Source organism: Bacillus sp. T17B1, from assembly GCF_026796395.1.
GTDB classification, from domain to species: Bacteria; Bacillota; Bacilli; order Bacillales; family Bacillaceae; genus Bacillus; species Bacillus spizizenii_A.
In genome coordinates this window covers 1-57,671 of the sequence record NZ_JALAYA010000029.1, presented here as the reverse complement: position 1 = coordinate 57,671, position 57,671 = coordinate 1, and the positions used below count along the sequence as shown (strand labels likewise).

The following is a 57,671-nucleotide window of genomic DNA, read 5'->3' as shown; positions in this document are numbered from 1 at the left end:
ATGGTAAATCGCAATCAATGGGTGCTCGCGTCCGTCTGAAATCGGGACGACCGCGTCTATCCCCTCAGTCATCAGACGCTTGAGCTCCAGCATCGTCCTCCTTTGTATCAGCGGCGTATCACAGGATAGAACAGTATAAAGATCACCGTCTGTCTTTTTAAAAGCGGTATATATACCAGCCAAAGGCCCCATTCCTTGAAACGCCTCAGCATCTTGATACACTTCGATTTCACCGTTTTCTTGAAATCTATCAATAAACTCAGGACGGCTGATGATAACCGTATGTTCTCCAAGTGCCTTTTTAGCCCATTCGTAAAACATCTTGCCTCTCCAATTCACAAACGCCTTCGGTTCTCCGAAGCGCCGTGAAGCTCCTCCTGCCAGCAGTACATTTATATGCTTCATGTCATCTCACCTCTAGTTCGTTAAAAGCATAGCAAAAGCAAAGCCCCAATGCCAATGCTTGTCTGTTTATTAAAGAGGAATAGCTGTTCAGTATTTGCATATTGTAGTGTTAACATCATGAGGGAGATGGTTCGAATGAAAAGATCAGGTCCTTTTTTCCACGACGTGTCTCAGGAGAACCTTTATTTAAAATCAGAGCTTTCAAGGTGCCATAAGCTGATTTCCGAACTTGAAGCAAGCTACTTCCATCAGAAAAATAACAAGCTTCTCAAAGAAAATAATGATATGAAACAAAAACTTCAGCAGCTGTCTGCCGAATTAACACAAATGTCAACAAAAGAAAAACACGCCTCCCATACCAGCCAAACCCTGCACCAAATAAGAGCTGAGCTACTTGATAAAATCGTTGCTTTGCAGGAGCTTCTTTCTGCTGAAACCTATAAACGCAAAGCCGAAATAGTAGAAAAACATAAACTTCATATTGCTAATATCAAAATTGAAGAAGAAAATAAAAATCTTCATAAACAAATCAGCCATCTTCAGGCCTCTATTGAGCAGGAACAAGGCGCACTGCTTCAGGCAAAACAGCAAACCGAATTGATAAAAGCCGAAAACGGCCGTCTAAAAGAGCAAATGGTAGAAAAAGAATATCAGCTAAAAAATATTAAAATAGAAGTTGATCATATGAAAGATCGAATCATAGAAACGAAAGAAAGGCTGCTAGAAATAGAAAAAACGAAAGAAATATTATTTCACGAAACTATTATATCGTATAAACGGCAGCTTGATGAAAGCGATGCCTGGATTGCTTCTCATTTTGCCGATATTGATGGCGGCACGAAACAAAAAGAAAAAACGGCAGAAGAAGCTCCAGCAGTCTACGCGCAGCCAAATCATGTAGAAACCATACTTGAAGATGTCACCAAACAGATACATTCGCTTCAAAAACAGCTTGCCCGCGCCCAATCATCAGACCAAGCCATGAGCCATACAATCGAAGAGCTGAAAAACAGAGCCGCTGAAGAAAAGCCATATCAAAAGTGGGTATATAAACTTAATCTTGAAAAAGAAAACAAACCTTCACAGAAAAAACCTCAATAAAAAAAAACTGCTTGAGCCATGCCAAGCAGTTTTTCTGTATCTTTATTCATTTGCTGATTCAGCAGATTCAGTTGACTCAATTTCGCCCTCTAAAATGTACTGGCCGCGATATGGCTTTTTCACTTCCGGGTACATTTTAATTAAGCTTTGCATAAACGTTGTCATATTAGGGATTTCAAGACCGCTTTCTTTTTCAATCTCTTTTTGAAGCTCGGAACTCTTAATCGCCGCGTTGTGGCGTTTTAATGTTTTAATGGCTGCTTCACGCAGCTTAGCTGCTTTTGATCCCGGTCTTGCCGTCCCTCTTCTTCTTCTTGTTGTTCCGTCTGGTATACCGGCAGGAAGAGAGGAAATAGATTGAAGCTGAGGCTGAACAGACTGCTGCTGTGATTGCGGCTGATAGCTTCTGATTTCCTGAGCCGCTAGCTCAGCGAGAACCGGCAGAGAGTCAGGTTTTTTTTCAGAACGGATATCCTTTTTGATTTCGGAAGGGCTTCCATTCCTGTCCAGCTCTCTTAATTTTGCGTATATTTTATCACGTTCAATTTGATATTCACGAATGACTTTCACTTCAGCTTCATTTAATTGTTCTAACCGCAAGCGCAAAGCTTCTCTTTCATTAAACATCCTCAATGTACCCCCTATCAAAATTAACATCTTTAATTAAGATATTAGATTACAAAAGTAATTTTATCAACTATTATTTTAGCATTTTACTATTATATTTACTCTATGAAAAATTCCTTATTTTCTAAAAATGTTTTATTTTTCAAAAGAATCCTTTATTCACAAGGGATTGAGAGGCTTCAATTCCATTTGGTATAATGTTGAAAAAATATATATTACTTACTTCTTTAATGAAATTTAGTGTAATATCTACAATTTTCGAGCTATGGGATATGAAATTTATCTAAAATTGAGGAAAAACATCAAAAATTAACGGTTTTTTTAGCGATTCAATCAAACAAAACATCATTTTCTATGCATAAATTTGGAAAAATAATCTTCTTACTCTTCTTCGTTTGCTTTCTTTCACAAAAAAAACCTGATGAGATCAGGTTTTTGAAGAACTATTCAGATGCCTGTTCTGTTTCAGTCAGAACACGGTTCACACGTTTTTCAAGCATTTTCATACCGCTCCCGCCGGCTTGGAAGTGACGGAGCTGTCCTGTTTTATCAAACACATAGTATGCAGGCACATATTCATTTTCAAATGCATCGGTTAAAACATGATCACTGTCGACAAAAATCGGCTGAGTGATGTCATGTTCAGCAGCTACTTCTTTAATTTTGCCGAGGTCAAGGTCATCTTCGGAGCGAGGCATATGCACCGCTACAACGTTCAATTTATCTTGATATTTATCACGAAATTCATTCACTTGCGGCATCGCTTCTTTGCACAGATGGCAGCTGATGGACCAGAAATGAATAAGTGTCGGCTTTTCCCCGATCAATTGCTCTCTCGTTACTTCGCCATTGAACCAGGCTTTCTCCCCAGTCAGTTCAGGCAGAGGCTGACGTAATTTCATTGCTTTATCCTCCTTTTAAACAGAAAGGCCTAACGAAAATCTTAGACCCTTTTTCGTCCTTAGAAAGAATTAAAGTGTTTTTTGGCCTGGTTTCCAGTTAGCCGGGCAGAGTCCGCCAGTTTGCAGCGCTTGAAGAACACGAAGCGTTTCATCAACGTCACGGCCGATATTGTTATGGAAAACAGTTTGATATTGAAGCTCGCCTTCAGGATTGATAATAAACAATCCGCGCAGGGCCACACCTTCTTCTTCAATTAAAACGCCATATTCACGGGATACCTCGTGATTTGTATCAGCAGCAAGCGGATACTTCAACTTGCCAAGGCCGTTTTCTTTGCGGTCTGTATTAATCCACGCCAAATGAGTATGGATTGTATCAGTTGAAACCCCGATGACTTCAGCATCAAGATCTTCGAATTCGTCATAGCGGTCAGACATTGCTGTAATTTCAGTCGGACAAACAAAAGTGAAGTCCATTGGATAGAAGAACAACACTGTCCATTTGTCGTTTTTCATGTTTTCCTCAAGACTTACTTTGCCAAATTCTTTACTTGCAAGGACTGCTTCCATTTCAAAACGAGGAGCTTGTTTACCTACCATACGTTCTGCCATATGTATCCCTCCAATTTATAGTTTGGCTTAAAAGCCGGATTCACATGAAAATAAAGGGTGTTCACCCATATTTCGTTAATAACATCACAATGTCCATTATAAAGGAGCGGATTTTCCAAGTCAATTTTTAACAAATCTTGTATGTCTTTGGTTTCGACATTTTTGGATAAAGAGTTTAACATATTCATGCATAGGGTAACTCACCTCAATGTGCAGCAATCAATTCAGAAAAGGAGCTCCAACATGGATTTTATTAAACAATACGATTGGACGGGACTGATTACAAATGCCGGTATCCTGTTCATTAAACTCGTCATTATGGTATTGCTCTACTTTATCGTTCGATCTTTAGGCATAAAAATCATTAAACATCTGTTTGCAAAATTCGAGGAGCAGCACAGCTTGTCTATCGGACGTGCACATACGCTCCGAAGTCTGACTCTTAACATATTTGCTTACATATTAATTTTTATATTTTTTGTCATGGTTCTTGATTTGTTCCATTACGATCCAAGTGCTCTTTTAGCGGGAGCAGGAATCGTCGGACTGGCTGTCGGATTCGGCGCCCAAGGACTTGTCAGCGACATCGTGACAGGTTTTTTTATATTGCTTGAAAAACAATTGGATGTTGGAGATTATATTACTGTTTCCACCTTTGACGGGATTGTTGAGCAGGTTGGCTTAAGAACCACTCAAATCCGCAGCTTTGACGGAACCCTCCATTATATCCCAAACAGAAACATTACAAACGTGAGCAATCATTCGCGGGGAACAATGCAGGCTTTGGTTGATATAAAAGTGCCTGCTGAAAGAAACATTGATGAAACAATTCATATTTTACAGCAAGTATGTGAAGAGACAGCGGCCGCTCTCCCGCAAATAAAAGAAGGCCCTAATGTCATCGGAATTCAAGAACTGGGCACTTCTGAAATTGTGATTAGAGTCATTGCCAAAACAGAAAATATGGAACAATGGCGGGTCGAGCGCGTGCTTAGAAAGGAAATAAAAACTGCGCTTGACCGTGCTTTTCCTAAAGAAACAGAATAAATAAAAGAACCGAAGCTTTTTGCTTCGGTTTTTATTTACTGAATTCTGCTTTCAACTTCGCTGCAAATTTCGTCAGCAGTCATCCCGGAAGCTGTAATGACAGGTGCTTGTGTTACCGTATCGGCTATCCCTTGCACATTATTATCAAGACCTGTTACGACACAGCAGTCACAGCCTTTTGCATCGTCAGGGCTTTTCATCATTACAACGTCATATCCTTTTTCTTTTAATGCAGCTTCTACATCTGATAACGATTGTTCAATTCCAATTTTTTTAGCCATTATTGAACACCTCCGTTTACTAGAGTGCTCATTTTATGGAATTTTATTCTTTCATTTATAGTTAATTGGCATAAACAGAAAAATAACCTGTCATGACGTTAACCGCTGTTTCTATCGCATTTTCATCAGGATTCAGCTTTGCGTGATGAAGTCCGTGTTCAGAGCCTGCACCAAGCCAGAACATGAAGCCGGGATATTTTTTCAGCATGTAGCCAAAATCCTCTCCAGTCATTGCTTCTTTTGCTTCGATTACTGTTGCCAGTTGATGTTCAGCAACAAAAGACATAAATTCCTCTGTCAGTCCGCTCGTATTGTAAACCTGATGATACACTGACGGGTATGTCACTTTCCCTTTGCAGCGGAATCCGATTTCGATTCCTTTCACTATATCTTCAATCCGCTCCTTTACCTTCTTCATTGATTTTTCAGAAAGCGTGCGGATCGTGCCTTCCAAGTGAGCCGTTTCCGCAATAATATTTTGTGCTGAGCCGCCGGTAATGGTACCAACTGTAATAACGGCGCTGTCCAGCGGATCTGTGTTTCTAGAGATGATCGTTTGCAGCTGGGTGACAAGTGTGCTTGCGGCTACAACCATGTCCTCGGCCAAATGCGGATAGGCTGCATGTCCCCCTTTGCCTTCCAGATCGATGACAAGCTCTGATGTATTCGCAAAAAGAAGGCCGCTTTTTGTCGCGATCGTGCCTACTGGCAGCTCTGGAGCAATATGCAGCGCAGTGATGAAATCAGGCTGCCATTTTTTTAAAACGTCGCTCTCAAGCATTGGTTCCGCACCGCCAGGTCCTTCTTCGGCCGGCTGAAACAGAAACAGCAAATCATGTTTGACCGGATGGTGAACGAAATGGTCAATAATGCCGAGTGCAATCGTCATATGCAAATCGTGTCCGCAGGCGTGCATATTACCATGATGCTCTGATGCGAACGGAAGACCGGTTTGCTCTTCGATGGAGAGCGCGTCGATATCCGCTCTGTATGCCAGCATTTTTTCCGGCGCCGTCCCGTTGATCTTTACAAAAAGCCCTGTTCGCCATTTCTCAATTTCCATTCTGTCTTGCGGATATTGTTCCAAAACATTTAATAAATATTGCTGGGTTTTGAATTCCTGAAATCCAAGCTCCGGTATACGGTGCAGATCTCTGCGGATTGCGATGAGCTCCTCTTTCTTCATTTTCATTCCTCCTGCCTATACGAATAAGGCGTGGATATATTATCCACGCCTTTTTTATCAAACCATTCCTTACAGCTGGCGTAATTCCTGCTTGATTTCAGTTTTGCCTTTTGTTTTATCATCAATGTCTTTGATTTTTTTAGCAGGTGTTCCTGCAACGACAGTGTATGGCTCAACATCGTTTACCACGATCGCTCCCGCAGCAACAACCGCTCCTTTACCTACTGTTACGCCTTCAAGCACAACAGCATTTGCGCCAATCACAACGTCGTCTTCAATGACAACCGGTTTTGCGGATGGCGGCTCAATAACGCCAGCAAGCACAGAACCTGCTCCGATATGGCAGTTTTTGCCGACAGTAGCTCGTCCGCCCAAAACAACGTTCATATCGATCATTGTGCCTTCGCCGATAACTGAACCGATATTGATAGAAGCACCCATCATGATGACTGCGTTATCACCGATTTCAACTTGATCGCGGATGATCGCGCCCGGCTCGATACGCGCTTTGATATTTTTAAGATCAAGCATTGGAATCGCAGAATTGCGGCGGTCATTTTCAACCACATAGTCTTCGATTTTGCTTTGATTTTCTTCAATTGCTGTTTGGATTTCGCTCCATTCACCGAAAACGACACCAGTGTTTCCATTGATAAAAGCTTTCGCAGATTCGCCGAAATTGATTCCTTCCAGCTCACCTTTCACATAAACCTTTACAGGTGTAGATTTTGTACTATTTTGAATAAATGAAATAATTTCATTTGCGTCCATCATTTTCATATGTATAGTCCTCCTCCTGATTTTCTACCTCATTACTGTATCAAAGGAAAGATATAAAGACAAGAAAAAAAGGAACAGCCGCTTTAGCAGTTCCCATTGGGTGAGTCAGACAGCGATTCCGCTTTTCTTTGCGAATTGTCTCCCGAACTCTATTAATTCTTCCTCTTCTTCACCTTCTGGATTATTTTCGATTTTTACCGAAGGCAGCACAATTTCGCCTCCGCGCTCTTTTATTTTTGCTTCGAGCGTATCAACTGCTCCGCAGAAAAATTCATATGCTGTATCACCGGAACCGAATACAGCGCATGTTTTACCGGAAAAATCAATCTCATCCATATCTTCAGCAAGGTCTAAAAATTCATCAGGCAGATCTCCGTCGCCCCACGTATAGGACCCTATAATAATATGATCATAATCGTTAAACAGCTGTGCATTATCAATATCCATCGCTTCAAAACGGTCCGCTTCCACTTCCGCCTCCTGAAGCCCCTTCTCAATCAAATCTGCCATCGCTTCAGTGTTGCCTGACATTGTTGCATAAACGAGCAAAATCTTTCCCAATACCTAATTCCTCCTCTAATGAATCATTGCTGAAACTTCGTACGGCTGGACAAATTTACATTCATACAAGCCTGCACAAAAGAAATTCTCTTTCTGATTAGCCACTCTCCACCCATGCCCCTTAATGGTATCGAACCATTTTAACGCTCGGGCTTCCAGATCAGCCTGGTAAATTCTCGAATAACCATTTTCATCTTGTGTCGTTGTGACATATATAATTCCATCATCCTCTGAAATATCAAGAAATGATTCTTCTTTTCTGATCATGCTTGATTGTATGGTGAATTCTTCATCAGTCGAAACATTACGTACAGTGACAGCACCGTGCTTTCCTTTCACAGAACCCATCGCCGCCACTAGCCAATTCTCCTTGAACACGAGCATGGATGCCGTCATCCGGTTTGCTTCTTTCTTTACAATTTGGACAGTATCACGTTTAAAATCGTAAGACCAAATGCCCCCAAAATATTCGTGTATTTGCGTGCCGATGAAAAGATTGCCGCCGTGCAGGCACAACGAACGAATTACAGGTTACAGAGGGGGGTGATCAAATTCCGCAAAAGGTCTAGCTACGCGCCATGAAACGCCAAAATTATCTGATACATAAATGCAATGCTTGCCATGGGCGCAGACAAATCCGTCGTCTCGGCCTGTAATCGCCCACACTGTTGCATTTGTCGGAAAGTTAGACATCGTCCAGGTTTTCCCTTCGTCAGACGAGCGAATGACCGTTCCCTTTTCACCGACGCCAAATAAGTAAGCCCCTATGTAACTGATGCAGTGAATTTTGCTTTTCAAACGAAAAAGCTTTCTCCAGCCCTGTTCCAAAGAATAATGAAAAATGCCGTCTCTTTGTACCGCCACAAAATAACCAGAAAATGCCGATGCTGTGACAGCAGTCGCTCCTTTATGAAACATGGATTTTTTCCTTGTTCATATAATCTGCCCATGCTAGAAAATCTTTCGCAAACGCTCGGCAGCTTTCCACATCTTCATCCGTTTCAGGCGCTAGTTCGATTTTCAATGTTTCCTGGTAAACAGCAGCTCCCGCCTCTTGCAGCATGACACTGAACAAATTGACCGCTTCACAAAACTTCGGATAAGAATAATCTCCTGATCCGAAGCAAGCTGTTTTTAAGCCGTTAAGCTGAAGCTGTTTGACCTCTTCAAAAAAATCTTCCGCTTCGTAAGGCAAATCGCCGTCGCCCCATGTATAGGTGCCAATCAGCACATAATCATAGGATGTCAAAGCAGACACAGCTGCATCATCTATCTCGACACAATCAATATCTAACTCATATTCCTGAAGCGTTTCTTTTATAATTACGGCAATGTCTTCTGTATTTCCTGACATGCTGGCATATGTAATCAAGGCTTTAGCCATGTTATCACCTCATTAATTGATAATGATTTCAATATCGTATGTATTACTTTAACTGATAATGATTATCATTGTCAATAAAAATAAAAAAGACAGCACATCGCTGTCCTTTAAAATGGATTTTCTTGATCCAGCATCTCCTTTATCACTTGAACAAAAGCTTGAACTTGCTTCAGCTCAAAGGCAGGTTCATAGCCTAACAGCCATGTATCCCGTCCGATCGGATGCTCTTTCATGTCTAACAGAGGCATTTTATTGACTTTATCTTCGTTTTGAAGGGTAACAGACGGCAAAATGGCATAACCGATTCCGTGCAGCGCCATCTGTTTGCACGTTTCAATCTGATCAACCAATATCGTCTGTTTTGGCGACGTTTTAAATTTTTGATGCCACCAGTGCTGAATTTCCTGAAAATAAGTGCTGTCGCTTTTAAATTGGATAAACGGCCGTTCTGTATGGGCAATATCTTCGATGCAGGAAATTTCTGTGTCCACTAAATACAGGTGATCTGTCATTAAGTAATCTTTACGGCCCTTCCACTCAGGGTTGCCCCTAATAATGCCGATATGAACCTGATCCTCATATAAGCTTTTCAGCATTTCGCTGCTCCAGCCGGTAATGAGTGAGACCTTTGCATTGGGATACCTTTCCACATACGTCTTCAAGACTTTAGGAAGCCAATGCTGGCCGATTATGGAGGCGACGGCAAGCTTCAGTGTGCCGTGAATTTCCCCTTCAAGCTCATCGATATTTTCTCTTATTCTTTCCTGCTCTAACGTCACATCATTCGCAAACTGAATGATTTTCTCACCGGCCGGCGTTACCGTTAACCCTTTTTGGGATCTTAAAAAGATTTTTGTGCCCCACGCCTTTTCAATGGTTTGTAAGCGCTGAGATAAAGCCGGCTGAGATACAAAAAGTCGTTCCGCCGCCTTTCTCATATTTAACTCCTCAGCTAAAACTACGAGCATATGAAGCTCTTGAAGCTGCATGTCGTCCTCCTTTTTATGTTCAATAAGTTTCTCTTATCTCTCATTCTAATAAAATCTTCGTTTCTGATTCAAGCCCTATTCTGGTTTAAAACTATGTATACGCTTTCTTTCTTGCTCTGGCCATATAATAAAAATAGGCCGTGAAGCCTACTTATTCAATGAGCGTATATGCTTATTCAATTCCTTTAAAACCACTCTTCTTGTAAAAATTCCTTCAAACACCTGCTCATCATTTTCAACACAGACAAATCCGTTATTAATGACCATGCCGAACCCCCTCATAATCGGATCATTTATATGGAGGCGTGGAATATCAGTCAGCATGACTTCTTCGACAGTAATTTGGTCAAGCTTTTCAAACTCGATTCGCTCAAGCCCAAAAATGCTGTTCATGATCATATTTGTACCGACTAAGCCACGTAAACGATAGGAAGGATCAAGGACCGGAATGGCTGTGTATCCAGTTTTTGTTAGGACTAATAATGCATGCTCAAGGTTGTTTCCGACTTGAACGTGCGCCACTTTGTCCGCCTCAATCATAAATTGTCCGACTGTTGCCTCAAGAAGCTGGTCTGATTGTAAGCTTATCATGTTTTCGACCCCTTTTCAGTTTCATCAACAATACATTCCCTATACTACAATAATATAAACTTTATCAGTATTTGTCGAAAAGTTTCCTTTCAATAAAAAAGATACTCTTTATGCGAGTATCAATTTATAAGGTGCTCCATTAATTTTCAAATCGAAATCGGTCGTATAGCGTTACAAGTTTTTTGTAGGTGGTTCCGTCAACGTTTTTGGTTCCTGTCTCTATATCGTTGATCTCACTGCTTAATAGCTCGATGGCATACTCATGGTTGATCAGGATATTCAGCAGAAGTTTTTGTTCTTCTTCTGTAAATCGTTCACCAATAAGACTCATTCGCAATCAGGCCCCCTGTTTTATACTGAATACCTCTGAAAGCAAGACAACTTACTTTCAGCTCTACCGCTAGAATAAGTAATCAGAAAACAAACGTCAACCGCATAATTCGACATTTCCCTTAGCTTTTCAGCCGGAATTATTTTGTAAAACGATTTGCATAGCTGAAGGCAGTGTATGAATCCGGTTTTATTTTCGCCTCAATCCCCATGGAAGTGATACGACCTGTCATTTCTTGAATCAGTTCTTTTGTAAGCCCTTTTTTCCCAATATCCAAGTGAACCTCAAAGGTAAGATCCGCCCCTTCACCGGTAAAGGGCAGGAGCAGATCGGTAATATCCATTAAGTGCCCATCAAGAATATGAGCGGCCGTTTCTTGGCTATACGCCGTTTCTAACGAAATCTTCTCCCGAAGGCTATGTATGGGTCTATCGACTGTATGATTTTTCAAGCAGCCCCAAGCTCCCTTGCCTGTGCGATGCAAATGCAATGCGGTAATAAACTTTGTGTAATCGCGGTACACTTGTGAATCGGTTCCGATCGATAACACATAGGAAGAACGGGGGTCCTTTCGAACAAAGGCTTTAAGCCGTTCCACCACAACTTGAAAGGTCATCTGTGCTTCTGAAAGATTATAAAACAGAAAAGAATCAGCCATAATGACACTCCTTTTCAAGGATTTACAACCATGAAACAAGTATGTTCCCTACTGTTTATTTCAATTACTTTTGCAAAAGCGGAAGCTTGTTCCCATTATTTCAGGAATCTTACCTCTTACTGAAGAAGTTCAAAGATTTCGATGGAAACCATGTCGATATTATCAAACGGATATGTGTTAGGTTTTTCACCTTTTTGGAAAACCGTCAGTTCAAACGTTTGATTTTTTTCGAAATATTTAACACTGCATATTTTCTCACCATTTACTTCGAAATAACGCTGCATTGGCTCGTTAGCCGCTTCCGCCGTTTCTTGTAGACTTTGCAGCCGTGTGATGATACCCATTAATTGTGACATTCTAAAAAAAGACTCCTTTCAAAAAGCAACTTCAAATCAACAAGTATTTATTATAATACAAGTTCTATTGAGCATCATACCATAAAGTCGGACAGGATGGCATTTTCACTGCTGAATTTAAGAAAAGAAAAAAAGTGAAAAAACTATTTTTTATTAGTTTGAGGCTTTTTTTGAATGTCATACACACAATTACGATTTTTTTGATATGCCCGCAGAGTCAAGAAAGCTTTTTTTTGCAATTTCATCAAATAAAAAATATTGCAATATGTAATGATTCAGAGTGCTTTATCGGGTTAATATCTCTTGCACGGCCGGTTAGCATTGGTACAGTGATCGAGCGCTGAAAGAACATTTTTGTTCCTTCCATTGTTCAGCGTTTTCCCCTAGTTAGGTTTATTGTTTTATGGATTGTCTTATGCTTTGCAAAATAAAAAAACTTGGCGGGGGTAGCGCCAAGTTTTTACGGATCTTGATCTGATAGAGGGGTTAGGGAACAGAGAGTAGCTTCTCTCTATAATTAAATGATAATGATTCTCAGTATCAATGTCAATCGTTTTTTTGATATTTTTTCAATTCATAAAAAAACGGCCACTTAGGCCGCTTAAATCAATCCATCCTGCTCATATAAATAAGAATAAGGCAGGTCTATAAATAAATACATCTGGTCATCCATAGGATACGAAAACGTTCTGATCATTTCACCTGTTTCCAAATCACTGTACAGATCACTGAAGAATCCTTTTCTGAGATTTCTCATTCTCATAATGTTCTCCAAGAAATAAGGGCGCCAGCTCCAATTCTTTTCCGTGTATTCCGGCTGGTAAATCCATTCTCCATCTTGTTTAAAGACATTTCCCGTCAGCTGATCGCCTTCTTCATCACACATGTAAATTCTAAAGCTGCAATCGGTCAGCTCTTCCGCCAGGTTTTTAATAAAGTCATCATCAGAAGACAGGTTGTTTTTTCTCAAAGATGTCACAGCCTGGTGAACTCGTTTGTAAAACTGTTCAGAGTGCTCATAGACAGTTTCAAGCTTCTTTTTCTCATGTGTGATAAATTGGTGAAATTCAGTTTTAAGTCTTTGTTTCAATACATCTCTCTCTCGAAACGTTTCAGAAGGAGACAACAAGTAATAACCCTGAAAATAGCGCCCTCCGTTTCTCCAAGCGTACTGAAGCTGGAAGTTCGCCTCAATGTCTTCATACAGCAGCGCAGCACCAATTTTTCTCGCTAATAAAGATATGCTGTATAGCACATGCTCATATGACGGTGACGGCTGTGATATTTTCAGCGCCTGCAAATCGATTTTTAACAGATCTGGCGAAAGTAATGCAATTCTGTCCAGGTTGCTGCTTTCTTTTCCGATATTATCAACTGCTATTTTAATTCCGTATGTACGATAGTAGGCAAGCATATGGTAAAGCTGCTCAATATCCCCTTCAAAATTGTGCTCCGTAATTTCAAGCACGAAACGATGAAGTTCGATCCCTCTCGCTTCATATTCTTTCAGAAGCTCAAGAAAGCTTTCGCCATGATCAAGCATTAAAAGATTGGCATCCTGATTCATAAAAATCAATAGATCAGAATCCGCTTCTAAAAAATGGTCAAGAGCCTGGCGGATAATTCTGTTATCCACCTCTAATTTATATTCTTCGGGTATCCCCCCATCTAAAAAAAAGGGTCCGAGACTTTGAATGTCTGAATCTGCCAATATACGTCCCAGCACCTCATATCCGACGATTTTCTGCTCCTCGGCACTGAAAATCGCCTGGTAATATGGGAGGACATCATCAATGTTCGTTAAAATATCAAGTGGATCCAACATGTTATCACCTGCTTCTCTATCTTTGTCTGATTATACCACATTGAATCCAAAGTTTAATATGCTTTAAAACGGATACGGATTCAGCCATTGCCCCCCATCCAGAGTGACACATTCCCCATTCATATAGGAAGCTTCATCAGAAAGCATAAACGCGGCCAAAGCGGCGATTTCCTCGGGTGTGCCAAGCCGGCCGAGCGGCACACTGTTCAGCGTGCGGGCTTTCGCTTTTTCCGATTCAAATAGCTTCTCCGCACCGCCTGTTCGTTCTATCGGACCGGGTGCAATCGCGTTTGTGCGGATTCCGTATTGACTGCCCCACTCTACGGCAAGAGTTCTAGTGAGCGACAATACGCCAGCTTTTGCCGCAGCGGAATGAACGACCCCTGCTCCCGCTCCCCAAGCATATGTGGCGGCCATATTTAAAATGACGCCCTTCTGCTGCTGCTCGATCCAATACCGTGCCGCGGCTTGGCTGCAAAAAAATGTGCCGTTTAACACAATCTCAATAACGGCTTTCCATCCATTAGGCGTCAGCTTTTCTGCCGGGCAAATAAAATTTCCGGCCGCATTATTGATCAGCGCATCAAGCCGGCCAAAGGCTCTTATCCCTTTTGTAATCATGTCTGAAGCAGCGGAATCAGAACGGACATCCATTTGAAAACAAGCGACTTGCCCCTCAAAGGTCTCAATTTCTCTTTTCGTTTCCTCAAGTGCTTCCTGATTCCGTCCTGTCACCATGACGTGCCAGCCTAATTCAGCCTGTTTTTTTGCCATTGCTTTTCCCATGCCGCTTGACCCGCCGGTAATAATAACAACCTTTTTTTCCATTGTATGATCCCTCCTATTATGAATGAGTATTCATTCAATATTATTCTATCATTATACGCCAGCTTCTGTCATTACATGCTGATATGAGATTTTTTCAAGTTACAGGTGATATAATAGAAAAACTCTACTAAAGGTTGGTTTGAAATGAAAAAGATGTCCAGAAGACAATTTTTAAAAGGAACGTTCGGCGTTTTTGCGGCCGGGGTTTTCACGGCCTGCGGCGGATATGGCTATGCCCGCTATCTGGAACCGCATATGATTGAGACTACTAGACACACGATTAAAAGCTCTCTCATTCCCCATGGATTTGACGGTTTTAAAATCGTGCAGTTCAGTGATACACATTTAAGCGATTATTTTACGCTTGATGATTTTAGAACTGTCATCCAGACAATCAATGAATCTAAGCCTGATTTAATTGTTTTTACCGGTGATATTATCGATAACCCTGATATGTATCAAAATTATCAGGCAGTCATTCCTTTTTTGAAAAAGCTGCAAGCACCCTTCGGCAAGTTTTGTGTTTACGGCAATCATGATCACGGCGGCTATGGCACGGATGCTTATAAAAGCCTGATGTCATCGGGAGGTTTTACGGTATTCCGCAACGCCTATCAAAAATTGAAGCTCACAGACGGCAGCGAAATTGAGATTGCTGCGCTCGATGATTTAATGCTCGGCAAACCCGATTATGGAGGCACCCTATCGAAATTAAGTGAGAAGCTTTTTTCTATTCTGCTCGTCCATGAGCCTGATGCCGCCTTGAATACAAAAACATATCCTGTCAATTTGCAGCTATCCGGACACACACACGGCGGGCAGATCCAGCTGCCCTTCTACGGACCGCTTATTACACCTCCGTACGGAAAAGTCTATACCGAAGGAATGTACCAAACAGGCGACACTCATATTTATGTGAACCGCGGCCTCGGGATGACGAGACTGCCTTTGCGATTTCTGGCTAAACCTGAAATTACAGTCTTTACATTAAAAAGCACAAATTAATGTAGCAGATTGGGTTCCTCATCAATACTTATAAATAAAAAAGAGAGGATGAGGAAACTGCTCACGTACCAGATTAAACAAGGCGATACACTCACCAGCATCGCGGCCGATTTCAGAGTCAGCACTGCTGCTTTGATCCAAGCCAACCCTTCTTTGCAATCAGGAGTTATCGCCGGACAGCGCATTGTCATCCCCGGTCTGCCGGACCCAAATACGATCCCATATCATATTACAGTCTCTATTGGGGCTAAAACCCTTACTTTGCACCAAAATAATCAGATAATAAAAACTTATCCGATTGCCGTCGGTAAAATACTGACACAAACACCAACTGGCGAGTTCTACATTATTAACCGCCAACGCAATCCCGGCGGTCCATTTGGCGCTTATTGGCTGAGTCTTTCAAGACAGCACTACGGAATACACGGGACGAATAATCCCTCTTCGATTGGTAAGGCTGTTTCTAAAGGGTGCATTCGCATGCATAACAAAGACGTAATCGAACTCGCTTCTATTGTGCCAAACGGAACAAGAGTCATGATTAACCGGTAATGTTTTCTTAATTGTTTCAAAAACAGGCTGTTTATAATATGATAAAGTGGGACCTTTAGGGTAAGGAGCGTTTTTATGGATATATTTAAAAATCGTAATTTTGTTCGTCTTTTTTTCGCAGCACTCGCTTCTCAAATGGGTACGACAGTAGGCAACATGGCATTTGCTTTTTTCTTGCTGGACCGCTTCAGCAGCCAGCCTTCATATACGACCTTGGCGGAGCTGATGTATTCTCTCCCGACCGTATTTGTATTTTTGATCGTAGGAGTTGTCGCGGACCGGTTTGACAGAAAAAAGGTAGCGGAAAACTGTGATTGGATCAGAGCCGGCCTGACTGTCGTTCTTTTTTTCACTTTATTTACCGGCAATATTCCTCTTGTTTTCTGTATTTTATTTGTCAGAAGCGCTGTCACGAAGTTTTTCTTTCCGGCAGAAAACAGTTTGGTACAAGCCATCCTGCCGAAGGAGCATTATGCAAAGGCGGCCGGTCTTAACCAGATGCTTTTTAGTATTTTCATGGTGTTCGGAGTCGGAATCGGTGCCGTTATGTACAACACAATCGGTATCGAAGGCGCCATTATTCTTGATTTTGTCAGCTTTATCATTTCCGGGCTGCTGATCCGCAGCTGCCGGATTCCGAAAGAAGCCCGACAGCCAAACGGTGCATTCAGCTGGAGAAAAACTTCTGTGAAAGATTCAATAAATGATTTTAAGGAAGGTATTCTGTATATTTTAAAAAACAAACTGCTGGCATCTCTTATATTCGGTTTCTTTATTTTTGGATTTGTCAACGGAGGATTCGCCGTATTGCCAATGTTTACAATGAAATACGGATTGGCGCCTGACCGTTATGAGTGGCATACGTCGGTATTTACGATCGCACTCGGGTTTGGGCTGCTGGCAGGAAGTGTAATCGGCACGATTATCTCTAAAAAAGTGAAGCCGCACTTTTTAATGTCGATACCGATTTTCATTGCAGGCTTGCTGATTTTCGTACTCGGCTACACAAATGTTTTAGGGGTGTACTATGCGGCAGCTTTTGCCCTGGGAATGTGCATTGGCCCGATCAACATTGCAATCGGGGGATGGATGCCAAAGATTGTTCATCCAAAGCTGATGGGACGAGTAAGCGGCTTGCAGGACCCTTTTATGATGTTTGCACAGTCTTTAACACTGGGCTTAGTTGCGCTGTTATTCCCTAAGTTCGTTTCAAACATTGATTATCTTTATTACGGCATGGGCGTTATTATCCTGCTTGTTTTTATTTTTTATTTTGTTGCACTGCCAAAATACAGTGCACAGGTTGCGGAAGTGAATGTTCAGGAAGCATTTCAAGAGCAGCCGAAAAAGAAAGCAAGATCTGTATAATATACATTAAAAATGCGCTTTTTTTCTCAGAAAAAAGCGCATTTTTACATTCAATATTTGCATTTCAATTTTAAAAAAGTATAATCTAATCATATAGAATTTGATAAGAGCAAAGGAGAGAAATAATGGACGACCATGCATATACGAAAGATCTGCAGCCAACCGTAGAAAATCTTTCAAAAGCAGTTTACACTGTGAACCGCCATGCAAAAACCGCCCCCAACCCTAAATACCTATATCTGCTGAAAAAACGGGCTTTGCAAAAGCTTGTCAAAGAAGGTAAAGGAGAGAAAATAGGGCTTCATTTTTCAAAAAATCCAAGGTTCAGCCAACAGCAATCGGACGTGCTTATCTCAATCGGAGACTACTATTTTCACATGCCTCCAACTAAAGAAGACTTCGAACATCTTCCGCATTTAGGTACACTTAATCAATCGTACCGAAATCCAAAAGCTCACATGTCTTTAACAAAAGCGAAACACCTGTTGCAAAAATATGTAGGCATGAAGGAAAAACCGCTTGTGCCAAATCGCCAGCAGCCAGCCTACCATAAACCTGTTTTTAAAAAGCTTGGCGAGAGTTACTTTTAAAATAAAAACAGCCGGGTGCCACTTAGGCACCGGCTGTTTTTATTTATTCGATGACATACGTATCCACTTTTTTAATCAAGTCACTGATCTCAGGCTTGCTGATTTGCTCATCTGCGCCAACGACTTCTCCGCGATGACGCAAATCATCTGTAATTAACGATGAGAAAATCATAACCGGTACGTCTGAGCTTTTCGGGTTTTCCTTCAGCAGCTTTGTGAGCCTGTGTCCGTCCATTTTTGGCATTTCAATATCAGTGATAATCATATCAATCTGCTCTGATAAATCAGTTTCATTTTCAGCAAGGTTCATAATGTAGTCATATGCCTCTTTTCCGTTTTCAAACGAAGAAACATTGTTGTACCCTGCTTCTTTTAACTCATTCTGCAAGAGGCGCATCAAGAGCGGTGAGTCCTCTACAATGATAAGCTTTTTATCAGCTCTTCTTTCATCGAAGCCCTCGGTATGCATATTGTACGTATCCACACCTGAGTCTGATTCGATGTCATAAATCATTTTTTCATAGTCAGGCAAAAAGATCATCAGGTCTTCGAGCTTAATAATCCCGGTAAGGTGCCGCTCCATTCCTTGATTTAATGATGTGGGCTTTTCAATTGCTTCCCAGGATACTCTGTGAATTTGAGAAACAGAGCCGACATGGAAAACAATTTTCCGTTTATTAAATTCAGTCACGATATATTTCTCGTCTTTTGATCCCTCAGGCTCAACTCCAAAAAATGAGAAGAGGCTGATCACAGGGAGGATTTCTCCTCTGAGCTTAATCATTCCTTCTACATGCTGATGGGAGTGAGGCACTGATGTCACCTCGACTGGCTGAATAATTTCCCTTACCTTCATGACGTTAATTCCGAAAGCATTATCGCCCACGCCAAACTTCACTATTTCTAATTCATTTGTACCAGAATCCAATAAAATTTCGTATTGTTGTAATGACACTTCAATCCCTCGCTATTCGCATTCAGTATTGTACTGTATATATCGGCGTAAATTGTAAAAAGTGAATGGCATGGCTCTTCAAAATCGGATTCTGGGAGCGTCAAGCCGCGGTTCTTTGAAACTTTTTCCCTAATAACCATTGACATTCCAACTAACAGTGGTAAAATAGTCAAGGATTTTTCCAAAGAAGGGTGTAAATAATGGGTACCTTAGTAATATTTAAAGGAAATGAAATGACTGTTTTAGAAGATATCAGTGAAGAGACTTATCTGCATATGAAGAAAGAATCAGCTGACCTTCAAGAAGAGCATCCATCGTATATGACTTGGCACGAAGACCTTCATTTTGATTATGGTTATTAATGAAATTAGCTCATATAAACAATAATAGAACATGATACAATAAAGACAATCAAATCGCTGGTTGTCTTCTTTTTTTTCTGTAAAGAAAGGTATATTTAGAAAAAAGACGCATACAATCGAAATATATCGGCGAAAAAGGTGACAAATGATCAGCTAGTGGTAAAATAGGATAAACTCATTATATTTGTTAAGGTGATGAATTATGGAACATTTGCTGAATCCGAAAGCAAGAGAGATTGAAATTTCAGGAATACGCAAATTCTCAAATCTTGTAGCTCAACACGAAGACGTAATTTCACTTACAATCGGCCAGCCTGACTTTTTCACGCCGCATCACGTGAAAGGTGCCGCAAAAAAAGCCATTGATGAAAACGTGACGTCATATACTCCGAACGCTGGTTACCTAGAGCTGAGACAAGCTGTACAGCTTTATATGAAGAAAAAAGCGGATTTTAATTATGATGCTGAATCTGAAATCATCATCACAACAGGTGCAAGCCAAGCCATTGATGCTGCATTCCGCACGATTTTATCTCCCGGTGATGAGGTGATTATGCCAGGCCCGATTTATCCCGGCTACGAGCCTATTATCAATTTGTGCGGCGCCAAGCCTGTCATTGTTGATACTACATCACACGGCTTTAAGCTTACTGCCCGGCTGATTGAAGATGCTCTGACTCCTAACACCAAGTGTGTCGTGCTTCCTTATCCGTCAAATCCTACCGGCGTGACTTTATCTGAAGAAGAACTAAAAAGCATTGCTGCCCTTTTAAAAGGCAGAAATATCTTCGTATTGTCTGATGAAATATACAGTGAATTAACATATGACAGACCCCATTACTCCATCGCAACCCATTTGCGGGATCAAACGATTGTCATTAACGGCTTGTCAAAATCACACAGCATGACCGGTTGGAGAATTGGATTTTTATTTGCACCGAAAAACATAGCAAAGCACATTTTAAAGGTTCATCAATACAATGTGTCGTGTGCGTCATCTATTTCTCAAAAAGCCGCGCTTGAAGCTGTGACAAACGGCTTTGACGATGCCCTGATTATGAGGGAACAGTACAAAAAACGTCTGGACTATGTGTATGATCGTCTTGTTTCCATGGGACTTGACGTTGTGAAACCGTCTGGCGCGTTTTATATCTTCCCATCTATTAAATCATTTGGAATGTCTTCATTTGATTTTAGTATGGCTCTTTTGGAAGATTCAGGTGTGGCACTCGTACCGGGCAGCTCATTCTCAAAGTATGGTGAGGGATATGTGAGGCTGTCTTTTGCATACTCGCTGGACACGCTAAGAGAAGGCCTGGACCGCTTAGAATTATTTGTATTAAAAAAACGTGAATCAATGCAGACGATAAACAACGGCGTTTAAGCCGTTGTTTTATTTTTTTGGAAATGAAATTTTAAAGGCTGTGCCTTTTTCCGGCTGGCTGTCTACATGGATGACTCCCTGATGATTTTCGATAATATTAAATGTCACCATCAGTCCAAGCCCCGTGCCTTTTTCTTTTGTCGTTAAAAATGGTTCTCCAATCCGGTTCAGCACCTTTTCAGGTATGCCTTCTCCTTCATCTTTGACAGTGACATGAACAGAATGCTCATCCTCAGTTATGATAATGTCTACTGTTCCCCCGTCAGGCATTGATTCAACCGCATTTTTTATTAAATTAATGAATACCTGCTTTAATTGGTTTTGATCCCCGTTTATATAAATGCTGTCAGTTTCATAGCTGGTTCTGATAAAAATGCCATTTAAATTTGCCTGTGTTTCTAAGAGGGCCGAGACCTCACCAATTAATTTTTTCAAGTTCAAATATTCTTTAACGGCATTTTGCTGAGGTTTCGCCAGCATAAGCAGTTCACTGAGTATTAGTTCGATACGGCTGAGTTCAGAAAAGACAATATCAAAGTAATGTTCATTTCCTTCCATCGTCGGTTTCATCAGCTGCAAAAATCCTTTGATCGCTGTCAGCGGGTTGCGTATCTCATGAGCGATTCCCGCCGCGAGCTGCCCTGCGATTGATAATTTTTCTGATTTCAGCATCAATTCTTCTGTTTGTTTTCTCTCAGAAATGTCCCGAAGAATAACTTGGACAGCCGCTTCTCCAAAAAAGGTCGTCGGAATGCAGACCATCTCCGTATAGATGACCCTGTTCTGGAAGGTGAACCATGATTGCTTGACAATTTCTGATTGTGTTTTTTGCTCGGCGATGTTTTGGATTCTTTCTTTTACATCCTCGTGATCGCAAGGATGCAGCTGATCATATATGTTTTTGCCAATTAAATCTTCATAGGTAGCCGCTTCAAACAGGGAAATTCCTGACTCATTCATAAACACCCATTTTCCATTATGAATCACCGCAATGGTATCGATTGAATTTTGAATCAGCAGCTGATATCGTTCACGGCTTTTTTGCAGGATGGTTTGGAATTTTTTCCTTGAAGAGATATCGATCAGCAGCAGCAGCTCAGCCTGCTGGTTTTTGTAGACGGTCGGGGATGCTTTCACTTCTAAATGAACAGGTGTGCCATCAAGCCTTTTCCACGTCTGTTCAATCATTCCAACTTCCATTCCTTTTTGCATTCGTATAATCCTGTTTTTCACAATATCATGATATTCTTCCTCAATATATTCATAGGACCATTTGCCAATAATAGCATCCTTGCTTTTCGCTCCCAGCATTGAAAGCATCGCACTGTTTACATAGACGATTTTGCCTTTGACACTGATGCATAGCGGACTCGGAAGATTTTCAACTAACCGTTCATAATCATCCGTAATATATGTAGTCGATTCCGGGCTTGCAGGCTCGATTTCATCTTTTTCGAAGTTTAGAGAGTGATGGCTTTCTTCTTCAAGAACCTTCATTTTCAAAATGATTTCTCGTTCTGTCCGCTCAGCTCTTGTCGTAACGATTTCTACTGCAGCCTCCACCCACACAATCGTATGATCTTTTTTAATAAAACGAAATGTGCATGGCATTAGATGATGTTCATTATAAAAATAGCTTTCAACCAAAAATTGGTCTTCCTCATGCAGAAACGTTTTGAGGAATGATCCGATCATCTCTCCTTGGAGATAGCCTAAATGCAGTTTGGAGTTGGCAGATATATAAATGATGCGTCCATTAGAGGCCAAGACTGCATGAATATCGTTTTTTGTTTGAAATAGTTTAACATGCTGCGTATCCTGTTCCACAGAATCCCTCCTTTGCATGATCATCGTGTTTCGATATATACAGATTAACTTTTACCTAGTATGATTCGCTAGAAAATGAGTATTCTCCTTCTATTCTTATGGTGAACGTCAATTTTTGAATAAAAGAAAGAGCACACAACCTTTCAGTTGTGCACCCTGTTTTTTTATTTTTTACTGTGTTTCTTTTCTAGCTCTGCGTAAGCATGTATAGCTCTTTTGGCAATAATTTTATTGATCTTATCATCATCATCTACTGATGGAACAACAACACTAAAAGCCACTTTTGGATTTTTCGACGGGTAATAACCGACAAAAGTAAGGTTGTATGTGCTTTTCCCCCACCAATTACGATTCGTGCCGTAGTAAAATGTTTCTGCTGTTCCCGTTTTTCCTGATACATCTTCTGTAAACGTATTTTTAGCTGTTCCTGAAGAAGTGACTAATTTCATACCTGTTTGCACTTGCTTCAAATCACTCTCTGAATTGTTGATCTTATTTAGTACTTTAGGCTTTCTATGTTCAATCGCCTTACCAAGCTGGTCTTTTTTCCCTGGCTCATGAATACTTGTGACGATTCTAGGCTGCACACGATAGCCTCCATTGGCGATTACTGAGATGTACTGGGCCATTTGAAGCGGTGTGTATGTATCATACTGACCGATTGCCAAGTCTAAAATTAAGCCCCCTACAGTTTCAGGTGTGGTTTGCATACCGGCTGATTCCTGAGGCAGGTCAATACCTGTCTTTACCCCTAGGCCAAACTGGCTGTAATAGTTTCTCATCTTCAGTAAATCCTTCTGATCAGCCGGGAGAGACCCATGCGGCCTGTATGTTACACCCGCAATATGCATGGCAATATTAAACATATATACGTTAGAACTTTTTTGCAAAGCGGTTAATTCATTGATGGTTCCCATATTGGTATACGATTTTTTTATGAGATTTGTTCCTAAATGCATTGGAGCATCGAGAAAATATTTATAGTGCGGAATTCCGTCCTGATAACCGGCAAGTACGGTGGCACCCTTTACTGCTGAACCCATTTCATATTGGGTTGTAAATGTCCCTATCGCATAATCTTGAATTTTGTTTGTTTCTAAATCAATTTTTTTCCCTGCCATGGACAAAATATCGCCGTTATTCGGGTCCATCATCACGACAAAGGCTCTGTCAAGCATATAGTTTCCGCGTGCACGGCTGTTTCTCACTTCTTCTTCAATGATCTTTTCCACTTCTGCCTGAAGCTCCATGTCAAAAGAAAGCTGAAGATCATATCCCCTGCTGCCTTTATTAATAGTTTTTTGGCTGACGACATTCCCGTTATTGTCTTCTACGTATTCCACTTCTTCCTTTTGGGAATTTAAATAGTCTTCATATTGATACTCTATATAACTTTTTCCCACCCTGTCATTATTTGCATAGCCTCTTGTTAAGTAGAAGTCTTTTCTATCGCTCAGCAGGCCTTGATCAGGTGTCGTGACGCCGCCGAAAACAGAATAGAGCGTTTTGTCATAAGGATATTTTCGTGTCCAATCGTTTACAATGTCGATTCCCGGAAGCTCTTCTAAATGCTCAGAAACAATTGAAATTTCATCATATGTTAAATCATTTTTTGGTCGTTGTGTGGATTTCTTCTCCTCGTCAAGCAGTGTTCCGTTTTTTCCATTGCTGTTGCTTTCATTTGGATTCATCGCTTTTACGATTTGAGGTTCGTAGGCATTTCCGCTTGAAAACCTTGTATATATCGCAGCGATTTCCATTTCTTCGTCATCTCGCTGAATCGCTTTCAATTCTTGATCCGGTACACGCTCAATTTGAAGCTTGTAAGCCTGAGCGCCTTTCAGATTGCTTTCAGATTCCTTAAGCAGAGCGGCGGCTTTTTTCGGATGAGATGCGATCCAGTAATCACGCAAATCTCTTTCCTTCAAAAATTCGGTATCAATATGAATGAATGCCGCAAGCCGTTTCGCTGTTTTGATTTTGTCTTCTGTTTTTGTGCTCGATGTTGAAACATACACTATTTCAGGCACGCTCTGGTTATCGACAGCCACTTTCTGGTTTCTGTCGTACATCTTCCCTCGAGGCGCCGGATAGAACGCTGTTTTTGCATTTGCTTTCTCAGCGTCTTCTTCATGCTGTGTGCCTTCAACAATTTGAACAACGCCCAGCTTAAAGATTAATGCAGTGAATAGAACAAAGACAGCAAGGAAAAAAAGGTTCATTCTAATTGCCCTGTTTCCGTTACTTTTTTTCTTTGGTTCACGTCCTATTTCAGTCACTTCTGGTTACCCCTCTCAAAATCATTCAATATATTTACATATACTGAGATTAATTGTAACACCTATGTAACAGTTGTTACAGTAAAAAGGGATAAAAAATGCTGTCAATATAAAAACACATTAAAATATAACTAACAATTCAAATAAAAGGAAGCTATGTAACTGTACGATAATATCATGAAATACAGTGATTCCCTTTGTCTCAGCAGTTTAGCGCGTATTGGTTACGAAGATGACACACTCTCTTTGTCAAAGGAAAGTGATGGATACTTTATGACAAAAAAGCTATGTTATGATTTTTTTGTAGAAACAAACAACTCTAGGAGGTTATGAACTAATGAAGAAAGCATTTATTTTATCTGCTGCCGCTGCGGTTGGATTATTCACATTCGGGGGCGTACAGCAAGCATCAGCGAAAGAATTCTCCTGCCAGCATGTGGTAACTGTAAAAACAGGAAATATGGTGCAAAACATGTCTCTTAATGATGTAATGAAAAAGCTGCACATTAACACAAATATTAAAACATTAAATGCTGCAAACGAAAAAGAAATCAAGCAGCTTCTTAAAAAACATGCGAAGCAATCTAATATGAACATTCAGGATGTTCAAAAGACAGAAACTGCAAAACCTGTGCAAAAAACTGCAGAAAAAGCAGCTGCTGAACAAAACACTGCTTCTAAAGCACCTGCTCCTACTCAACAAAACGCTGCTTCTAAAGCACCTGCAGCTGCTGAAAAAACAAACACAACAACATCTGCACCTTCATCTGTAAGTGCATATGAGAAAAAAGTTGTTGAGCTTACAAATGCAGAAAGACAAAAACAAGGCTTAAAACCGCTTCAAATTGATGAAACGTTAAGCAAATCTGCACGCGCAAAATCTCAGGATATGAAAGACAAGAACTATTTTGATCACCAAAGCCCAACTTACGGCTCACCGTTTGACATGATGAAATCTTTCGGAATCAGCTACAAAACAGCAGGTGAAAACATTGCTAAGGGCCAAAAAACACCAGAAGAAGTAGTAAAAGCTTGGATGAACAGTGAAGGACACAGAAAAAATATTCTAAACCCTAACTTTACTCATATCGGTGTAGGCTACGTTGAGTCTGGAAGCATCTGGACACAGCAATTCATCGGAAAATAATAAAAAAAGATTGCCTGTTCCCTACAGGCAATCTTTTTTATTTCACCCACAGCTTATATATACTCTGTGTTCCGCTGTTTTCTTCGCCTTGTGCAGCGAGCTTGTCATATAAGGATTTTGCCAGCGACAAGCCTGGCATTTCTTCTCCCATTAATTCCGCTTCCTCTAACGCAATTCCCATATCTTTAATAAAATGTTTCACATAAAAACCTGGTTCAAAGTTGCCTTGCAGCATACGGGGAGCAAGATTTGACAATGACCAGCTACCGGCTGCGCCCGTTGTGATGCTTTTCAGCACATTTTCCGGCTGCAGACCTGATTTTTGAGCATATGCCATCGCTTCAGCAACACCGATCATGCCAGCTGCGATTGCAATCTGATTACACATCTTGGTATGCTGGCCGCTTCCAGCCGGCCCTTGATACTGAATGTTTTCTCCCATTAAAGAGAAAATAGGCAGGCAGGCTTCAAATGCTTCTTTTTCTCCACCGACCATAATCGCGAGTGTTCCATTTTGTGCACCTATATCGCCGCCGGAGACAGGTGCATCTAAAGCGAACAATGCTTTTTCTTTGGCCGCTTCAGCAATCTTCTTCGCAAGCGAAGGCTTAGATGTCGTCATATCAATGAGATATGTGCCTTCTTTTGCGTTTTCAATCATTCCGTCGCTTCCGAAATACACTTCTTCAACATCACTGGGATAGCCGACCATTGTAATGATAACGTCCGCTTCTTTTGAAAGATCTTTGACCGTTTCTTTCCATACCGCGCCTTTTTGCAGTATGCTGTCTGCTTTTTCTTTTGTCCGGGTGTACACCAATACAGGATAGCCATCTTTCAGAATATGTGATGCCATACTCTTACCCATCACTCCAAGACCGATAAAGCCAATTGTTTTTTTCAAGGTCATTCCTCCCAGATGTTTGTTTGATTTTAGTTAAATGTTATCATTTTACCTTCATTTTCTAGACTACCATATCTATTCTTTATATAGTAGGCTCTAAAAAATAAAAAATCCCCGAAACACATCATGTCTTGGGGAACTTTTGGGTTACAATGTGAATTTTGCAATAGTGTTCATAAGCTCTTGACTTGCATGTTTTAATGTTTCCGTTGAGTGTTTGACTTTATCAAGGGTGATCAGCTGTTCATCTGTTGATGCGTTCACTTCCTCTGCAGCGGCAGCTGATTCCTGTGATATGGCTGAGATACTTTGAATGGCTTCAGAAATTGCGAGCTGTTCGCCGCTCATTCTTTGAATTTCTTCGTAAATATGATCAATGCCTTGCACCAGTGACTGCATTTCCGCGGTAATCGTGTTTAATACCTCTCCGGTCTCATGGATGGCATTGTTTTGTTCATCATTCATTCTGCTTGCCTCAACCATTGCGTGAGATGCCTCTTTTGTCTCAAGCTGGATAAGCTTCACAGTCTCGCTGATATGCTTTGTAGAAAGGGCTGATTGCTCAGCAAGCTTCCGCACTTCATCGGCTACGACGGCAAAACCGCGACCGCTTTCTCCGGCTCTGGCTGCCTCAATGCTGGCATTTAAGGCAAGCAAGTTGGTTTGATCAGAAATATTCGAAATCGCTGTAACGACTTCTTCTATATTCTTTGTTTGATTTTCCAAATCAAGCAGCATTGTTTCAACCTTTTTTGTTTCCATGTTGGCTTCGTTTGACTTCATCAGCAGCTGGCCGAGCGCATCAAGTCCTTTATAGCTTGCATCCTCAGACGATTTTGAGCGTTCTTTCATTCCGCCTGCCTCCTCAGCAATTTGCCTGATTTTCGTTGACAGGCTTTCTGATTTTTCATTTATGGTCTCGACTTCAGACGCCTGTTCTGATGCCCCTGCGGCTACTTCTTCAATCGCTTTTGCAATTTGTCCGCTTGTTTCATTTGTTTCCGCAGAGATAGCCGTTAATTGCTCAGAGGTATCAGATACTTTCCCTGAAGAGAGTCTCACTTGCTCAACCATTTCCTTCATATTTTCAACCATTTGATTAAAGTCTCTTGTTAATATACCGACTTCATCCTTGGATTTTGATTCCGCGTGCACTGTTAAATCACCCGCTGAAACTGCCTTCGTTTTTGCGATCAGCTGCTGTATCGGGCCTGTTATCGTTTTGGCCAGGAAGTAACTGAGAATCATTGCTGTGATAAGCGCAATTAGTGATATCCAACTATTCGCCCGATTCATTTTATCTGAAATCCACATTAATTTATCGGTATCAAATTGCGTTCCGACTTTCCAGCCCGTTTCCCCAATCGTTTGGTACACAACCATTTTCCCATTTTCATCCTGTATCCCTTTTTCCTCGGATGCACTGGTTTTCAGTGTTTGGTCCTTTAATATATTTTTTCCTTGGTTTGACGGGTGTGCTAAAAGATTGCCGCTGGCATCAGCTAAAAAGGCAAATCCATTGTAAGGCACCTTTTGCTTATTGACCATACTCTGGATTGCAGAGAGCTTCAAGTCGTAGCTGGCAACCCCGATCACTTTTTGCCTGTCAAGGATCGCTTTCGATGCAGTGACAATCATGTCTCCCGTCACGACATCTTTATAAGGTTGCGTCCAAACGACTTGATCCGGGGTTTCAGCTGCAAGCTTATACCATGGTCTTGTTGTTGGATCATAATCATCAGCAAAATCTGCTTTCGGATATGTAAACATTTCTCTTTTTGCGCTGCCAACATAAGCCATCGCAACATAATCATCGTGATCTTTGATTTGTTTAATGTCATCGTTAAATAGCTGAGAAGCTTCTTTACTTGGTTTTGTTACAAATGTATGAGTTAATTCCCCATTAGCCAATCTTGATAATGAAATGGCATAACTCTTTAATTGTAATTCAATATTTTGTTCAAGTGACTGTGTCACGTTTTGAGTTGTATTTTTCCCATCCTCTGTAATCATCGGTTTTAGTGTCAAATAAGAAGACAGCATTAAAAGAACAACTGTAACGATCAACATGATTGAAACAAAAACAGCAATCTTCATGTGAAGTTTTTTAAACAAACCAATCCCCTCCTAATTTCTATATCGGCCCTTTCGTTTGAAAAATGAATAACCAAAAAATAAATGATATGAAAAACGGAATATATTTACTGAAAATTCAATCTTCGTTATAATGGAACAACAAAAGGAGGGTGATGATCATACGAAAACAAATGTATGTGCACAACGGCAGAAAATTTGAGGCTTTGACCATCAGAAACTATACTGAAACTGACATAAAGGGGCTGATCTCTCTACAAAGAGAATGTTTCCCTCCTCCGTTCCCCCAAGAATTGCTATGGTCGGAGGAACAGCTTTACAGCCATATCAAAACCTTTCCGGAAGGCGCTTTATGCGCGCTGGTCAATGGCAGAATTGTTGGTTCTATGACTGCCCTTATCATACATTTTGATCCTGGATCTCCTGATCATACATGGGCTCAGGCAACAGATAACGGATCTATTAAAAATCATGATCCTCACGGAAACACTTTATATGTAGTGGATATTTCTGTTTCTCCTCATTATCGAGCGCTTGGAATCGGAAAATGGCTGATGAATACGATGTATGAACTGACTGTTGACAAGCGGCTGGAGCGCCTGCTCGGGGGCGGGCGCATCCCTTTTTACCATAAATACTCACATGAGATCAGCGCTGTTCAATACGTCGAAGATGTGATGGAGGGCAAGAAAAAAGACCCTGTGCTGTGCTTTCTTCTTCATTGCGGCCGTTCACCGATTCGTGTAGTCAGCAATTATTTAGACGATAAAGAATCATTGAATTTCGGCGTTTTGATGGAATGGAAGAATCCGTTTTATAAAAAAGCGAGCTGTTGATCACAACAGCCCGTTAAGTGAAATATTCAATTTTCGCGTTAGGGAAATAGGTATCAATATAGGATTCAAGCGTTTCCCGAAGTTCATGCTCTTCATCTTTCTGATAAATATATTTTCCGATCCCGTAACGGCCCCATTTATAACGACGCTTTTCTTCATCTAATTCAAGCTTCGTCTTCGGGTAATTCTTTTCTATCACTCGTTTTGCCGGTTTTGTAAAACGGTGCTGAATTAATTCAAATGTTATATCATGTCTGACATCCTGTGGCAAAGCAGCATCAAGCTTTTCAAACAGATGTCTATATCCTTCTTCCCAGCCTTCATGGATATAAATCGGCGCAACAATAAAGCCTAGCGGGTATCCTGCTTTTGCAACTTTTACTGCCGCTTCTATCCGCTTATCAAGAGGTGAGGTTCCCGGCTCAAAGTTCTTAATTACATAATCGGCATTAATACTGAATCTGAATCTCGTTTTCCCGTTATGCTTTGCATCTAACAGGTGATCGACATGATGAAATTTCGTTACAAATCTGAGCTTTCCGAGGTCACTTTGTCCAAAGTGTTCAATGGCGCGCTTCAGCGTGTGTGTCAGATGATCAATTCCTACAATATCTGACGTACAAGAGGCTTCGAACCGTGTGAATTCCGGTGCGCGCTCCTTCATATACTTATCTGCCTGATCCAAAATCTCTTCGACATTTACATAAGTTCTGATATACGGCTTTGATCCCATGGTTGTTTGCAGGTAGCAGTAATGGCAATGCCCCATGCAGCCTGTTGCAAACGGAATGGCATATTCAGCCGAAGGTTTAGAAGAATCAAACTTTAATGTTTTCCGGATACCGATGACTAACGTTGACTTCGCGTTACGATATTGCTGAAGATGGTTTTTCCCAGGAATATTACGCACTTGATTGTGAGATGTCGTTTCTCTGATTTCAATGCCCATTTTCTCAAATTTATCGTGTAATTCTTGAGCCAGCGGATATTCCATCGCTCTCGGTTCAATATACACAAGCTGCGGAACAAATGGGTTCTGCATAATGCCACATCCTTTTCCTTTACTACCGTTAGTCTCTTAAGGCGGAAAGGATATGAGTTGTAATGATTTCCTTGTTACTCATACGGATCGATATCAAATAGTTCTTTGTAGAGTGTTTTAGCTTCCTCATAGCTTGCAAATACAGCATCATCCTCTGCAAACGGATGATAGGTTTCATAAATAAACAGCGAAAGCTCACCTTCATGGTATGGATGGTGCACAATTTCAGCCTCCTTGATGTGGGCAACATTGGCGGCGTGCGGATTCCTGTAAATCACATAAACTGTATCTCCTGCGTTAAATTGGTTTGACATACTATCCCTCCTAGCCATGTTATTGTGCCCTTCTATACCTTTACTTATGAAAAAAACCAGACAGGCCGGAGGCCGTCTGGTTTTTGTACATTACTTGAATGTTTCTTTTACGAACGCGACAACTTCTTCTGTCGTGCTCATAGATAAAATTTTCTCTTTGAATGACTCAGCTTCTTGTTTAGACAATTTGCTGATTTGTGTTCTTGCCGGGAGGATAGAAGTTGCGCTCATTGAGAACTCATCTAAGCCTAAGCCAAGAAGGATCGGAATCGCAATTTCGTCTCCTGCCATTTCTCCGCACATGCCAACCCATTTACCTTCTTTGTGTGCCGCTTCAATTACAAGTGTAATTAAACGAAGGATTGCCGGGTTGTATGGCTGATACAGGTAAGATACACGTTCATTCATACGGTCAGCTGCCATTGTGTATTGAATCAAATCGTTTGTTCCAATACTGAAGAAATCAACTTCTTTAGCAAACTGATCAGCGATGACTGCAGTTGATGGGATTTCAACCATCATACCGACTTCAATATCGTCAGATACAGCCTGTCCTGCTTTTACAAGCTTTTCTTTCTCTTCAAGAAGGATCGCTTTTGCTTCTTTGAATTCATTAACTGTCGCAATCATAGGGAACATGATTTTCAGGTTTCCGTATGTACTTGCACGAAGCAGCGCGCGAAGCTGTGTTCTGAAGATTTCTTGCTCTTCAAGGCAAAGACGAATCGCTCTGTATCCCAAGAATGGGTTCATTTCTTTTGGAAGCTGCAGGTAAGGAAGCTCTTTGTCTCCGCCGATATCAAGTGTCCGCACGACAACTGATTTTCCTTCCATACGCTCAAGAACCGTTTTGTAAGCATCAAACTGCTCATCTTCTGTAGGCAGCTGATCTCTTCCCATGTAAAGGAATTCTGTACGGTAAAGACCAACTGCTTCTCCGCCGTTTTCAAGAACGCCTTTTACATCATCAGGAGTACCGATGTTAGCTGCAAGCTCTACATGATGTCCGTCTTTTGAGACAGTCGGTTCATTTACTAGCTTCGCCCACTCAGCTTTTTGAGCCAAATAAGCATTATGTTTTTCTTCATACTCTTTTACAGTTTCCGCAGATGGGTCAATAATGACATCACCATTGATACCGTCAACGATAACAGTCACGCCGTTTTGGATCGTGCCTGTAGCCGCTTTCGTACCAACAACTGCAGGAATCTCAAGAGAACGCGCCATGATAGCAGAGTGAGATGTGCGTCCGCCGATATCAGTTGTGAATCCTTTTACGAACTCACGGTTTAATTGAGCTGTGTCAGACGGAGTTAAGTCTTCAGCTATAATAATAACCTCTTCTGATATCATGCTTGGGTTTGGAATTTCAACGCCAAGCAGGTGGCCGGTTACGCGTTTTGTTACGTCGCGAATATCTGCCGCACGCTCTTTCATATATTCGTTGTCCATTGATTCAAACATAGTAACGAACATAGAAGACGTTTCTTTTAAAGCGAATTCAGCATTCACTGAATCAGTGCTGATTTTTTCTTTCACAGGATTCAGAAGCTCAGGGTCACTGAGAACTAAAAGGTGAGCAGAAAAAATATCAGCTTTATCCTGACCCAGTTCTTTCAAAGCGTGCTCTTTGATTTTTTCGAGCTCTTCTTTTGAACGTGCAATCGCTTCATCAAAACGGCTTACTTCCGCTTCAGAATCAGAGATGTTTTTCTTTTCAACCGTTAAATCTGGTTCTTCAAGCCGGTACGCTTTTGCAATCGCGATGCCGGCTGAAGCGCCAATCCCTTTTAATTCTTGCATTACTCGCCGAGTCCTTCGCTTTTCATTGTTTCTTCTAAAGCGTTAAGAGCATCGTTTTCGTCAGCGCCAGTAGCAGAAATTGTGATCTCAGCGCCTTTAGCGATGCCTAGAGACATAACACCCATGATAGATTTAAGGTTAACTGTTTTGCCGTTATATTCTAAATTAACGTCAGCGTCGTATTTGCTTGCAGTTTGTACAAGAACTGTCGCAGGACGAGCGTGAATTCCAGAATCTGCAGTTACTTTGAATGTTTTTTGTGCCATTTTTATCATTCTCCTTTTAACTTAAAGCTTTATTACTTCACAATATTATATCATACAGCCGTACTTGTCATCTGACAAGCACAGCGTACTATATACCCTTATTTTTCAATCTTCACAATGTCTTCTTGCTCTCTGTTGACTGAACCGCTTGCTTTAATGTTGACTGTTTCTCCTTCAGCAAGGTTCGTAAACACGATCGGTGTCATGAGAGACGGTACATTCGGTTTGACTGCGTCCAAATCAACTTCAAGAAGTTTTTGTCCAGGCTCAACGCGGTCTCCTTCTGAAACGAAAGATGTAAATCCTTCGCCCTTCAGGCTGACAGTATCAATACCAAAGTGGATCAAAATTTCTCTTCCGCCATCGGATTGCAGGCCGATCGCATGTTTCGTCGGGAACACATTTAGAATTTTCCCTCGAACCGGAGATACGACAATTCCTTCAGAAGGGAGAATCGCAAAACCGTCACCCATCATTTTTCCTGAGAAGACTTGGTCAGGAACATCAGTAATCGGGTGAATTTCCCCAGCAATCGGAGAAACGAAAACTTCCTCGCCGATTTCATTTTGCAGCGGTTCTGCAATGACTTCCTCAACCTGCTGACCTACTTCCTCTTGAGCAGATGCTGTAGGTTCAGGTCTTGGCTTGCGTCCCGCAATGATGTCTTGCATTTGTGTTTTTAAACCGTCAGAACTCGGTCCGAAAATAGCTTGAATGTTGTTGCCGACTTCCAGCACCCCGGATGCACCGAGCTGTTTCAGACGGTCTTTATCAACCTTCTTCTGATCGTTTACAGTCACGCGCAGACGAGTGATACAAGCATCAAGGTGTTTGATGTTTTCCTGGTCACCCATTGCCTGCAGGATCTCGTAAGGAAGGTCGCCTGCTTCCCCTGTTTTCCCAGATGCTGCTGTTTCAGCTGAAGCATCCTCACGGCCTGGTGTTTTCAGATTAAATTTGCGGATCGCAAATCGGAATCCGAAGTAGTAAATGACCGCGATCCCTAAACCAACAGGGATGACAAGCCACCATGCCGTCCGGTTCGGTAAAATGCCGAAAAGGAAGTAGTCAATTAAACCACCGGAGAATGTCATACCAATTTTAACATTCAACAGCTGCATGACCATGAATGAAAGCCCTGCAAACACACAGTGAATCGCAAACAGGACAGGCGCAACGAATAGGAATGAGAATTCCAATGGCTCTGTGATCCCTGTCAGGAAGGATGTCAGTGCTGCTGAACCCATAATACCTGCAACAAGTTTTTTGTTTTGCGGTTTTGCTTCATGATAAATCGCAAGCGCCGCAGCAGGCAGACCGAACATCATAAATGGATATTTACCTGTCATGAACGTACCTGCTGTTAACTGTACGCCGTCTTTAATCTGCGCCATAAAGATACGCTGATCCCCGCGGATGATTTCCCCTGCTGCACTCTTATAGCTGAAGAATTCATACCAGAACGGTGAATAGAAAATGTGGTGCAAACCGAATGGAATTAGCGAACGCTCAATCACCCCGAAGATAAATGCAGCAAGGGTTGGATTCGCTTCCACTAATCCTGTTGAAAAGGCATTCAATCCATGCTGGATCGGAGGCCAGATCACTAACATAATAAGACCCAGAATCAGTGCAGAAATTGACGTAACAATTGGAACGAAACGTTTACCCGCAAAGAAACCAAGGTATTGCGGCAATTCAATTGTGTAAAATTTGTTGAACAATAATGCAGCTAACACACCGACGATAATACCGCCGAAAACACCTGTCGCCAAGGTAGGTATACCCAGCATGTTTACATATGCAGGATGGTTTTCCGTGAAGAACTTGGCTCTTTCGATTGAATCGGAAGGAATGGTTCCGTTTGCAAGAAGAACCGCACTCATGGATACGTTCATCACCAGATAACCGATAATTGCTGCTATCCCTGCAACTCCATCACCGTTGGCAAGTCCGATGGCTACACCTACTGCGAATAGAAGCGGAAGGTTATCAAAAACAATCTGCCCAGCGCTTTCCATAACACCCGCTACGAGCTGAACATTGTCATTGCTCAAGAAATGCAGGACCTCAATCATGTCCTTATTTTGCATCGCATTCCCGATCGCAAGTAAAATCCCCGCAGCCGGAAGGATCGCAACTGGAAGCATAAGCGCACGCCCAATTTTTTGAAGAACGCCGAATAATGCTTTAAACATAAGAATTGACCTCCTCTTTTTACTAGTCTGACCTTACAGCTAAAAATCATGACAACGAATTCACAGGCGTAAGTCTTCCAGTTTAACCGTTTACATTTGCCCTTTTACACAACAAAAAGGACATGAGCAAAATTGGGTGTGCAAAAGAACGAGAATGGACTTCCCGTTTTTTTCCCTCAATCACTCATGCCTGATCGGATCAGTAACACGTTATAAGGTTAAACTGAATTTATGAAATTTTATTGGTTAATCGGTACAGATGAAGCGTCAGATAAACCGCTTCCGCCTCATGAACTGGTTTCTTCAATGTTTGCTGCAAGATTTTAATCAATTTCCAAGCTGTATTGTAGCATAGCGGATATTCATTTTTCAATAACAACATTAATTTTTCTGGTTCTTTAGTCGGTTCTTCTCTTTTGATTCTTTCTATTGTAAATCTGATATGCCTGATTAGCCGTAAGTAGTTGACACTTTCCTTGTTTACTTTCATTTGAAACGAGTCTTCAATCACCTCGACAAGCTGCGCCATCAGCTGCGAATGCTGATTGACTTCGGACAGCGGACGGTTAGTCAGAGCTGAATGGATATGCAGAGCAATAAAGCCGATTTCCCCTTCCGGGAGGCAGATTCCCGCTTTTTCATTGATCATGTCTATGACCTCTTTGGCGATTTGGTATTCTTCAGGATAAAGTGACTGAGTCTCCATTAAAAATGGATTTTTCATATCAAAGCCCTGTTGCTGCCTTTTGATCGCAAATGCGATATGGTCTGTTAGCGCAATGTGAATATGTTCATTTAATGAGTGGTTTGTCCTATTACTAATGTGATAGATGACATCGTTTGAAATATCAACGAGCTGTTCATCAACATAGTCAAGGAGCTTTTTAAACTGCTTTTGTTCCTTCTCGTCCTTTAAAATGAACATTTTATCGTAGCCTTTATCTTCAATGACATCATCTTGTTTTTTACCGAAACCAATACCTTTTCCGATTAAAACGACTTCGCTGTATTTATGATGAGAAGCAATTAAGACGTTATTATTCAGTACCTTTTTCACTGTGAAGGACCCATTCACGATCCTCAGCTCCTTTGTCATTCAATACCTCATATCGTACATAACGAACGGAATGCGCGTCAAACCTTTTTTCGACCTTTTCACTAAACAGTCGATCTTTCGATGAGACGGTAATCGAGAACTTTCTTTTCAATCGGCTGTTGCTGAATTCTTTTTTTCAGCATGGCAAACGCCTGCTTTCCCATTTCCTTTGTCTGAATATCAATCGTTGTGATACCAAGCGATTCGCTGATTTCATGGTTATCAATGCTTAAGATTGCAAGCTCATCCGGTACTGATAGCCGCTGAGCCTTTGCTTCAAGTAAAAGCCCTGCTGAAACTTGATCATTGGCAACGAAAAGAGCCGTCGGCTTTTCCTTCCACTTTTTCCACTTGTGAAAAAGTGCCTTGCCATCATTTATTGAAACCGCTTTCTCAATCACCCAGTCTTCATGAAATGCTTCTCCGATCTCTTCCAATGCTTCTTTATAAGCTTTAATTCGAAAATGGCTATTCATGCCTTTTTTTCTTGCCAAACAGATGGCTATTTTTTTATGCCCTTTGGCAATTAAATAGTCCAAGCCGTACCGGAATGCTTGTTGGTGAGGAATGCTGATGGTTGGAAAACGTCCGATATCTGAATTCTGGCAAAGCAATATCGGGCCTTCCCATTCCAGGATTTTTTCATCAGAAAGCGCTTTTGAGCAAAAAATTAACCCGTCAACCTGTCGCTGCTTTAATTGGGACAGCGCAAAGATTTCTTTCTGTACATCATAGTTTGTTTGGAATAAAGAGAGGTGAATCCCGGATTCCGCGGCAGCGTCGGCAATACCTGCAATCAGCTCTGCAAAATAAGGCAGATTAACCGTTGGCAAGACAACGCCAATCATATTTGAAAATCCTTTCGATAAATGTACAGCGTGGATATTTCTCGTGTACTCTAATGCTTCCATTGCCTCAAGCACTCTATTTCTTTTGTCTTCACTGACGTAAGGATGATTGTTTATGACTCGGGAAACCGTTGAAACGGAGACACCGGCTTTCTCTGCAATGTTTTTAATATTAGCCATAAATTCCCTTCTTTCTAAATTCCCTTGATCTGGAATGCGTTTCATACAATATGATAGGAACGTACCAGACATATTTTGTGTTTTAGCTGAAAGGAGAAGATCAAATGGGTTTCTTCATTTTAATTGGATTATGTCTGACTGTTCTCGGCGGCAGCTGTCTTGCTGTAAAACCTCTCAATCAAAAACATGAAATTAAACCCTTTCGAACATTTGATGATTTTTTTATTTAATGCAGATAAAAAAGGACGATGTCGAGAACAAAGTCCTTTTTTATTTCCAGTTACGGCAGTATGATTAATTCCTTTGGATATTGGGTCAGAGCAACCGCTCCGTCCTTTGTTACATGAACGTCATCCTCAATGCGCACGCCGCCGATTTCAGGCACATAAATCCCGGGTTCGATCGTGTAGACCATGCCTTCCTGCAGCAGTGTATCGTTGGCTTGGCTCATAGATGGGTACTCATGGACAGATATCCCGAGTCCGTGTCCCAGCCGGTGGGGGAAATAATCTCCATACCCTGCTTTTTCAATAATTGCGCGGGCAGTTAAATCCAGATCTCCGATTCTGACACCAGGTTTGCTTGCGTCAATCGCGGCTTTTTCCGCTTGAAGCACGGTCTCATAAATCTCCTCTTGCTTCGGATTGACAGTCTTGTATGCAAACGTTCTTGTAATATCTGAGCAGTAGCCATCAAGAATAACACCCAGATCAAATAAAACAAGATCACCCCTCTTCAACGTGGCTGTACCCGGATTTCCGTGAGGCTGGCCTGATTTTTTTCCAAACAAAACCATTGTGGAGAAAGACATGCCCTGAATTCCTTTTTTCTTCAGCTCATACTCGATTTGAGCGAGCACTTCCATTTCACTGATGCCTTCACGCAAAGCAGCTGTGCCGACTTCAACACCGTAATCAGCAAGCTTTGCCGCCTCTTTCAGCAAACGAATTTCATTGTCGTCTTTAATCAGGCGAAATTGATTAAGTGTTTCTTCTGCTGAAACAAATTGAGCACCGCCTACTGAATGCTTCAGCTGTTCTGCACGTGTTAGTGAGATCGAATCCTTTTCTACCGCGAGTGTATGTATGCTGATATTTCGCTTTTTCAAGGCTTTCTCTATCAGTTCCCACGGATTTTCATGGTCTGCATAACCAATGATTTCGTGATTCCAGCCTGCGTTGCGGGCCTGGTTTGCTTCCATTCCAGGACAAACAAAGAAAGGGTCCTCTTCTTGAAAAATAAATAAACCCATTAATCTTTCATGCGGCTCTGTGTAAAAACCGGTTAAGTAAAAAACATTCTCCTTCGTATGGATAAATGCGGCAGTATGCCCCACTTCCTTCAGCCATGAAGAGACGCGTTGTATTCTATTCACTTCTAGTTCCTCCCTGCCATTTGCAATGCTTTATTCTGTCTTTCATTGTAACAGGTTTTACAGGTGTTTGCCTTCCGCGGCGCCTTCGTTTTCGATCCATTTTATTTCCTGCCCCGCTTCCTGTATACTGACAGTAGAGTTCAAGCGCAGGGAGTTGTTCCGTTTTGCTGATGAATTTTTTCAGACGAAAAGCAGTTATGTTCTTAACGGTTTTTGGAATTTCCGCTCCTTTTATCGGTATGAAGATGGTCGGTTTTTATTATTACAGCTCCATTATAGGCTGTGCAGCGGGTTTCCTATGCTGTATTCTCGCTCTCATCATGGTTACAAAAAGATCCGATAAAGACAAAAAAGAAGGAAAAGCTTGATACATAAAAAAACAGCAGCCCAATTGGACTGCTAATTTTTATTTTAGGAGTCTTAACCCGTTTAAGATCACCAGAATCGTACTCCCCTCATGACCGATCACGCCAAATGGCAATTCCATCACCTGCAAAAAATTGGCGCAAATCAGCAAGCAGATCACAGCTAGAGAAAACACGATATTTTGTTTGATAATCCTGTTCATTTTCCGTGACAAACGGCACATGTTTACGAGCTTTTTCAAATCGTTTTGCATGAGTACCATATCAGCGGTCTCAAGGGCGACATCTGTTCCGCCGCCCATTGCAATGCCGACATCCGCCGCTTTAAGTGCAGGCGCATCATTAATTCCGTCACCGACCATTGCAATCGTTCCGACTTCTTCTTTTAACCGTATAATTTCATTCACTTTTTGGTCAGGCAGGCATTCTGCAGCAACAGTTGTCATGCCGGCTTCGTCCGCTATCGCTTGAGCCGTGTCCTCATGATCACCTGTCAGCATGGCCGTTTTAATCCCTAATCGGTTCAATTCTTCCATGACCTCTTTTGCTTCGGGCCTGATTTGATCTTTCAGAGCGATACAGCCCGCAATTTGATTATCCTTTTTGACAAATACAATCGTATGGCCGTTTCGAATGACATCTGATGCTGTTTGTTTTATAAATTGTGCTGACATTTCCTCGCCGATAAAACCCGCTTTACCGATCTTCCATTTCGCGCCCGACACTTCTGCCATAACGCCAAACCCTGATGTTTCTTCTATAGATATGTAGCCGGACTGATTTACGCCGCGGCTTTCAGCGTATGTAGTTATTGCTTGAGCGAGCGGATGGCTTGATTGCGATTCGATGGCATAGACGGCCTCAAGAACTTCCGCTTCACTGAATCCTTCTGCAATTCTGATCGTCTCAACGGCAGGCTGGCCTTTTGTTACAGTGCCCGTTTTATCAAACGCGATCATTTGCACAGAGCCAAGCTGTTCAAGGAAGACACTCCCTTTCACAAGCATACCGTTGCGAGCGCCATTTGAAATCAAGGACAACGCAGCCGGCATAATAGAGGCGACAAGAGCACAAGGTGAGGCGACAACCATAAATACCATTGCGCGGTAGAAGGTTTCACTCCAGCTCCAGCCCATTGCAAAATGCGGCACGAATAACAAGAGCCCCACCGCGATCAGCACACCTTTTACATAAGCATTTTCAAATCGTTCGATGAAAGCTTGTGCGGGTGAAACACTGCTTTGCGCAGATTCAACAAGTTTGATAATTTTTCTGAATAACGAATCTTCATTTGCTTTCGTAACACGGACGGTCAAGGAGCCGTTGCGATTCACTGTTCCCGTAAATACAGCGTCGCCGGTGTTTTTTTCTGCAGGCATTGATTCACCAGTTAATGCTGACTCATCAATGCTTGTTGATCCTGATTCAATGATACCGTCTGCCGCTACGCGTTCTCCGGGTTTGATCACAATCATATCACCGGCCTTTAATTCCGACACTGGAACTCTTTTGGTTTCGCCATTGACCATCAGCGTTGCTTCTTCAGGCTCAAGCTGCATTAAAGAAGTTAAATCTCTGCTGCTTTTATTCATCGTGTATGTTTCTAAAGCTCCGCTTAAGGAAAAAATAAATATTAAAATAGCACCCTCCGCCCAGTATCCGATCAAGGCGGAACCAATTGCAGCAAATATCATTAAAAGTTCTACATTCAGCGTTTTGGATTCGAGCGTTTCTTCAATTCCTTCCTTTGCTTTAGCAAATCCGCCGATCACAAAAGCCAGCAAGTAAAGTGTTATTGATAATACTTGATATCCGGATAAGAGCCAGCCCGCCAAAATAAGAGCGCCTGACACGAGTGCTGCGATAAGCTCCGCATGCTGTGCCCAGTTTTTTTCTTTCTGCTCTGTTTTTAATGACTCATGCGGATCGTGTTGAACGATAACTTGTTCATTCATATCAAATTCTCCTCTCTAATTGAGAACGTAAATCATCTTCATTTCTCTTATAAAAACAAAATTGCCGCCCAAAAGGCAGCTTTATGTCAGTTACTTCTTGATGTCTTCCTTTATTATAGCATGCGCAATCAGAATTTCAATTATAATTATTTTAATTTCTTCTTGATAATAATTATCATTAAAATCCATAATTCTTTATTAAACAAAAATAGCTGAGAGTCAGTGCTCTCAGCTATTCTTCCGTCCATTCTTTCAGCTGTTCGGCCGTCATCGGGCCAATTTTTGTTTTTTCAATTTCCCCCTTTTCATTCAGCAAAAATGATGTTGGGATCGTGATGATATGATACTCCTTCATCAATTCTCCTTTTGAATCAAGAACGATCGGAAACGTCAGCTTGTTTGTTTTAATAAAGTCTTCAACGGCTTGCTGATTTTGTTCTGAGTTCACTAAATTCACCGTTACCAGCTTTACGCCGTCGGATTGATGGATATTATAATACGATTGAAACTGGGGAAGCTCCTTTTTGCAGGGCGGACACCAAGAAGTCCAAAAATGCAGGATGGTTTTTTGCCCTTTATGCGGGATCGAGATATCCTCCCCTTCTATCGTTTTCATAAGAAAAACAGCAGGAACTGCAGGCTGTTTACCCTCAGCGGCTGCCACATCAGGAAACCATGCAATCATCCCCAACAACATAAGGCATATAGTTAGCAAGCGCTTCGTTAACATGGAATCTTCCTTTCATGCTTTTCAATTAGCTTGCCCCTGCTTTTTCTTTATCATCCTTCAATTCGCGGCGTTCTGTTTCCTCCCGTAAGGAAAACAGACACCCGCAGCACTTTGCAAATCTGTGTATAGTGAAGACTCGTCAGCAAAATCATCCCGGTGTTCATCCCTAGGATAATCCCGAGCATTTGCAAATTCTCCATTGACCCCAGCACATACATCATACTTAGGGCAACGATATGGCTCCACACATTGTGATAAAAAGCCTCTTTTACAAACCCCATTCCGATTAAGCACGCCTGCAGCGGCATGACAAACAGATGAAAAAGAAAGTAGGGCCACAACAGCTGCAAGTAATACTGCGCTTCAGGGGAATGGAAAAACAAATGTGTGAGAGGTTCCGCAAACTGGAACATGATCCAGACGGCCGGTATGCCATAGCCAAACGTAATGAAAATCGACTGCTTCAGTCTTTTTAATACGATGTCATATTGCGAAAGGGCATAAGCTTCCGAAATACTCGGTATCATGACAACCATTAACGAATGGGCAATAAAAGCAGGGAACGACCCTATCGTCACAGCCACACCGGCCAGCATTCCATATTGATCGATCGCCGCTGTCCCGGCAACGCCCGCAGCCAAAAGCGCTCCTTTTACTAAAAAGGGTTCAATCGCATTGACGACTGCATGAAAAATACGAAGCCCCGTTGTAGGAATGGAAACGGCAAGCAGTCTTTTTCTTACATCCTTTCCGCGTAAATGAATGTGCTGCTGGCCGGATACCGCCCGCCTCGCCATGATAAACTGTGAATATAAATAAACAAGCACAACCACATCACTCACGACGAGGACAAACAAGGAAATCAGCACAGCCGTATTCAACTCAAATGAGTACCATTGAAAAAAGAGGAATAAGCACAAGAGCTGGATGATTTTTTTCAGCACATTGGCGATTGCGATCTTCCCCATTTTTTGCACACCCATAAAATACCCTCTTGCAATTGAAGTAAAGGCGACAATAGGAATTAAGCCGATGACAATCCCTTTAATAAAAGGATGGTATGTATCAAATACCGGAATGAACGGAAGAGCAATACTGGCAGCTGCGGTAGAAAACGCTGTAAAAACGACCGTCATTCTGAATGCGTGCCTCAGCATGCTTTCATGAAGCTTAGGGTTTGATTCGGCAATGAATTTAGAAATTGAGATTGGCAGTTCTAGGCTTGCGATGACGATAATTAAAAAGATCGTGGGCAAAATACTCATGTAAAGCCCCATCCCGTGCTCGCCAAGCTCTCGCGCCAAAATCATATTCACGACAAATTCAAGGCATTCAGCGAAAAAGGCGGCAATGGATAAAAGAATGATCCCTTTCACAAATCGATTCATGAAGTCTCTCCTTGTCTCTTGTACTACCAACATCATATGAGACAAGTTCAAAAATTATTTTATTTTTACTCTTTATATGTAAAAAAGCACAGCTGAGACAAATTGTCTCTTCTATGCTTAGATGGCAAAAACGTGCCTGCCGATTTTTTCTATGATTTTTCTTGAACGAATCCAATCATCTGACGCTGTTTTCGGATTATAGAAGAATATGGCATCTGTTTCTCTACTTTTTGAGGACAGTGCTTCTTCGGCAGCAGCAATCGATTCTTTATCAGGCTTTTGATTAATGCTTCCGTTTGCGACCGGTTCAAAGGCGTTTTTCTGATAAATAACCCCTCTTATAGTATCAGGAAAACCTTTTCTCTCCGTTCTGTTCAGCACAACGCTTGCTACGGCGACCTTGCCTTTATAGGATTCTCCCTTAGCCTCTGCGTGAACGAGACGGGACAGCAGATCTTTTTCAGACTGTGTATATGTTTCTTTCTTTTCAGATGTTTTGGCCGGCTTGTCTTTGTCTTTCTCTTCCTTTTCAGTGTGTGCTGATAGCTTGATCGGCTTTATTTTATTCTGATCCTTATCAGCAGACAGTGAAGGGAAAAATTCGTCTCTGTCTTGATCTATATGTGTAAGCCATTTCGCTTCTTCATGTTTTGTCTTCTTTGTGCTCATTAGTGAAGCATGTGTATGTTCAATTTTTGCTGCAGGCATGAAACAAAGAAGAAAAACAGCCAGAGCAGTGAATTTCGTTGTCATACAGTTTCCTCCTTAAAGTGCTCAAAAAAACACTTCATAACCTTAACAAGGGATCTATTCATTTTCACGGAAAAAGATTTTCCAACTCTCCCAAGGAGGCATCAGGATGGAATTTACCGGATGACCGGCTGGTTAATGGAAGAAAAAATAGCTTTAAATTACATAAATATTGTTAATTTAAAACACAATTATCCATTTATGGTATTTTACATTTTGATTACATATATTGCAGTCGATTGTAATAAAGAATCTACATTCTGTCATATATGAAAAAAAGGCATCTCACGTATGAGAAACCTTTAGCTTCTTGGTTGTTCTAAGTATTGAAATATTACATCTCCACCTTGCTGGGCAATACCTCGGAAATGTTTAAAATCATCTTGTTTAGATAACACAGCCCTGAAATCCAGGAAATGCTCTTTCTGAACTCTCAGTTCATTTATTGCGCCGGTGCGCAGCTGTTCAATCATTTCTGTAATCTCTTCGGGACGCAACAAAAATTCCCCCTTTTTCTTTCTATTGACGAAAATCAATATATCATCTTTATAACGTCAGGACAATTCCTTAGAGAGATAAAACTCCTTATCGCTTTACTTCTCAATGAAAATACTGCAAAATACTTTCAAAAGGCATTATTATGTTTAAAGGAGAGGAAGCTTGTGAAAATCGCTAAGGTTGGAAACGTCATTGAATTTAAAAACGGATTAACCGGTGTTGTTGAAAAAGTAAATGAGAATTCTGTTATCGTTGATGTGACGATCATGGATAACTATCGGGATCTTGAGTTAGATTCATTGACAGTTGTTAATCATAAAAATTACAAGATCATCAGAGACTCCTATTAAAACCTCCTCATTTCCACATTCATTCGCAAAAGCTGCAAGACGATCAATTAAACACCTTACATATGAAATTCGCTTTCTCAAAAGCTGCCGGCCGGCAGCTTTTTTACATCAAAAACACCGATTATGAATCGGCGTTTTTGTCTATTTCCGTTATTTCTATATAGAACTCGCTGGCAGATCCTGCTTCATACAGGTTGATCAATGACGTTGAATAATTTGTAATCTCCCCCCGGAAGGCAAGATTTCGTTCCGGAACCTCCACGTTAAACGTTTTTTCATACAACAGGACAGCGATATCATGATAAGTCTCACTCGTAACGTTTAGTGTAAATGCAATTTTGCGCTTCGGCTCGCTCTCCTCTTGATATGCAGCTATTTCTAACGGTACATCGTTTAATCGCAATGTTTTCACTTCATATCACTCCTTTACCGTTCATGCATCTTAGCATACCTTAACGAACGTTTACAATGAATCTGTACTGATCTATTATGTTTACCAATTCTTTAGAAAAGACACCTTTACAAACATACGTTCGATCAACTATAATAAAACAGACGAGCTGCCATCCAGCATCCCGTCTTTTCATTAGAAAGCGGCGAGTGAGCCCCCCGAATTCACTCGTCTTTTTTATAAAAAACAAACACTTTTAGATAAGTATATCTTTCATCCAACAACCATCATATCCAAAAGATGGCAAAAAAAAACACTTAGAAAGCCCGTCACTCAAAACTTTTATAAGTTGACAATCTGCAATATCCTTCATCATTAACCATTCCTCTTTATCTATCGTATAAGTTTCGCCGCCGATATTTTATTTCTTATATGCCCTCAAACATATGTCAGCTTAACCCTCTCCTCATGCATCGAAGGAGGAGCCGTGTGTTACTCGGCTTCTGAAACTGCATGGTCGTTTGTTATTTGTAACCACCTCTCTCATAAATATACCCCCATCGTATGATCGCATTAATAACTGCGTATGTAATTCGAAATAATGAACAAAAAAATAACCCCGCCAAAAAGGCGAGGTCACTTTGATTACGAGGCACACTCCGTATCACTTCGAAAAAATTAGCGATTATCAATCGTCTCCGGATACAAGTCATGGTTCATCATACGGTATTCAGCCATTTTCTCATACTTCGTGCCCGGTTTTCCGTAGTTTGTGTACGGGTCAATGGAAATACCGCCTCTTGGCGTGAATTTGCCCCATACTTCAATGTAGCGCGGGTCCATTAATTCGATCAAGTCATTCATGATGATGTTCATGCAGTCTTCGTGGAAGTCACCATGGTTTCTGAAACTGAACAGGTACAGTTTTAATGATTTGCTTTCAACCATTTTTTCATCAGGGATGTAGCTGATGTAGATTGTTGCAAAGTCAGGCTGTCCTGTCTTCGGGCATAAAGATGTAAATTCAGGGCAGTTGAATTTTACAAAGTAATCACGGTTTACATGCTTATTCGGGAAGGATTCCAGCACGTCCGGCGCATATTCAAACAAATAATTTGTTCCTTGGTTGCCAAGCAGTGTGACACCTTCTAATTCTGATTCTTTTCTAGTCGTCATATTTATCTTCCTTTCTATTATACTCCGCGTTTGTTGCCCCATAACAGGGTGTGCAGCTGCGGAAGCACTCTGACCAGATTCAGCTCCGCGTCTACAGCTACCTTATCAACAAGCGCTTCATACTTTCCAAGCAAATGTGCAATCAGTGACTGATCGTCTGTTGTATGCACATCATCATTACCGACTTGTAAATAAAACGGGATTTCCGGGTAACGTTTGTGCACCGTTTTAGCAAACTCCAAATCTTCATCACTAAAAATGACTACCTTCAAGCTGACAGCATGCTGTCTATTATTCTCTTTAAGTGAAGTCAAAATGTGATCAAGCTTATTAAAGTTCGTCACCATTTTTGAGCTTGGCGGTTTTGGAGAAATTGTCAAATCATCAATCAGCGTAAACCAATTCTGATAAACAGTCCCCTGGGTTTCAAGAGCTGCACGGATATTGTTTTCCTTCAGCAGATCTATAAAAGCATCCAGCTGTTTTAACAGGGCCGGGTTGCCGCCTGAGATCGTCACGTGTGAAAACGCGTCTCCCCCAATGTCCTTAAGCTCGGCAAAAATCTCCTCAGCCGTCATCCAGCGAATATCTTTTTTAGCAGACCCATCCCAAGTAAAGGCGGAGTCACACCAGCTGCAGGAATAGTCACAGCCGGCTGTACGGACGAACATCGTTTTCTGTCCGATCACCATGCCTTCTCCTTGAATCGTCGGGCCGAAAATTTCTAATACAGGAATTCCTTTAGCCATTCAAACCACCCTTTTTCGGACGGTAGACACAGTAACTTGTCGGTGTTTCACGGACAAACACCTGTACACAGCTCGGCTTATTCTCCAATGTGTCTAAATAAGCCTGTACGTTGTCATAAATCGTTTTCGCCACGACTTCAGTTGTCGGGAGCGAATACCGGTCGTCCTGAGAAAAATCTTCATGATCATTTAGAAGCGTATGATCATAGTTTCCGTGCACCAGTTTTTTGAGTACGCTGAAATTCACAAGGAAGCCGGAGTCATCAAGTTCGTCGCCGGCAACGGTAATATTTACGGTATACGTATGCCCGTGAACCCTGCTGCACGCTCCAGCACTTTCCCGAGGGATAAAATGAGCAGCTGAGATGTGCATGTCCTTATTCAATTCAAATGAATAAGGATGCTGGGCCTGCGGATAAATTTGAGATAACAATTTATGCACGCTCTCCTTTCATCGCCATATATTCTTCATACCCTTTTGAACGAAGGTGGCATGCCGGACATTCGCCGCAGCCGTCTGCGATAATGCCGTTATAACATGTCAGTGTGTTGTTTTTTACAAAATCAAGCGCGCCAAGCTCATCTGCAAGCTTCCACGTTTCTGCCTTATTGAGCCACATGAGAGGCGTATGGATCACGAACGGTTTCTCCATCGCCAAGTTTACTGTTACATTGCAAGATTTCACGAATTCATCGCGGCAATCAGGGTAACCGCTGAAGTCTGTCTCGCAAACTCCTGTAATAATGTGGCGCGCGCCAATTTGGTATGCCAGAATAGACGCAAAAGATAAGAATACCAAATTGCGGCCCGGAACGAATGTGGATGGCAATTCGCCGTCTTTCACTTCTATATCAATATCATTTCTTGTCAGAGCATTCGGTGCAAGCTGATTTAAAAGTGACATATCGAGCAAATGGTTTTTCACACCAAGCTTTTCTGCAATGGATTTTGCCACTTCAATTTCCTGCGAATGACGCTGATTGTAATGAAAAGTCACCGTTTCGACTTCTTCGAATTCCTTTAGAGCCCACAGTAAGCACGTGGTGCTGTCTTGACCGCCGCTAAACACGACAATTGCTTTTTCTTTTTTCATGATTCCTCTCCTTCTCCGCAATAAAAACTTTCGGCGAGAGACATCGCTACAGCTGATTCACACACAAAAAAACACCTTTTCGGAAGGTGCTCTAGAAAAACATAAAAAAGGCCGTATCCAAGGATACAGCTCGTCCTTAGTTTTTTATAGAGGGTGTAGCTAGAACCTCTCCCGCATATCGAACGGATTTTCTTCAATTTTTCACTTCTGCTATCTTACCATACTGTTGTTTTTCTTGACAATAAAAAAAGTCAGCCCCTAGCTTTCCGTTCAAGCATCGTTCTGCAATGACGGCTCGCTTCATTATATATGTATGTTACAAACTGCGCCGCCGGGGAGACCTTTTGCAAATCAGGGCGCCTATGAAGGCCAAACTCACATAGCCAAACAAGGGATAAATCGTTGAAATCAGCTTGCCGTATCCAATTTGGCTCGTGATATAAGCCGTAATCATAATGGCTGCAAAGATATATTTGCTTTTCATAGGCAGAAAGCTCTGCACTTGTTTTTCCAACCCATATAGATTGCCGATAACTGATGTGAACACTTCACCGAAGATAATGAGCAAATAAATCAAATGGACAGATCGCGCAAAGAGATAAACCACTTGAGCCATCGGTATATCATATAAAAATACATCCGGGAGTGTCGACAAAGACAGAAAACTCGCGGACAGCACAATCGTCAGCATGGTGCCTCCGATTAAAGCGCCTTTTTTTATCACTTTTTCCGATGGCATTTCATTCGCCAGCGGAACCAATACAGCCTGGGCAAGCGATAAATTCAAAGCACCGTAAGAAACCGCTGACAACAGCCAGTCCCAGCGATGCGGCCAGACCCACTGTGCTGCGTTCCGCGACTCACTGAAAATAAAAGAGTCGGCCACCACAATCATAGAAAAGATAATCAAAAGAGGAACAACAAACACATTGACGCCGAAAATGCCTTTTACCCCTTTAGTCATCACAATTAAGCTCAATCCGATTGTAATCAGCATCCCAATCTGAGCAGACATCCCCAGTTGCTCCTCAAAAAGTGCCCCTGCCCCAGAAAGCATAACAGATGTGACACCGAGGAGGACAAATAGCATAAACACATTGATAATCCGCCCAGCTGTCGCCCCGAACAAGAATATATTCATTTCTTGATATGACTTAGCATTGATTCGCTTTGAAATGATCATCAGCTTGGCCCCCAAAAACGTAAACATCCCGCCGCTGATGATAATACCGAATAAACCGAACCAGCCGAACTTCAGAAAAAATTCAACAATTTCCCTGCCAGTCGCAAATCCAGCTCCGACTACTGTGCCGACATACACAAAAGCAAGCTGACTTGCAGACCCTTTTGATTGTTCCATTTCTCCCCTCCGAACGAACCGCAGTTTTGTCCATATATGCCTTTTTATAACCTATGAGACAAGTTCATTGAAAAGACGAAGAAAACATGTTTTACTGGGTAAACAAATCAAAAATTTTTTATGCAAAAGACTTGAAAGTCAAAGATGGTCAGAGTATACTATGAATCAAAGTTGGTCAAACGAACCGGCCTTTTTTAAAAACCGATTGGTCAAAGTTGGTCAAATAGTCAGATTGCTTTGAGCATATGGTTTTGAAAGCCGATAAGTTTGCCGTATACTAATAGTCAAAGAAGGTCAAACCCAAACGACCTTTTTATTCACATTCATTAGTCAAAGAAGATCAAACTTTTAAGGAGGTTATGGCAAATGCGTTGTCAACATTGTCATCAGAACGAGGCGACGATTCGCCTTAACATGCAAATAAATTCCGTTCATAAACATATGGTTCTATGTGAAACCTGCTATAACGAACTGACTCGTAAACCTTCAATGAGCATGGGTCCTCAATCTTTCGGTTTTCCGTTTGAACATGCATTCCAGCCGAAAGAACATAGCGCAGCAAAACAAAGCGAGAAAAAAGGATTGCTTGATGAGCTGGCTCAAAATATTACAAACGGTGCAAAAGCAGCTCTCATTGACCCCGTCATCGGTCGTGATGAAGAAGTGGCGCGCGTGATCGAAATTCTGAACCGCCGCAACAAAAACAATCCAGTTCTGATTGGTGAGCCGGGTGTAGGGAAAACTGCCATCGCCGAAGGGCTTGCGTTAAAAATTGCTGAAGGTGATGTTCCAAACAAACTGAAAAATAAAGAGCTTTACTTGCTTGATGTTGCATCCCTTGTTGCAAACACAGGGATCAGAGGCCAATTTGAAGAGAGGATGAAACAGCTGATCACAGAGCTGAAAGAACGAAAAAATGTCATTCTGTTCATTGATGAAATTCATCTTCTCGTTGGTGCAGGCTCTGCAGAAGGATCAATGGACGCAGGCAACATTCTTAAACCTGCGCTTGCCAGAGGCGAACTGCAAGTCATCGGTGCGACAACACTGAAAGAATACCGTCAAATTGAAAAAGATGCCGCACTGGAAAGACGTTTTCAGCCTGTCATGGTGCAGGAGCCTTCAATCGAACAGGCCATCCTCATTCTGCAAGGGATCAAAGACAAATATGAAGCATACCATGGCGTGACATTCAGTGATGAAGCAATCAAAGCTTGTGTGACTTTATCATCCCGTTACATTCAAGACAGACACCTGCCGGATAAAGCGATTGACTTATTAGATGAAGCAGGTTCTAAAGCCAATCTGTTAATTGATGAGCTGAATGATGAAGATGCGGCTGAACGCATAACTGCGATTAAAGCCGAAAAAACAAAAGCCCTGGAAGAAGAAAATTACGAACTGGCGGCAAAACTCCGTGATGAAGAAATTGCATTAGAGAAGAAGCTGAACAGCTCTTCTGCTCATTCCGCTGTCACTGTGGAAGCTGAGCACATTCAGGATATCATTGAACAAAAAACAGGCATCCCTGTCGGCAAACTGCAGGCAGATGAACAAACTAAAATGAAAGAACTTGAAGCAAAACTTCGTGAACGCGTGATCGGACAAGAAGCTGCTGTCCAAAAAGTGGCAAAAGCGGTAAGACGAAGCCGCGCAGGATTAAAATCCAAAAACAGACCAGTCGGCTCCTTTCTCTTTGTCGGTCCTACCGGTGTAGGGAAAACAGAGCTTTCTAAAACACTGGCAGATGAATTATTCGGCAGGAAAGATGCCATTATCCGCCTCGATATGAGCGAATACATGGAGAAACACGCCGTATCTAAAATTATCGGTTCACCGCCTGGATATGTCGGCCATGAGGAAGCTGGGCAATTAACAGAAAAAGTGCGCCGCAATCCATACAGCATCGTGTTGCTGGATGAGATTGAGAAAGCACACCCTGACGTTCAGCATATGTTCCTGCAAATTATGGAGGACGGCCGTCTGACAGACAGCCAAGGCAGAACCGTAAGCTTTAAAGACACTGTGATTATCATGACGAGCAACGCGGGTGCTGGTGAGAAACAAACGAAAGTCGGTTTCCAATCAGATGACAGTGTTATTGAAGAACAAACATTGATTGATTCACTGTCCATGTTCTTTAAACCTGAGTTCCTCAACCGTTTTGACAGCATTATTGAGTTCCGCTCACTGGAAAAAGAACATTTGGTCAAAATCGTCAGCCTGATGCTTGGAGAACTTGAAGACACACTTTCAGAACGCGGCATCAGCTTGAATGTGACAGACGAAGCGAAAGAAATAATCGCTGAGCTGGGCTACCACCCTTCATTCGGCGCACGTCCGCTCAGAAGAACCATTCAAGAATGGATTGAGGATAAAATGACCGATCTGCTGCTTGACAATAACGAGATCACAAGTTTTCACGTCACTGCAGAGGATCATACAATCAAAGTACAAGCGAAATAACAATCAGCGGTTTCCTATTTAGGAAGCCGCTTTTTTGCGGATTCATACTCTGGAATGAGAAAATACCGTCCCTTCCCCCGAAGCATTACTTCCCTTCATCCTTTACACTTTTCTTAAGGAGGGATGGAACATGTTTATATACAGTGAATATTTATTTCTATTAATATATGAAAACCGTCTAAAGGACAGCTTGCAAACAAACTGCCACATTCAATACCGCTAAACTCTAGGGCTTTTCAACCTTGAAAGGCCCGTTTTGTTTATTTCTCCCTTCTATGCCTCTTCCTTGAATATTTCATGAACAAATTCACAATGTCCCTAAAGTTCCGGGCACCAAAACCGATATTAACCATAGACAAGCTAGTAAAAAAGGATTTGGTGAAAACTATGGATAAAACTTCGTTAATCGGTATTATTCTTGCTTTTGTGGCATTGAGCGTGGGGATGGTTCTGAAAGGCGTCAGTTTCAGCGCGCTTGCAAACCCAGCCGCCATTTTAATTATTATCGCCGGGACAATCTCAGCAGTCGTTATTGCGTTCCCAACCAAGGAAATTAAAAAAGTGCCTGCGCTGTTCCGAGTGTTATTTAAAGAAAACAAACAGCTGACGATAGAGGAGCTCATTCCTATGTTCTCTGACTGGGCCCAGCTTGCACGCCGCGAAGGCTTGCTTGCTTTAGAAGCAAGCATTGAGGATGTAGATGACGCCTTCCTGAAAAACGGGCTCAGCATGGCTGTTGATGGTCAAAGTGCAGAATTTATCAGAGATATCATGACCGAGGAAGTCGAAGCGATGGAGGACAGGCACCAAGCCGGAGCCGCTATTTTTACACAGGCGGGAACGTACGCGCCGACACTTGGAGTACTAGGCGCTGTAATCGGACTGATTGCCGCCCTCTCTCATATGGATAACACAGATGAGCTTGGACACGCTATCAGTGCAGCCTTTGTCGCCACTCTTCTCGGTATTTTTACGGGATATGTATTATGGCATCCTTTCGCAAATAAATTAAAACGCAAATCAAAACAAGAAGTAAAACTGCGTGAAGTCATGATTGAAGGTGTTTTATCCGTTTTAGAAGGACAGGCACCAAAAGTCATCGAACAAAAGCTTTTAATGTATCTTCCTGCGAAGGACCGCTTGAAATTTGCAGAACAAGGAGAGGCGCAAAATGGCGAGAAAAAAGAAGAAGAAGCATGAGGACGAACACGTTGATGAATCATGGCTCGTCCCTTACGCCGATATCCTTACTCTTCTCTTGGCATTATTTATTGTGCTGTACGCGAGCAGTTCGATTGACGCAGCTAAGTTTCAGATGCTTTCAAAATCATTTAATGAAGTCTTTACTGGCGGCACCGGAGTAATGGACTACTCCAGTGTCACCCCTCCAGAAAACGAGTCAGACGGAATTGATAAAGTTGAAAAGGATAAAGAAGAGAAAGAGAAAAACAAGCAAGAAAAAGAAAAAGCCGCTGATCAAAAAGAACTTGAAAATGTGAAGAGCCAGGTGGAAAAGTTCATCAAAGATAAAAAGCTGGAACATCAGCTGGAAACGAAGATGACTAGTGAAGGTCTTCTGATTACGATTAAAGACAGTATCTTCTTTGATTCTGGAAAAGCGGACATACGTAAGGAAGATGTTCCGCTTGCAAAAGAGATTTCAAATCTTCTTGTGATTAATCCGCCAAGAAATATCATTATAAGCGGACATACTGATAATATGCCAATTAAAAATTCTGAATTCCAATCAAACTGGCATTTAAGCGTTATGAGAGCGGTAAACTTTATGGGGCTTCTCATTGAAAACCCTAAGCTCGATGCAAGAGTATTCAGTGCCAAGGGGTACGGTGAGTATAAACCGGTTGCTTCCAACAAAACAGCGGAAGGCCGAAGCAAAAACCGGCGTGTTGAAGTTCTCATCTTGCCGAGAGGCGCAGCGGAAACAAATGAAAAATAGTAAAAAAGGAAGCCTGTGACATATCAGGCTTCCTTTTTTACTTATTATGAAACTGTTTTGCGTTTAATCCTACTCTTTTTAACATGTCGGTGCACATCTCTACCTCTTCTTCGCTTAATACGCTGATCATTTCATCAATTTCAGCAGCGTGATCGGGGAAAATACCATCCAAAAGACTGATGCCTTTTTCAGTGATTTGTGCAAATGTCACTCGTCTGTCTGTAGGAGACGCTTTCCGAATGAGGAGTTCTTTTTGTTCCAGCTTATCAACTACATATGTGATGCTCCCGCTAGCCAAGAGAATTTTATCTCCTATCTGCTGCAGCGGCTGATCGCCTTTATGGTACAACAGCTCTAGTACAGCAAATTCAGTCGGGTTTAGTCCATGCTTATGAATATGCTTGTTCATATGATCGTTAATGGACCGATACGCGCGCGACAGCACGATAAATAACTTCAGTGATTTTTCTGTCATGTCTCAATCATCCTTTTAGAAACCGTTACAGAGAAACATTAATAAACAAAGACCGAAATGTCAATAAAAATCTTTCCAATATTTCTCTTCTTTTTTATACTATAAACTGTTCAACATCTTTTTCTCATTTTTTTGGTTATTTTTTCTTATTAAAGAAGAAGAAACAATGATATAATACCTCTAATCAGGTGTATGTTGGAGCGATGCAAATTGAAAATACTAAAAGGCGCCTGCGGGAGAGTCAAACTATATATGATACTGGTCGTGATTCCGGCAATCGTCATCAGCTTTTTCGTATATGAAAAAGAAAAAGATACAATAGCAGCAGAACATAAGCAAGAAGCGAGTGTTCTGCTGAACCTTCACCGCAACAAAATCAATTATTTAATCGGAGAAACAGAGGCGAGAATGACCTCCTTGTCCATCGCCATTGACAGACCGGTTGATATAAAGAAAATGCAGTCGATTTTGGAAAAAACCTTTGATTCAGAGCCGAGATTTTCCGGTCTCTATTTTCTAAATGCCAAAGGAGACGTCACCGCAAGCACAACAGAATTAAAAATGAAAGTAAACCTGGCTGACAGATCTTTTTTTACAAAAGCAAAGGAAACAAAGAAGACAGTCATTTCAGATAGTTATTCGAGCAGAATTACAGGTCAGCCGATTTTTACAATTTGTGTCCCTGTTTTGGACTCAAAACGAGATGTGACAAATTATCTTGTCGCAGCTATACAAATTGATTATCTGAAAAATCTCATTAACTTACTAAGCCCTGATGTTTATATTGAAGTAGTGAACCAAGATGGAAAAATGATTTTTTCGAGCGGACAGCCCTCCCATGCAATAGATCAGAAGCCCGTCAGCGGATATCTCGATGATATCAGCTGGAATATGAAAGTATATCCCAACCCGGTTACAATAGAAGAACTGACAAAAAGCCTTGTGCTTCCGCTTTCATGCAGTATTGTTCTGCTGAATATCCTTTTTATTCTCGTGCTGTATTATTTGCTGAAGCGGCAGACACAGCTGGAGCGCTCAGAAAATGAAGCGCAAAAATTAGAGCTGATCGGAACGCTTGCTGCCAGCACTGCCCATGAAATCCGTAACCCGCTCACCGGCATAAGCGGCTTTATTCAGCTGCTGCAAAAGAAATATAAAGGTGAAGAAGATCAGCTTTACTTCTCCATTATCGAACAAGAGATAAAGCGCATTAATCAAATTGTGAGTGAATTTCTCGTTCTCGGCAAGCCGACAGCTGAAAAATGGGAGCTGAATTCGCTTCAGGATATTATCGGTGAAATTATGCCGATCATCTATTCCGAGGGTAACCTATATAATGTAGAGGTCGAATTACAGTATTTAACTGAGCAGCCTTTACTCGTAAAATGTACCAAAGATCATATTAAACAAGTGATTTTAAATGTAGCAAAAAATGGCCTCGAGTCAATGCCTGAAGGAGGCAAACTGACGATCTCCCTGGGGACTTTGGATAAAAAAGCCATTATCAAAGTTGTGGATAACGGTGAAGGGATTTCTCAGGAAATGCTGGATCATATCTTCCTTCCCTTTGTTACTTCTAAAGAAAAAGGAACCGGTCTCGGGCTTGTCGTATGTAAACGGATCGTTCTGATGTACGGTGGCTCTATTCATATCGAAAGTGAAGTGCGAAGAGGCACAGAGGTGACGATCACCCTCCCCATATCCGCTTCATAGCCCCCTGACCGTGTCAGGAGGGTTTTTTTATCTTCGTGACCGGGCCGACTTGCTTGCTGTTCTGCCAGAAGAGAGTATTTTGATGAAGCGGAACAGCAATTTCAGAAGCAAAAAAACATAAAGAATAGTAAAAACCCCTTTAAACCTTCCGTGGCATCTAAAAACTCATATTCCCTCTCCCCGTCACTTTTTGCTGCATGTCAATCTCAAGAACGATAACAATGATCACTGTAACGTATAGATAAAGGACAAGGCTGTCATGCTCCATTTAGAAAGCCATGAAAACACAGCGTGTGTGACGCCGAAAAAGATGCTGCCAAAAATGCCGATCACCCAAAAATGCACCTCTTTGTCGGTTAAATGAATGCCAAACATTCCGCATAATGAAATAAAAGCGTCATGAAATTGATTGGACCATTTCAGTAATGAGAATCGCCAGTTCTTTCATCAGTTCCCTCTTTCAAATAAATTTGTCCAGAAAAAAAGAGCGCTTCTGAAAAGCTCTCTCTTTATATATGCATTTGATAGTGCCACTATTTATTTGCATCATATGCCGGCATAACATCTCTGCGGGGCCACAAGCCTAATTTCTTTACAAGGCCTTGAATCCCTTGAGAATGTTCGTTTTCATGCATGAGCTGGTGATATTCATTTATTAAACAATCCAGCTCCTGACTGTGTCTGATCGTGTCATGCCCTGTAAATCCCTGCTTTCTAGCGGCATCTATCATTAACTTTCTTTTTTCATCAATAGACACCAACAATCTTTCTTGTTTAGAAGAACCGCCCATTCACTTCACCCCTCGCCGCTAAGAAATAGGAAACAAGTTTGGTTGGGTTATTGTGCATTATTACAGATTATACTTTATTTGTAAACATATTTTCATTAAATAAGTTATTTTTTTCAGGTATAATAGATATATTGATAGGATTAGAAGAACAATACCCAGGTGAAGAATATCTTAAACACGCTGCCAGGCAAGGAGGTATGCCCGATGAAGAAAAAGAAAGCAATAATGCTTGGAGCGGCAGGCGGAAAAGCGATGTTAAAAAGGAAAAACCGAAAAAAATGTATCCAGTACACCACTATTTTTTTTCAAATGCTTCACGATTGGAGAAATGGCGACTATCCCCGTTCCCAGGTTAAAACCCTATTTTTTCTAACTGCTGCCATCTTATATATCGCCATGCCGCTCGATATCATTCCAGATGTTATACTCGGTCTTGGAATCATTGACGATGCAGCTGTTTTAGGTTTGATTTGGATGCTAATTAAAAAAGAAATGTCACAATATGAAAAGTGGCGTTTGCAATAAATATAAAAAGCCCCGTTCTTCGAACGGGGCTCAGGCTGTCGAGAAAATC

The 57,671-nt window shown here is 41.5% G+C and carries 59 protein-coding genes, 2 pseudogenes and 1 riboswitch (1 of these 62 running past the window's edge); of the genes and pseudogenes, 17 read left to right on the top strand and 44 right to left on the bottom strand.

Annotation, left to right across the window (positions count from 1 at the left end):
• A protein-coding gene (locus MOF34_RS14305) for a molybdenum cofactor guanylyltransferase (RefSeq protein ID WP_268400595.1) crosses the window boundary here: on the bottom strand, positions 1–405 show its 5' portion. The gene continues 195 nt to the left of window position 1, outside the view; the window shows 405 of its 600 coding nt (coding positions 1–405); its start codon is at positions 403–405; the stop codon falls past the left edge of the window.
• Between the two features lie 135 nt (positions 406–540).
• On the opposite strand from MOF34_RS14305, the gene MOF34_RS14300 reads away from it, so the two are divergent.
• Positions 541–1,506 carry a sporulation protein gene (locus MOF34_RS14300; protein ID WP_268400594.1) on the top strand — a complete coding sequence of 322 codons (966 nt, stop codon included), beginning with the start codon at positions 541–543 and terminating at the stop codon, positions 1,504–1,506.
• Positions 1,507–1,548: 42 nt separating this feature from the next.
• Here MOF34_RS14300 and rok read toward each other — a convergent pair whose 3' ends face one another.
• From rok to ahpA, 3 genes are all read right to left on the bottom strand, one after another.
• Positions 1,549–2,133: a transcriptional regulator Rok gene (rok, locus tag MOF34_RS14295; RefSeq protein ID WP_268400593.1), complete on the bottom strand. Its 585-nt coding sequence runs from the start codon at positions 2,131–2,133 to the stop codon at positions 1,549–1,551.
• Between the two features lie 443 nt (positions 2,134–2,576).
• Positions 2,577–3,035, bottom strand: coding sequence for a thiol-disulfide oxidoreductase YkuV (gene ykuV, locus MOF34_RS14290; protein ID WP_268400592.1), 459 nt, complete (start codon positions 3,033–3,035; stop codon positions 2,577–2,579).
• Between the two features lie 69 nt (positions 3,036–3,104).
• Positions 3,105–3,647: a biofilm-specific peroxidase AhpA gene (ahpA, locus tag MOF34_RS14285; RefSeq protein ID WP_041905277.1), complete on the bottom strand. Its 543-nt coding sequence runs from the start codon at positions 3,645–3,647 to the stop codon at positions 3,105–3,107.
• A gap of 243 nt (positions 3,648–3,890) precedes the next feature.
• Between ahpA and mscT the strand changes: the two genes are divergently transcribed.
• The gene (gene mscT / locus MOF34_RS14280; protein ID WP_268400591.1) at positions 3,891–4,694 is read left to right on the top strand and encodes a small-conductance mechanosensitive channel protein MscT; all 804 of its coding nucleotides are present in this window, start codon (positions 3,891–3,893) and stop codon (positions 4,692–4,694) included.
• A 35-nt stretch (positions 4,695–4,729) separates the two neighbouring features.
• Here mscT and MOF34_RS14275 read toward each other — a convergent pair whose 3' ends face one another.
• The 13 genes and pseudogenes from MOF34_RS14275 to fadH all read right to left on the bottom strand — a co-directional run bounded on the left by MOF34_RS14275 (position 4,730) and on the right by fadH (position 14,464).
• Positions 4,730–4,975: a YkuS family protein gene (locus MOF34_RS14275; RefSeq protein ID WP_268400590.1), complete on the bottom strand. Its 246-nt coding sequence runs from the start codon at positions 4,973–4,975 to the stop codon at positions 4,730–4,732.
• A gap of 61 nt (positions 4,976–5,036) precedes the next feature.
• Complete coding sequence (locus tag MOF34_RS14270; RefSeq protein WP_268400589.1) at positions 5,037–6,161, bottom strand: N-acetyldiaminopimelate deacetylase; 1,125 nt, start codon at positions 6,159–6,161, stop codon at positions 5,037–5,039.
• Between the two features lie 69 nt (positions 6,162–6,230).
• Positions 6,231–6,941, bottom strand: coding sequence for a 2,3,4,5-tetrahydropyridine-2,6-dicarboxylate N-acetyltransferase (gene dapD / locus MOF34_RS14265; protein WP_268400588.1), 711 nt, complete (start codon positions 6,939–6,941; stop codon positions 6,231–6,233).
• A gap of 105 nt (positions 6,942–7,046) precedes the next feature.
• The gene (locus tag MOF34_RS14260) at positions 7,047–7,502 is read right to left on the bottom strand and encodes a flavodoxin (protein ID WP_268400587.1); all 456 of its coding nucleotides are present in this window, start codon (positions 7,500–7,502) and stop codon (positions 7,047–7,049) included.
• A gap of 15 nt (positions 7,503–7,517) precedes the next feature.
• Positions 7,518–8,420 (bottom strand): annotated as a pseudogene (locus MOF34_RS14255) (WD40/YVTN/BNR-like repeat-containing protein).
• Positions 8,410–8,886 carry a flavodoxin gene (locus tag MOF34_RS14250; protein WP_268400585.1) on the bottom strand — a complete coding sequence of 159 codons (477 nt, stop codon included), beginning with the start codon at positions 8,884–8,886 and terminating at the stop codon, positions 8,410–8,412. Before MOF34_RS14250 ends, MOF34_RS14255 begins: the two are co-directional and overlap by 11 nt.
• 107 nt (positions 8,887–8,993) lie before the next feature.
• The gene (gene ccpC, locus MOF34_RS14245) at positions 8,994–9,875 is read right to left on the bottom strand and encodes a transcriptional regulator CcpC (RefSeq protein ID WP_268400583.1); all 882 of its coding nucleotides are present in this window, start codon (positions 9,873–9,875) and stop codon (positions 8,994–8,996) included.
• A 147-nt stretch (positions 9,876–10,022) separates the two neighbouring features.
• Entirely contained in the window at positions 10,023–10,466 is a 444-nt protein-coding gene (gene cbpB, locus MOF34_RS14240; protein ID WP_268400582.1) for a cyclic-di-AMP-binding protein CbpB, read from the bottom strand.
• 139 nt (positions 10,467–10,605) lie between these two features.
• Complete coding sequence (gene abbA / locus MOF34_RS14235) at positions 10,606–10,803, bottom strand: AbrB antirepressor AbbA (RefSeq protein WP_010886502.1); 198 nt, start codon at positions 10,801–10,803, stop codon at positions 10,606–10,608.
• Between the two features lie 133 nt (positions 10,804–10,936).
• Positions 10,937–11,455: a ribonuclease H-like YkuK family protein gene (locus MOF34_RS14230; RefSeq protein ID WP_268400581.1), complete on the bottom strand. Its 519-nt coding sequence runs from the start codon at positions 11,453–11,455 to the stop codon at positions 10,937–10,939.
• Positions 11,456–11,571: 116 nt separating this feature from the next.
• Positions 11,572–11,811 carry a YkuJ family protein gene (locus MOF34_RS14225; RefSeq protein WP_003218671.1) on the bottom strand — a complete coding sequence of 80 codons (240 nt, stop codon included), beginning with the start codon at positions 11,809–11,811 and terminating at the stop codon, positions 11,572–11,574.
• 601 nt (positions 11,812–12,412) lie between these two features.
• Positions 12,413–13,636 (bottom strand): EAL-associated domain-containing protein, encoded by a 1,224-nt coding sequence (locus tag MOF34_RS14220; RefSeq protein WP_268400580.1) that lies wholly within the window; start codon positions 13,634–13,636, stop codon positions 12,413–12,415.
• A 63-nt stretch (positions 13,637–13,699) separates the two neighbouring features.
• Positions 13,700–14,464: a 2,4-dienoyl-CoA reductase gene (fadH, locus tag MOF34_RS14215; RefSeq protein ID WP_268400579.1), complete on the bottom strand. Its 765-nt coding sequence runs from the start codon at positions 14,462–14,464 to the stop codon at positions 13,700–13,702.
• 144 nt (positions 14,465–14,608) lie between these two features.
• On the opposite strand from fadH, the gene MOF34_RS14210 reads away from it, so the two are divergent.
• The 4 genes from MOF34_RS14210 to MOF34_RS14195 all read left to right on the top strand — a co-directional run bounded on the left by MOF34_RS14210 (position 14,609) and on the right by MOF34_RS14195 (position 17,979).
• Positions 14,609–15,469, top strand: coding sequence for a metallophosphoesterase (locus MOF34_RS14210; protein ID WP_268400578.1), 861 nt, complete (start codon positions 14,609–14,611; stop codon positions 15,467–15,469).
• Between the two features lie 57 nt (positions 15,470–15,526).
• Complete coding sequence (locus tag MOF34_RS14205; RefSeq protein WP_268400608.1) at positions 15,527–16,021, top strand: L,D-transpeptidase family protein; 495 nt, start codon at positions 15,527–15,529, stop codon at positions 16,019–16,021.
• A gap of 75 nt (positions 16,022–16,096) precedes the next feature.
• A complete protein-coding gene (locus tag MOF34_RS14200) occupies positions 16,097–17,389 on the top strand; it encodes an MFS transporter (protein ID WP_268400577.1) in 1,293 nt (430 codons plus the stop codon).
• A 125-nt stretch (positions 17,390–17,514) separates the two neighbouring features.
• Positions 17,515–17,979: a YkyB family protein gene (locus MOF34_RS14195; protein ID WP_268400576.1), complete on the top strand. Its 465-nt coding sequence runs from the start codon at positions 17,515–17,517 to the stop codon at positions 17,977–17,979.
• 43 nt (positions 17,980–18,022) lie between these two features.
• Here MOF34_RS14195 and cheV read toward each other — a convergent pair whose 3' ends face one another.
• Positions 18,023–18,934, bottom strand: coding sequence for a chemotaxis protein CheV (gene cheV / locus MOF34_RS14190; protein WP_268400575.1), 912 nt, complete (start codon positions 18,932–18,934; stop codon positions 18,023–18,025).
• Between the two features lie 200 nt (positions 18,935–19,134).
• Between cheV and MOF34_RS14185 the strand changes: the two genes are divergently transcribed.
• On the top strand, positions 19,135–19,296 hold the full coding sequence (locus MOF34_RS14185) for a hypothetical protein (RefSeq protein ID WP_268400574.1): 162 nt from the start codon (positions 19,135–19,137) through the stop codon (positions 19,294–19,296).
• Positions 19,297–19,498: 202 nt separating this feature from the next.
• Positions 19,499–20,680: an aminotransferase A gene (locus tag MOF34_RS14180; protein ID WP_268400573.1), complete on the top strand. Its 1,182-nt coding sequence runs from the start codon at positions 19,499–19,501 to the stop codon at positions 20,678–20,680.
• 9 nt (positions 20,681–20,689) lie between these two features.
• Here the strand turns inward: MOF34_RS14180 and kinA are convergent, their stop codons facing one another.
• Together kinA and MOF34_RS14170 are read right to left on the bottom strand one after the other, a co-directional pair.
• Positions 20,690–22,507 carry a sporulation histidine kinase KinA gene (gene kinA, locus MOF34_RS14175; RefSeq protein ID WP_268400572.1) on the bottom strand — a complete coding sequence of 606 codons (1,818 nt, stop codon included), beginning with the start codon at positions 22,505–22,507 and terminating at the stop codon, positions 20,690–20,692.
• 164 nt (positions 22,508–22,671) lie between these two features.
• The gene (locus MOF34_RS14170) at positions 22,672–24,786 is read right to left on the bottom strand and encodes a peptidoglycan D,D-transpeptidase FtsI family protein (protein WP_268400571.1); all 2,115 of its coding nucleotides are present in this window, start codon (positions 24,784–24,786) and stop codon (positions 22,672–22,674) included.
• Positions 24,787–25,123: 337 nt separating this feature from the next.
• Here MOF34_RS14170 and MOF34_RS14165 point away from each other — a divergent pair, with 337 nt between their 5' ends.
• Complete coding sequence (locus MOF34_RS14165; RefSeq protein WP_268400570.1) at positions 25,124–25,933, top strand: CAP domain-containing protein; 810 nt, start codon at positions 25,124–25,126, stop codon at positions 25,931–25,933.
• A 37-nt stretch (positions 25,934–25,970) separates the two neighbouring features.
• Here MOF34_RS14165 and MOF34_RS14160 read toward each other — a convergent pair whose 3' ends face one another.
• Positions 25,971–26,837, bottom strand: coding sequence for an NAD(P)-dependent oxidoreductase (locus MOF34_RS14160; RefSeq protein ID WP_268400569.1), 867 nt, complete (start codon positions 26,835–26,837; stop codon positions 25,971–25,973).
• A gap of 147 nt (positions 26,838–26,984) precedes the next feature.
• Positions 26,985–28,952 carry a methyl-accepting chemotaxis protein McpC gene (gene mcpC / locus MOF34_RS14155; protein WP_268400568.1) on the bottom strand — a complete coding sequence of 656 codons (1,968 nt, stop codon included), beginning with the start codon at positions 28,950–28,952 and terminating at the stop codon, positions 26,985–26,987.
• A 134-nt stretch (positions 28,953–29,086) separates the two neighbouring features.
• Here mcpC and MOF34_RS14150 point away from each other — a divergent pair, with 134 nt between their 5' ends.
• On the top strand, positions 29,087–29,767 hold the full coding sequence (locus MOF34_RS14150) for a GNAT family N-acetyltransferase (protein WP_268400567.1): 681 nt from the start codon (positions 29,087–29,089) through the stop codon (positions 29,765–29,767).
• A 13-nt stretch (positions 29,768–29,780) separates the two neighbouring features.
• Here the strand turns inward: MOF34_RS14150 and splB are convergent, their stop codons facing one another.
• The 8 genes from splB to papB form a co-directional block, all read right to left on the bottom strand.
• Positions 29,781–30,809, bottom strand: a complete 1,029-nt coding sequence (splB, locus tag MOF34_RS14145; protein WP_019714213.1) for a spore photoproduct lyase — start codon at positions 30,807–30,809, stop codon at positions 29,781–29,783.
• Between the two features lie 74 nt (positions 30,810–30,883).
• Entirely contained in the window at positions 30,884–31,123 is a 240-nt protein-coding gene (gene splA / locus MOF34_RS14140) for a splAB operon transcriptional regulator SplA (protein ID WP_019714212.1), read from the bottom strand.
• Between the two features lie 90 nt (positions 31,124–31,213).
• Positions 31,214–32,926, bottom strand: coding sequence for a phosphoenolpyruvate--protein phosphotransferase (ptsP, locus tag MOF34_RS14135; RefSeq protein ID WP_268400566.1), 1,713 nt, complete (start codon positions 32,924–32,926; stop codon positions 31,214–31,216).
• Positions 32,926–33,192, bottom strand: coding sequence for a phosphocarrier protein HPr (locus MOF34_RS14130; RefSeq protein WP_003218637.1), 267 nt, complete (start codon positions 33,190–33,192; stop codon positions 32,926–32,928). Before MOF34_RS14130 ends, ptsP begins: the two co-directional genes overlap by 1 nt.
• A 98-nt stretch (positions 33,193–33,290) precedes the next feature.
• Positions 33,291–35,390, bottom strand: a complete 2,100-nt coding sequence (gene ptsG, locus MOF34_RS14125) for a PTS glucose transporter subunit IIABC (protein ID WP_268400565.1) — start codon at positions 35,388–35,390, stop codon at positions 33,291–33,293.
• A gap of 229 nt (positions 35,391–35,619) precedes the next feature.
• A complete protein-coding gene (glcT, locus tag MOF34_RS14120; RefSeq protein WP_019714209.1) occupies positions 35,620–36,486 on the bottom strand; it encodes a glucose PTS transporter transcription antiterminator GlcT in 867 nt (288 codons plus the stop codon).
• A gap of 62 nt (positions 36,487–36,548) precedes the next feature.
• Positions 36,549–37,514: a LacI family DNA-binding transcriptional regulator gene (locus MOF34_RS14115; protein WP_019714208.1), complete on the bottom strand. Its 966-nt coding sequence runs from the start codon at positions 37,512–37,514 to the stop codon at positions 36,549–36,551.
• A gap of 280 nt (positions 37,515–37,794) precedes the next feature.
• A complete protein-coding gene (papB, locus tag MOF34_RS14110; RefSeq protein ID WP_268400564.1) occupies positions 37,795–38,889 on the bottom strand; it encodes a di/tri-peptidase in 1,095 nt (364 codons plus the stop codon).
• Positions 38,890–39,053: 164 nt separating this feature from the next.
• On the opposite strand from papB, the gene MOF34_RS14105 reads away from it, so the two are divergent.
• Positions 39,054–39,257, top strand: coding sequence for a hypothetical protein (locus MOF34_RS14105; RefSeq protein WP_019714206.1), 204 nt, complete (start codon positions 39,054–39,056; stop codon positions 39,255–39,257).
• Between the two features lie 38 nt (positions 39,258–39,295).
• Here the strand turns inward: MOF34_RS14105 and pfeT are convergent, their stop codons facing one another.
• The 5 genes from pfeT to MOF34_RS14080 form a co-directional block, all read right to left on the bottom strand.
• Complete coding sequence (gene pfeT / locus MOF34_RS14100) at positions 39,296–41,209, bottom strand: metal-transporting ATPase PfeT (protein ID WP_268400563.1); 1,914 nt, start codon at positions 41,207–41,209, stop codon at positions 39,296–39,298.
• A gap of 232 nt (positions 41,210–41,441) precedes the next feature.
• Complete coding sequence (gene stoA, locus MOF34_RS14095; protein WP_268400562.1) at positions 41,442–41,939, bottom strand: endospore biogenesis thiol-disulfide oxidoreductase StoA; 498 nt, start codon at positions 41,937–41,939, stop codon at positions 41,442–41,444.
• 50 nt (positions 41,940–41,989) lie between these two features.
• Positions 41,990–43,327 carry a sporulation protein YkvU gene (ykvU, locus tag MOF34_RS14090; RefSeq protein ID WP_268400561.1) on the bottom strand — a complete coding sequence of 446 codons (1,338 nt, stop codon included), beginning with the start codon at positions 43,325–43,327 and terminating at the stop codon, positions 41,990–41,992.
• A 117-nt stretch (positions 43,328–43,444) separates the two neighbouring features.
• Complete coding sequence (locus MOF34_RS14085) at positions 43,445–44,080, bottom strand: cell wall hydrolase (RefSeq protein WP_268400560.1); 636 nt, start codon at positions 44,078–44,080, stop codon at positions 43,445–43,447.
• A 299-nt stretch (positions 44,081–44,379) separates the two neighbouring features.
• Positions 44,380–44,574, bottom strand: coding sequence for a hypothetical protein (locus MOF34_RS14080; RefSeq protein ID WP_003218622.1), 195 nt, complete (start codon positions 44,572–44,574; stop codon positions 44,380–44,382).
• Positions 44,575–44,739: 165 nt separating this feature from the next.
• Between MOF34_RS14080 and MOF34_RS14075 the strand changes: the two genes are divergently transcribed.
• Positions 44,740–44,925 carry a YkvS family protein gene (locus MOF34_RS14075; RefSeq protein WP_003232446.1) on the top strand — a complete coding sequence of 62 codons (186 nt, stop codon included), beginning with the start codon at positions 44,740–44,742 and terminating at the stop codon, positions 44,923–44,925.
• Between the two features lie 121 nt (positions 44,926–45,046).
• Here MOF34_RS14075 and MOF34_RS14070 read toward each other — a convergent pair whose 3' ends face one another.
• The 6 genes from MOF34_RS14070 to MOF34_RS14045 form a co-directional block, all read right to left on the bottom strand.
• Positions 45,047–45,337, bottom strand: coding sequence for a DUF3219 family protein (locus MOF34_RS14070; RefSeq protein ID WP_268400559.1), 291 nt, complete (start codon positions 45,335–45,337; stop codon positions 45,047–45,049).
• A 657-nt stretch (positions 45,338–45,994) separates the two neighbouring features.
• Positions 45,995–46,492, bottom strand: a complete 498-nt coding sequence (gene queF / locus MOF34_RS14065; protein ID WP_003218613.1) for a preQ(1) synthase — start codon at positions 46,490–46,492, stop codon at positions 45,995–45,997.
• A gap of 17 nt (positions 46,493–46,509) precedes the next feature.
• Positions 46,510–47,241, bottom strand: a complete 732-nt coding sequence (gene queE, locus MOF34_RS14060; protein WP_268400558.1) for a 7-carboxy-7-deazaguanine synthase QueE — start codon at positions 47,239–47,241, stop codon at positions 46,510–46,512.
• Positions 47,234–47,683: a 6-carboxytetrahydropterin synthase QueD gene (gene queD, locus MOF34_RS14055; RefSeq protein ID WP_072182858.1), complete on the bottom strand. Its 450-nt coding sequence runs from the start codon at positions 47,681–47,683 to the stop codon at positions 47,234–47,236. The genes queE and queD overlap by 8 nt, the downstream gene beginning before the upstream one ends.
• On the bottom strand, positions 47,676–48,335 hold the full coding sequence (queC, locus tag MOF34_RS14050; RefSeq protein ID WP_003218610.1) for a 7-cyano-7-deazaguanine synthase QueC: 660 nt from the start codon (positions 48,333–48,335) through the stop codon (positions 47,676–47,678). Before queC ends, queD begins: the two co-directional genes overlap by 8 nt.
• A 130-nt stretch (positions 48,336–48,465) precedes the next feature.
• Positions 48,466–48,510: riboswitch (PreQ1 riboswitch) on the bottom strand.
• Positions 48,511–48,651: 141 nt separating this feature from the next.
• Positions 48,652–49,695, bottom strand: coding sequence for a membrane protein (locus tag MOF34_RS14045; RefSeq protein ID WP_019714197.1), 1,044 nt, complete (start codon positions 49,693–49,695; stop codon positions 48,652–48,654).
• Positions 49,696–50,061: 366 nt separating this feature from the next.
• Between MOF34_RS14045 and clpE the strand changes: the two genes are divergently transcribed.
• The 3 genes from clpE to motB all read left to right on the top strand — a co-directional run bounded on the left by clpE (position 50,062) and on the right by motB (position 54,118).
• Positions 50,062–52,161: an ATP-dependent protease ATP-binding subunit ClpE gene (gene clpE / locus MOF34_RS14040; RefSeq protein ID WP_268400557.1), complete on the top strand. Its 2,100-nt coding sequence runs from the start codon at positions 50,062–50,064 to the stop codon at positions 52,159–52,161.
• Between the two features lie 387 nt (positions 52,162–52,548).
• The gene (gene motA / locus MOF34_RS14035) at positions 52,549–53,361 is read left to right on the top strand and encodes a flagellar motor stator protein MotA (protein ID WP_268400556.1); all 813 of its coding nucleotides are present in this window, start codon (positions 52,549–52,551) and stop codon (positions 53,359–53,361) included.
• On the top strand, positions 53,333–54,118 hold the full coding sequence (gene motB / locus MOF34_RS14030; protein WP_268400555.1) for a flagellar motor protein MotB: 786 nt from the start codon (positions 53,333–53,335) through the stop codon (positions 54,116–54,118). Before motA ends, motB begins: the two co-directional genes overlap by 29 nt.
• A 37-nt stretch (positions 54,119–54,155) precedes the next feature.
• On the opposite strand, the gene mhqR is transcribed toward motB, so the two are convergent.
• Positions 54,156–54,593 (bottom strand): MarR family transcriptional regulator MhqR, encoded by a 438-nt coding sequence (mhqR, locus tag MOF34_RS14025; RefSeq protein WP_268400554.1) that lies wholly within the window; start codon positions 54,591–54,593, stop codon positions 54,156–54,158.
• Positions 54,594–54,785: 192 nt separating this feature from the next.
• On the opposite strand from mhqR, the gene kinD reads away from it, so the two are divergent.
• Positions 54,786–56,306, top strand: coding sequence for a sporulation kinase KinD (gene kinD, locus MOF34_RS14020; RefSeq protein ID WP_268400553.1), 1,521 nt, complete (start codon positions 54,786–54,788; stop codon positions 56,304–56,306).
• 27 nt (positions 56,307–56,333) lie between these two features.
• On the opposite strand, the pseudogene MOF34_RS14015 reads toward kinD, so the two are convergent.
• Together MOF34_RS14015 and spo0E are read right to left on the bottom strand one after the other, a co-directional pair.
• Positions 56,334–56,754, bottom strand: a pseudogene (locus tag MOF34_RS14015) (hypothetical protein).
• An 85-nt stretch (positions 56,755–56,839) separates the two neighbouring features.
• Entirely contained in the window at positions 56,840–57,097 is a 258-nt protein-coding gene (spo0E, locus tag MOF34_RS14010; RefSeq protein WP_268400552.1) for an aspartyl-phosphate phosphatase Spo0E, read from the bottom strand.
• A gap of 204 nt (positions 57,098–57,301) precedes the next feature.
• Here spo0E and MOF34_RS14005 point away from each other — a divergent pair, with 204 nt between their 5' ends.
• Positions 57,302–57,622, top strand: coding sequence for a YkvA family protein (locus tag MOF34_RS14005; protein ID WP_268400551.1), 321 nt, complete (start codon positions 57,302–57,304; stop codon positions 57,620–57,622).
• Positions 57,623–57,671: the final 49 nt, after the last annotated feature.

Excerpts from the sequence above, each read along its gene's own strand:
- MOF34_RS14300 (WP_268400594.1), top strand. The coding sequence starts at position 541 with ATGAAAAGATCAGGTCCTTTTTTCCACGACGTGTCTCAGGAGAACCTT.
- MOF34_RS14130 (WP_003218637.1), bottom strand. The coding sequence starts at position 33,192 with ATGGCACAAAAAACATTCAAAGTAACTGCAGATTCTGGAATTCACGCT.
- MOF34_RS14085 (WP_268400560.1), bottom strand. The coding sequence starts at position 44,080 with ATGACAACGAAATTCACTGCTCTGGCTGTTTTTCTTCTTTGTTTCATG.
- ccpC (WP_268400583.1), bottom strand. The coding sequence starts at position 9,875 with ATGCAGCTTCAAGAGCTTCATATGCTCGTAGTTTTAGCTGAGGAGTTA.
- MOF34_RS14220 (WP_268400580.1), bottom strand. The coding sequence starts at position 13,636 with ATGTTGGATCCACTTGATATTTTAACGAACATTGATGATGTCCTCCCA.
- splA (WP_019714212.1), bottom strand. The coding sequence starts at position 31,123 with ATGTCAAACCAATTTAACGCAGGAGATACAGTTTATGTGATTTACAGG.
- MOF34_RS14270 (WP_268400589.1), bottom strand. The coding sequence starts at position 6,161 with ATGAAGAAAGAGGAGCTCATCGCAATCCGCAGAGATCTGCACCGTATA.
- MOF34_RS14225 (WP_003218671.1), bottom strand. The coding sequence starts at position 11,811 with ATGTCACAATTAATGGGTATCATCACACGGCTGCAAAGTCTACAAGAA.
- queC (WP_003218610.1), bottom strand. The coding sequence starts at position 48,335 with ATGAAAAAAGAAAAAGCAATTGTCGTGTTTAGCGGCGGTCAAGACAGC.
- MOF34_RS14210 (WP_268400578.1), top strand. The coding sequence starts at position 14,609 with ATGAAAAAGATGTCCAGAAGACAATTTTTAAAAGGAACGTTCGGCGTT.
- spo0E (WP_268400552.1), bottom strand. The coding sequence starts at position 57,097 with ATGGGCGGTTCTTCTAAACAAGAAAGATTGTTGGTGTCTATTGATGAA.
- pfeT (WP_268400563.1), bottom strand. The coding sequence starts at position 41,209 with ATGAATGAACAAGTTATCGTTCAACACGATCCGCATGAGTCATTAAAA.
- MOF34_RS14185 (WP_268400574.1), top strand. The coding sequence starts at position 19,135 with ATGGGTACCTTAGTAATATTTAAAGGAAATGAAATGACTGTTTTAGAA.
- ptsG (WP_268400565.1), bottom strand. The coding sequence starts at position 35,390 with ATGTTTAAAGCATTATTCGGCGTTCTTCAAAAAATTGGGCGTGCGCTT.
- mscT (WP_268400591.1), top strand. The coding sequence starts at position 3,891 with ATGGATTTTATTAAACAATACGATTGGACGGGACTGATTACAAATGCC.
- cbpB (WP_268400582.1), bottom strand. The coding sequence starts at position 10,466 with ATGATAAGCTTACAATCAGACCAGCTTCTTGAGGCAACAGTCGGACAA.
- MOF34_RS14180 (WP_268400573.1), top strand. The coding sequence starts at position 19,499 with ATGGAACATTTGCTGAATCCGAAAGCAAGAGAGATTGAAATTTCAGGA.
- MOF34_RS14275 (WP_268400590.1), bottom strand. The coding sequence starts at position 4,975 with ATGGCTAAAAAAATTGGAATTGAACAATCGTTATCAGATGTAGAAGCT.
- MOF34_RS14165 (WP_268400570.1), top strand. The coding sequence starts at position 25,124 with ATGAAGAAAGCATTTATTTTATCTGCTGCCGCTGCGGTTGGATTATTC.
- rok (WP_268400593.1), bottom strand. The coding sequence starts at position 2,133 with ATGTTTAATGAAAGAGAAGCTTTGCGCTTGCGGTTAGAACAATTAAAT.
- MOF34_RS14250 (WP_268400585.1), bottom strand. The coding sequence starts at position 8,886 with ATGGCTAAAGCCTTGATTACATATGCCAGCATGTCAGGAAATACAGAA.
- ykvU (WP_268400561.1), bottom strand. The coding sequence starts at position 43,327 with ATGAATCGATTTGTGAAAGGGATCATTCTTTTATCCATTGCCGCCTTT.
- ahpA (WP_041905277.1), bottom strand. The coding sequence starts at position 3,647 with ATGGCAGAACGTATGGTAGGTAAACAAGCTCCTCGTTTTGAAATGGAA.
- MOF34_RS14195 (WP_268400576.1), top strand. The coding sequence starts at position 17,515 with ATGGACGACCATGCATATACGAAAGATCTGCAGCCAACCGTAGAAAAT.
- stoA (WP_268400562.1), bottom strand. The coding sequence starts at position 41,939 with ATGTTAACGAAGCGCTTGCTAACTATATGCCTTATGTTGTTGGGGATG.
- dapD (WP_268400588.1), bottom strand. The coding sequence starts at position 6,941 with ATGAAAATGATGGACGCAAATGAAATTATTTCATTTATTCAAAATAGT.
- MOF34_RS14045 (WP_019714197.1), bottom strand. The coding sequence starts at position 49,695 with ATGGAACAATCAAAAGGGTCTGCAAGTCAGCTTGCTTTTGTGTATGTC.
- MOF34_RS14150 (WP_268400567.1), top strand. The coding sequence starts at position 29,087 with ATGATCATACGAAAACAAATGTATGTGCACAACGGCAGAAAATTTGAG.
- ptsP (WP_268400566.1), bottom strand. The coding sequence starts at position 32,926 with ATGCAAGAATTAAAAGGGATTGGCGCTTCAGCCGGCATCGCGATTGCA.
- MOF34_RS14115 (WP_019714208.1), bottom strand. The coding sequence starts at position 37,514 with ATGGCTAATATTAAAAACATTGCAGAGAAAGCCGGTGTCTCCGTTTCA.
- queF (WP_003218613.1), bottom strand. The coding sequence starts at position 46,492 with ATGACGACTAGAAAAGAATCAGAATTAGAAGGTGTCACACTGCTTGGC.
- glcT (WP_019714209.1), bottom strand. The coding sequence starts at position 36,486 with ATGACAAAGGAGCTGAGGATCGTGAATGGGTCCTTCACAGTGAAAAAG.
- motA (WP_268400556.1), top strand. The coding sequence starts at position 52,549 with ATGGATAAAACTTCGTTAATCGGTATTATTCTTGCTTTTGTGGCATTG.
- clpE (WP_268400557.1), top strand. The coding sequence starts at position 50,062 with ATGCGTTGTCAACATTGTCATCAGAACGAGGCGACGATTCGCCTTAAC.
- kinD (WP_268400553.1), top strand. The coding sequence starts at position 54,786 with ATGTTGGAGCGATGCAAATTGAAAATACTAAAAGGCGCCTGCGGGAGA.
- MOF34_RS14200 (WP_268400577.1), top strand. The coding sequence starts at position 16,097 with ATGGATATATTTAAAAATCGTAATTTTGTTCGTCTTTTTTTCGCAGCA.
- motB (WP_268400555.1), top strand. The coding sequence starts at position 53,333 with ATGGCGAGAAAAAAGAAGAAGAAGCATGAGGACGAACACGTTGATGAA.
- mhqR (WP_268400554.1), bottom strand. The coding sequence starts at position 54,593 with ATGACAGAAAAATCACTGAAGTTATTTATCGTGCTGTCGCGCGCGTAT.
- fadH (WP_268400579.1), bottom strand. The coding sequence starts at position 14,464 with ATGGAAAAAAAGGTTGTTATTATTACCGGCGGGTCAAGCGGCATGGGA.
- ykuV (WP_268400592.1), bottom strand. The coding sequence starts at position 3,035 with ATGAAATTACGTCAGCCTCTGCCTGAACTGACTGGGGAGAAAGCCTGG.
- queE (WP_268400558.1), bottom strand. The coding sequence starts at position 47,241 with ATGGCTAAAGGAATTCCTGTATTAGAAATTTTCGGCCCGACGATTCAA.
- MOF34_RS14005 (WP_268400551.1), top strand. The coding sequence starts at position 57,302 with ATGAAGAAAAAGAAAGCAATAATGCTTGGAGCGGCAGGCGGAAAAGCG.
- MOF34_RS14230 (WP_268400581.1), bottom strand. The coding sequence starts at position 11,455 with ATGGCTGATTCTTTTCTGTTTTATAATCTTTCAGAAGCACAGATGACC.
- splB (WP_019714213.1), bottom strand. The coding sequence starts at position 30,809 with ATGCAGAACCCATTTGTTCCGCAGCTTGTGTATATTGAACCGAGAGCG.